Origin of the sequence: Nocardioides ferulae (assembly GCF_003660455.1) — a bacterium.
GTDB classification, from domain to species: domain Bacteria; phylum Actinomycetota; class Actinomycetes; order Propionibacteriales; family Nocardioidaceae; genus Nocardioides; species Nocardioides ferulae.
In genome coordinates this window covers 507,446-562,554 of record NZ_QZVR01000001.1, presented here as the reverse complement: position 1 = coordinate 562,554, position 55,109 = coordinate 507,446, and the positions used below count along the sequence as shown (strand labels likewise).

56 protein-coding genes, 2 pseudogenes and 1 riboswitch are annotated in these 55,109 nt (G+C 71.7%); of the genes and pseudogenes, 29 read left to right on the top strand and 29 right to left on the bottom strand.

The annotated features are described in order from the left end of the window. Nucleotides 1-193: 193 nt before the first annotated feature. Entirely contained in the window at nt 194-424 is a 231-nt protein-coding gene (locus tag D6B71_RS02695; RefSeq protein ID WP_121251677.1) for a hypothetical protein, read from the bottom strand. Between the two features lie 153 nt (nt 425-577). On the opposite strand from D6B71_RS02695, the gene D6B71_RS02690 reads away from it, so the two are divergent. After that, nucleotides 578-1,363 carry a spermidine synthase gene (locus tag D6B71_RS02690; RefSeq protein WP_121251676.1) on the top strand — a complete coding sequence of 262 codons (786 nt, stop codon included), beginning with the start codon at nt 578-580 and terminating at the stop codon, nt 1,361-1,363. Between the two features lie 2 nt (nt 1,364-1,365). On the opposite strand, the gene D6B71_RS22575 is transcribed toward D6B71_RS02690, so the two are convergent. The 3 genes from D6B71_RS22575 to D6B71_RS02680 all read right to left on the bottom strand — a co-directional run bounded on the left by D6B71_RS22575 (nt 1,366) and on the right by D6B71_RS02680 (nt 4,410). Beyond that, nucleotides 1,366-1,515 carry a hypothetical protein gene (locus D6B71_RS22575; protein ID WP_164519507.1) on the bottom strand — a complete coding sequence of 50 codons (150 nt, stop codon included), beginning with the start codon at nt 1,513-1,515 and terminating at the stop codon, nt 1,366-1,368. A 163-nt stretch (nt 1,516-1,678) separates the two neighbouring features. Beyond that, entirely contained in the window at nt 1,679-2,938 is a 1,260-nt protein-coding gene (locus D6B71_RS02685) for a DUF1501 domain-containing protein (RefSeq protein ID WP_240641031.1), read from the bottom strand. 5 nt (nt 2,939-2,943) lie between these two features. Beyond that, complete coding sequence (locus tag D6B71_RS02680) at nt 2,944-4,410, bottom strand: DUF1800 domain-containing protein (protein WP_121251672.1); 1,467 nt, start codon at nt 4,408-4,410, stop codon at nt 2,944-2,946. Between the two features lie 204 nt (nt 4,411-4,614). On the opposite strand from D6B71_RS02680, the gene D6B71_RS02675 reads away from it, so the two are divergent. From D6B71_RS02675 to D6B71_RS02615, 13 genes are all read left to right on the top strand, one after another. Further along, nucleotides 4,615-5,958 (top strand): hemolysin family protein, encoded by a 1,344-nt coding sequence (locus D6B71_RS02675; protein WP_121251670.1) that lies wholly within the window; start codon nt 4,615-4,617, stop codon nt 5,956-5,958. Continuing rightward, complete coding sequence (locus D6B71_RS02670) at nt 5,955-7,004, top strand: hemolysin family protein (protein ID WP_121251669.1); 1,050 nt, start codon at nt 5,955-5,957, stop codon at nt 7,002-7,004. Before D6B71_RS02675 ends, D6B71_RS02670 begins: the two co-directional genes overlap by 4 nt. A gap of 37 nt (nt 7,005-7,041) precedes the next feature. Next, entirely contained in the window at nt 7,042-7,644 is a 603-nt protein-coding gene (gene clsA, locus D6B71_RS02665; RefSeq protein ID WP_121251920.1) for a cardiolipin synthase ClsA, read from the top strand. Further along, complete coding sequence (locus tag D6B71_RS02660; protein WP_164519506.1) at nt 7,637-8,542, top strand: DUF881 domain-containing protein; 906 nt, start codon at nt 7,637-7,639, stop codon at nt 8,540-8,542. The genes clsA and D6B71_RS02660 overlap by 8 nt, the downstream gene beginning before the upstream one ends. After that, on the top strand, nt 8,539-8,871 hold the full coding sequence (locus D6B71_RS02655) for a small basic family protein (protein ID WP_121251665.1): 333 nt from the start codon (nt 8,539-8,541) through the stop codon (nt 8,869-8,871). The genes D6B71_RS02660 and D6B71_RS02655 overlap by 4 nt, the downstream gene beginning before the upstream one ends. Next, complete coding sequence (locus tag D6B71_RS02650) at nt 8,864-9,622, top strand: DUF881 domain-containing protein (RefSeq protein ID WP_121251663.1); 759 nt, start codon at nt 8,864-8,866, stop codon at nt 9,620-9,622. The genes D6B71_RS02655 and D6B71_RS02650 overlap by 8 nt, the downstream gene beginning before the upstream one ends. A 59-nt stretch (nt 9,623-9,681) precedes the next feature. Then, the gene (gene gcvH, locus D6B71_RS02645) at nt 9,682-10,068 is read left to right on the top strand and encodes a glycine cleavage system protein GcvH (RefSeq protein WP_121251661.1); all 387 of its coding nucleotides are present in this window, start codon (nt 9,682-9,684) and stop codon (nt 10,066-10,068) included. A gap of 145 nt (nt 10,069-10,213) precedes the next feature. Continuing rightward, nucleotides 10,214-10,729 (top strand): FHA domain-containing protein, encoded by a 516-nt coding sequence (locus tag D6B71_RS02640; protein WP_121251659.1) that lies wholly within the window; start codon nt 10,214-10,216, stop codon nt 10,727-10,729. A gap of 2 nt (nt 10,730-10,731) precedes the next feature. After that, nucleotides 10,732-11,505, top strand: a complete 774-nt coding sequence (ftsR, locus tag D6B71_RS02635) for a transcriptional regulator FtsR (protein WP_338036781.1) — start codon at nt 10,732-10,734, stop codon at nt 11,503-11,505. A 45-nt stretch (nt 11,506-11,550) separates the two neighbouring features. Then, nucleotides 11,551-12,018: a bifunctional nuclease family protein gene (locus D6B71_RS02630; protein WP_121251657.1), complete on the top strand. Its 468-nt coding sequence runs from the start codon at nt 11,551-11,553 to the stop codon at nt 12,016-12,018. Between the two features lie 191 nt (nt 12,019-12,209). Continuing rightward, nucleotides 12,210-12,800: a MerR family transcriptional regulator gene (locus D6B71_RS02625; protein ID WP_121251655.1), complete on the top strand. Its 591-nt coding sequence runs from the start codon at nt 12,210-12,212 to the stop codon at nt 12,798-12,800. A gap of 101 nt (nt 12,801-12,901) precedes the next feature. Then, nucleotides 12,902-13,006: riboswitch (glycine riboswitch) on the top strand. Nucleotides 13,007-13,079: 73 nt separating this feature from the next. Then, a complete protein-coding gene (gene gcvP / locus D6B71_RS02620; protein WP_121251653.1) occupies nt 13,080-15,965 on the top strand; it encodes an aminomethyl-transferring glycine dehydrogenase in 2,886 nt (961 codons plus the stop codon). Beyond that, on the top strand, nt 15,962-17,308 hold the full coding sequence (locus tag D6B71_RS02615; protein ID WP_240641008.1) for a serine hydrolase domain-containing protein: 1,347 nt from the start codon (nt 15,962-15,964) through the stop codon (nt 17,306-17,308). Before gcvP ends, D6B71_RS02615 begins: the two co-directional genes overlap by 4 nt. A 34-nt stretch (nt 17,309-17,342) precedes the next feature. On the opposite strand, the gene D6B71_RS02610 is transcribed toward D6B71_RS02615, so the two are convergent. Both D6B71_RS02610 and D6B71_RS02605 read right to left on the bottom strand, forming a co-directional pair. After that, complete coding sequence (locus D6B71_RS02610; RefSeq protein WP_121251651.1) at nt 17,343-18,743, bottom strand: metallopeptidase TldD-related protein; 1,401 nt, start codon at nt 18,741-18,743, stop codon at nt 17,343-17,345. After that, entirely contained in the window at nt 18,743-20,278 is a 1,536-nt protein-coding gene (locus D6B71_RS02605) for a TldD/PmbA family protein (RefSeq protein WP_121251649.1), read from the bottom strand. The genes D6B71_RS02610 and D6B71_RS02605 overlap by 1 nt, the downstream gene beginning before the upstream one ends. Before the next feature lie 447 nt (nt 20,279-20,725). Here D6B71_RS02605 and D6B71_RS02600 point away from each other — a divergent pair, with 447 nt between their 5' ends. Genes D6B71_RS02600 through D6B71_RS02585 form a run of 4 tightly spaced genes read left to right on the top strand, consistent with a single transcriptional unit; the run spans nt 20,726 to nt 24,238 of the window. Beyond that, entirely contained in the window at nt 20,726-21,097 is a 372-nt protein-coding gene (locus D6B71_RS02600) for a hypothetical protein (protein WP_121251648.1), read from the top strand. A 1-nt stretch (nt 21,098) separates the two neighbouring features. After that, on the top strand, nt 21,099-21,854 hold the full coding sequence (locus tag D6B71_RS02595; RefSeq protein WP_121251914.1) for a response regulator transcription factor: 756 nt from the start codon (nt 21,099-21,101) through the stop codon (nt 21,852-21,854). Beyond that, a complete protein-coding gene (locus D6B71_RS02590; protein WP_164519505.1) occupies nt 21,847-23,004 on the top strand; it encodes a HAMP domain-containing protein in 1,158 nt (385 codons plus the stop codon). The genes D6B71_RS02595 and D6B71_RS02590 overlap by 8 nt, the downstream gene beginning before the upstream one ends. A 10-nt stretch (nt 23,005-23,014) precedes the next feature. After that, a complete protein-coding gene (locus D6B71_RS02585; RefSeq protein ID WP_126688179.1) occupies nt 23,015-24,238 on the top strand; it encodes a sensor histidine kinase in 1,224 nt (407 codons plus the stop codon). On the opposite strand, the gene D6B71_RS02580 is transcribed toward D6B71_RS02585, so the two are convergent. From D6B71_RS02580 to pepN, 5 genes are all read right to left on the bottom strand, one after another. After that, entirely contained in the window at nt 24,228-27,245 is a 3,018-nt protein-coding gene (locus tag D6B71_RS02580; protein ID WP_121251642.1) for an AAA family ATPase, read from the bottom strand. The genes D6B71_RS02585 and D6B71_RS02580 overlap by 11 nt on opposite strands. Further along, a complete protein-coding gene (locus D6B71_RS02575; protein ID WP_121251640.1) occupies nt 27,242-28,408 on the bottom strand; it encodes an exonuclease SbcCD subunit D in 1,167 nt (388 codons plus the stop codon). The genes D6B71_RS02580 and D6B71_RS02575 overlap by 4 nt, the downstream gene beginning before the upstream one ends. 89 nt (nt 28,409-28,497) lie before the next feature. Continuing rightward, nucleotides 28,498-28,995, bottom strand: a complete 498-nt coding sequence (locus D6B71_RS02570; protein WP_121251638.1) for a thioesterase family protein — start codon at nt 28,993-28,995, stop codon at nt 28,498-28,500. 117 nt (nt 28,996-29,112) lie between these two features. Then, entirely contained in the window at nt 29,113-29,910 is a 798-nt protein-coding gene (locus D6B71_RS02565) for a formate dehydrogenase accessory sulfurtransferase FdhD (RefSeq protein WP_240641007.1), read from the bottom strand. A gap of 38 nt (nt 29,911-29,948) precedes the next feature. Continuing rightward, complete coding sequence (pepN, locus tag D6B71_RS02560) at nt 29,949-32,399, bottom strand: aminopeptidase N (RefSeq protein ID WP_240641006.1); 2,451 nt, start codon at nt 32,397-32,399, stop codon at nt 29,949-29,951. 266 nt (nt 32,400-32,665) lie between these two features. Between pepN and D6B71_RS02555 the strand changes: the two genes are divergently transcribed. Further along, entirely contained in the window at nt 32,666-34,453 is a 1,788-nt protein-coding gene (locus tag D6B71_RS02555) for a SpoIVB peptidase S55 domain-containing protein (RefSeq protein ID WP_164519504.1), read from the top strand. 78 nt (nt 34,454-34,531) lie between these two features. After that, nucleotides 34,532-36,226: an aminotransferase class V-fold PLP-dependent enzyme gene (locus D6B71_RS02550; protein WP_121251632.1), complete on the top strand. Its 1,695-nt coding sequence runs from the start codon at nt 34,532-34,534 to the stop codon at nt 36,224-36,226. Between the two features lie 39 nt (nt 36,227-36,265). Here the strand turns inward: D6B71_RS02550 and D6B71_RS02545 are convergent, their stop codons facing one another. Then, nucleotides 36,266-37,270, bottom strand: coding sequence for an NADP-dependent oxidoreductase (locus tag D6B71_RS02545; protein WP_121251630.1), 1,005 nt, complete (start codon nt 37,268-37,270; stop codon nt 36,266-36,268). Between the two features lie 202 nt (nt 37,271-37,472). On the opposite strand from D6B71_RS02545, the gene D6B71_RS22570 reads away from it, so the two are divergent. Further along, nucleotides 37,473-37,625: a hypothetical protein gene (locus D6B71_RS22570; protein WP_164519503.1), complete on the top strand. Its 153-nt coding sequence runs from the start codon at nt 37,473-37,475 to the stop codon at nt 37,623-37,625. A gap of 82 nt (nt 37,626-37,707) precedes the next feature. On the opposite strand, the gene D6B71_RS02540 is transcribed toward D6B71_RS22570, so the two are convergent. Then, nucleotides 37,708-37,992: a Fe-S cluster assembly protein HesB gene (locus tag D6B71_RS02540; RefSeq protein WP_121251628.1), complete on the bottom strand. Its 285-nt coding sequence runs from the start codon at nt 37,990-37,992 to the stop codon at nt 37,708-37,710. A gap of 148 nt (nt 37,993-38,140) precedes the next feature. On the opposite strand from D6B71_RS02540, the gene D6B71_RS02535 reads away from it, so the two are divergent. Further along, nucleotides 38,141-39,058: an oxidoreductase gene (locus tag D6B71_RS02535; protein WP_121251626.1), complete on the top strand. Its 918-nt coding sequence runs from the start codon at nt 38,141-38,143 to the stop codon at nt 39,056-39,058. Nucleotides 39,059-39,088: 30 nt separating this feature from the next. Here D6B71_RS02535 and D6B71_RS02530 read toward each other — a convergent pair whose 3' ends face one another. From D6B71_RS02530 to D6B71_RS02520, 3 genes are read right to left on the bottom strand one after another with little or no spacing between them, the layout of a single operon-like run. Beyond that, entirely contained in the window at nt 39,089-39,772 is a 684-nt protein-coding gene (locus tag D6B71_RS02530; protein ID WP_121251624.1) for a peptidylprolyl isomerase, read from the bottom strand. A gap of 27 nt (nt 39,773-39,799) precedes the next feature. Continuing rightward, nucleotides 39,800-40,861, bottom strand: a complete 1,062-nt coding sequence (locus D6B71_RS02525) for an alanine racemase (protein WP_121251622.1) — start codon at nt 40,859-40,861, stop codon at nt 39,800-39,802. Further along, nucleotides 40,861-41,703 (bottom strand): aldo/keto reductase, encoded by an 843-nt coding sequence (locus D6B71_RS02520; protein ID WP_121251620.1) that lies wholly within the window; start codon nt 41,701-41,703, stop codon nt 40,861-40,863. Before D6B71_RS02520 ends, D6B71_RS02525 begins: the two co-directional genes overlap by 1 nt. Nucleotides 41,704-41,947: 244 nt before the next feature. On the opposite strand from D6B71_RS02520, the gene D6B71_RS02515 reads away from it, so the two are divergent. Beyond that, nucleotides 41,948-42,589: a pentapeptide repeat-containing protein gene (locus D6B71_RS02515; protein WP_240641005.1), complete on the top strand. Its 642-nt coding sequence runs from the start codon at nt 41,948-41,950 to the stop codon at nt 42,587-42,589. 5 nt (nt 42,590-42,594) lie between these two features. On the opposite strand, the gene D6B71_RS02510 is transcribed toward D6B71_RS02515, so the two are convergent. The 5 genes from D6B71_RS02510 to D6B71_RS02490 all read right to left on the bottom strand — a co-directional run bounded on the left by D6B71_RS02510 (nt 42,595) and on the right by D6B71_RS02490 (nt 45,842). Then, nucleotides 42,595-43,032, bottom strand: coding sequence for a hypothetical protein (locus tag D6B71_RS02510; protein ID WP_121251616.1), 438 nt, complete (start codon nt 43,030-43,032; stop codon nt 42,595-42,597). 1 nt (nt 43,033) lies between these two features. After that, nucleotides 43,034-43,264 (bottom strand): hypothetical protein, encoded by a 231-nt coding sequence (locus tag D6B71_RS02505; RefSeq protein ID WP_121251614.1) that lies wholly within the window; start codon nt 43,262-43,264, stop codon nt 43,034-43,036. 64 nt (nt 43,265-43,328) lie between these two features. Then, nucleotides 43,329-44,285 (bottom strand): ABC transporter ATP-binding protein, encoded by a 957-nt coding sequence (locus D6B71_RS02500; RefSeq protein ID WP_121251612.1) that lies wholly within the window; start codon nt 44,283-44,285, stop codon nt 43,329-43,331. Further along, entirely contained in the window at nt 44,282-45,133 is an 852-nt protein-coding gene (locus D6B71_RS02495; protein WP_206051511.1) for an ABC transporter permease, read from the bottom strand. The genes D6B71_RS02500 and D6B71_RS02495 overlap by 4 nt, the downstream gene beginning before the upstream one ends. Next, the gene (locus tag D6B71_RS02490) at nt 45,126-45,842 is read right to left on the bottom strand and encodes an ABC transporter permease (RefSeq protein WP_206051510.1); all 717 of its coding nucleotides are present in this window, start codon (nt 45,840-45,842) and stop codon (nt 45,126-45,128) included. The genes D6B71_RS02495 and D6B71_RS02490 overlap by 8 nt, the downstream gene beginning before the upstream one ends. Before the next feature lie 287 nt (nt 45,843-46,129). Between D6B71_RS02490 and D6B71_RS02485 the strand changes: the two genes are divergently transcribed. Both D6B71_RS02485 and D6B71_RS02480 read left to right on the top strand, forming a co-directional pair. Next, nucleotides 46,130-46,507 carry a CD225/dispanin family protein gene (locus tag D6B71_RS02485; RefSeq protein WP_121251610.1) on the top strand — a complete coding sequence of 126 codons (378 nt, stop codon included), beginning with the start codon at nt 46,130-46,132 and terminating at the stop codon, nt 46,505-46,507. Nucleotides 46,508-46,530: 23 nt separating this feature from the next. Then, nucleotides 46,531-46,965 carry a DUF2752 domain-containing protein gene (locus tag D6B71_RS02480; protein WP_121251609.1) on the top strand — a complete coding sequence of 145 codons (435 nt, stop codon included), beginning with the start codon at nt 46,531-46,533 and terminating at the stop codon, nt 46,963-46,965. Between the two features lie 3 nt (nt 46,966-46,968). Here D6B71_RS02480 and D6B71_RS23710 read toward each other — a convergent pair whose 3' ends face one another. Next, the gene (locus D6B71_RS23710; RefSeq protein ID WP_276310980.1) at nt 46,969-47,736 is read right to left on the bottom strand and encodes a D-Ala-D-Ala carboxypeptidase family metallohydrolase; all 768 of its coding nucleotides are present in this window, start codon (nt 47,734-47,736) and stop codon (nt 46,969-46,971) included. On the opposite strand from D6B71_RS23710, the gene D6B71_RS02470 reads away from it, so the two are divergent. Then, the gene (locus D6B71_RS02470; RefSeq protein ID WP_240641004.1) at nt 47,723-48,649 is read left to right on the top strand and encodes an acyl-CoA thioester hydrolase/BAAT C-terminal domain-containing protein; all 927 of its coding nucleotides are present in this window, start codon (nt 47,723-47,725) and stop codon (nt 48,647-48,649) included. The genes D6B71_RS23710 and D6B71_RS02470 overlap by 14 nt on opposite strands. A 169-nt stretch (nt 48,650-48,818) precedes the next feature. On the opposite strand, the gene mraY is transcribed toward D6B71_RS02470, so the two are convergent. Further along, nucleotides 48,819-49,466 (bottom strand): phospho-N-acetylmuramoyl-pentapeptide-transferase, encoded by a 648-nt coding sequence (gene mraY, locus D6B71_RS02465; protein ID WP_276310983.1) that lies wholly within the window; start codon nt 49,464-49,466, stop codon nt 48,819-48,821. 160 nt (nt 49,467-49,626) lie between these two features. On the opposite strand from mraY, the gene D6B71_RS02460 reads away from it, so the two are divergent. The 3 genes and pseudogenes from D6B71_RS02460 to D6B71_RS23885 form a co-directional block, all read left to right on the top strand. Beyond that, the gene (locus D6B71_RS02460; RefSeq protein WP_121251603.1) at nt 49,627-49,824 is read left to right on the top strand and encodes a hypothetical protein; all 198 of its coding nucleotides are present in this window, start codon (nt 49,627-49,629) and stop codon (nt 49,822-49,824) included. Then, nucleotides 49,808-50,149 carry a type II toxin-antitoxin system PemK/MazF family toxin gene (locus D6B71_RS02455; protein WP_121251601.1) on the top strand — a complete coding sequence of 114 codons (342 nt, stop codon included), beginning with the start codon at nt 49,808-49,810 and terminating at the stop codon, nt 50,147-50,149. The genes D6B71_RS02460 and D6B71_RS02455 overlap by 17 nt, the downstream gene beginning before the upstream one ends. Nucleotides 50,150-50,305: 156 nt before the next feature. Next, nucleotides 50,306-50,551 (top strand): annotated as a pseudogene (locus D6B71_RS23885) (arginine--tRNA ligase); the annotation flags it as partial. 228 nt (nt 50,552-50,779) lie between these two features. Here the strand turns inward: D6B71_RS23885 and D6B71_RS23295 are convergent. The 6 genes and pseudogenes from D6B71_RS23295 to D6B71_RS02430 form a co-directional block, all read right to left on the bottom strand. Continuing rightward, nucleotides 50,780-51,274 (bottom strand): hypothetical protein, encoded by a 495-nt coding sequence (locus tag D6B71_RS23295; protein WP_240641002.1) that lies wholly within the window; start codon nt 51,272-51,274, stop codon nt 50,780-50,782. Next, nucleotides 51,271-51,702 (bottom strand): hypothetical protein, encoded by a 432-nt coding sequence (locus tag D6B71_RS22455; RefSeq protein WP_126688178.1) that lies wholly within the window; start codon nt 51,700-51,702, stop codon nt 51,271-51,273. The genes D6B71_RS23295 and D6B71_RS22455 overlap by 4 nt, the downstream gene beginning before the upstream one ends. 122 nt (nt 51,703-51,824) lie before the next feature. Beyond that, a pseudogene (locus D6B71_RS23030) lies at nt 51,825-52,151 on the bottom strand (IS1634 family transposase); the annotation flags it as partial. Between the two features lie 13 nt (nt 52,152-52,164). Beyond that, a complete protein-coding gene (locus D6B71_RS02440; RefSeq protein ID WP_121251597.1) occupies nt 52,165-53,670 on the bottom strand; it encodes a recombinase XerD in 1,506 nt (501 codons plus the stop codon). Between the two features lie 14 nt (nt 53,671-53,684). Next, nucleotides 53,685-54,017, bottom strand: a complete 333-nt coding sequence (locus D6B71_RS02435; RefSeq protein WP_121251595.1) for a helix-turn-helix domain-containing protein — start codon at nt 54,015-54,017, stop codon at nt 53,685-53,687. Continuing rightward, entirely contained in the window at nt 54,014-55,051 is a 1,038-nt protein-coding gene (locus tag D6B71_RS02430; RefSeq protein ID WP_206051508.1) for a tyrosine-type recombinase/integrase, read from the bottom strand. The genes D6B71_RS02435 and D6B71_RS02430 overlap by 4 nt, the downstream gene beginning before the upstream one ends. Nucleotides 55,052-55,109 lie beyond the last annotated feature (58 nt).

Below are 55,109 nucleotides of genomic sequence, written 5' to 3'. Positions count from 1 at the left end.
GGTGAGGATCTCCTTCCGCGTGGGGGTGATCCTTCAGTCTCCCGCTGCGGAGGCGCTCCCGTGGCCATTTGTCCAACCCCGCCGCCCGTCCGACACCGCGACGGCGACTTCGGTCCGGTCCCGGTCGAGGGGAGAGTGATCCTCGAGCGGCGCCACGCTGCGTAAGGGGCACCGTTCGAGGATCACCCTCGGTTCAGAGGCTCGCGATGATCCGCGCCGCGCGACGCCGGGCCCGCGCCGGCAGGCGTAGGGTCAGTCGCTCGTGACTGCGGTGGAACCGGGCGAGCTCGGCCGGTGTCGGAGCGCGGTGGAAGAGCAGTTCGAAACGCTCGCGCTCGGCGTCCGCAGGGCCGGGGGAGTCGTCCTGCGGAGACTCGAGGGTGGAGTCTGGTGAGTCGTGGAGGGGAAAGCTGGAGATGCTCATCAAGCACGTCCCAGGGGTCCGTGGCCGCCGCTGGATCAGCGACCGACGACGCGAGAGTAGGCAGGTGCTCGATCAAGAAGCCTCACCCTTTCGGGTGGATTATGTGACACTCCGCACATATTCAACCTCCTCCTCGAGCCCGGCAGCTGCCCGATGACGGGCCGGATCGAACTGGTGCCCGGCGGCCGGCCCGAGGCCTGGCTGCTCCGCCTCGACGGCATGGACCAGTCCTTCGTGGACCTGGCCGACCCCTCCCGTCTGGAGTTCGACTACGTCCGTCGACTGGGCGACGCCGTGGATGCCTGGCCCACCGCCGGCCCGGTCCGCATCGTGCACGTCGGCGGCGCCGGTCTGTCGCTGGCCCGCTACGTCGCGGCCACCCGACCCGGCTCACGGCAGGTGGTCCTCGAGCCGGACGAGGAGGTGACCGAGCTGGTGCGCCGAGACCTTCCGCTTCCGCGACGCAGCGGCATCAAGATCCGCCCGGTCGACGGGCGGACCGGACTCGCCCAGCTGCGCGACGATGGGGCCGACCTCATCGTGCTGGACGCCTACGCCGACGCCCGGGTGCCCGGCGAGCTGGTCACCGCAGAGGCCGCCGCGGAGGCGGCCAGGGTGTTGTCACCCTCGGGTTGGCTGCTGGCGAACCTGACCGACCGAGCGCCCTTCCCGTGGGTACGCCGCGTGGTCGCCGCCGTGCGGACCGCGCTGCCGTCGCTGATGGTCAGCGCCGAGCCGGCGACCCTGCGGGCGAGGCGACCCGGCAACCTGCTGGTGGTGGCCGGCCGCGGGGAGGTGCCCGTCGCGGCGCTGCGCTCGACGGCGAGGGCCGGTGCGGCGCCGTACCGTGTGCTGGACCGACGCCAGGTCGACGACCGGCTCGGCGGCGGCCGGCCGTTCCGCGACGCCGACCAGGAGTCGTCGCCGCGGTTCGGCTGAGGTCAGCGCCCGGACCTGCCCGAACCGCCACCCCGGCGGTTCTTGACCTTGTCGACCGCCGACTTGATCCTGGCCTGGTTCTCGGGCTTGCGGGCCTCGGTGTAGACCTTCTTGGCCACGCCGAGGGCGGCCGCGCTGCGCAGGAGCTTCATGCTCCGAGGAGTACCCGCGGCTGGGGCGTGCCACACCTGTGCCGGCGCCGCGGTGCCGATGGCTCCGACGCGGGCAGCATCCCCCAAGGATGCTGCCGGCGCGCCGCTGCGGAGCCACCGGCACCCGACGGTGTGCTACCCGGCCGCCCGGCCGGGCAAACGGTCAGCCGCCCATCGCGCCGACGGGCTCGGGGGTGAAGCCGGGGAAGACCGCGGCGGTCGACGCGCCGAACCGGCTGCTCACCACCTCGGCGAGGACGCTCCGGTAGTCGGTGGTGACCCTCAGGTCGGCGTCGTCGTCGTCGCTCAGCCCGGGCCAGCGCCCGTGGTAGCGGCCGCCCCGGACCCCGGCCCCCGCCAGCAGCATCACGTTGCCGTGGCCGTGGTCGAGGCCATGGTTGGCGTTCTCGCGCACCCGGCGGCCGAACTCGCTGAGCGCGACGAGGGTGACCCGGTCGCCGACGGAGCCCAGGTCGTCGAAGAAGGTGGCCACCGACCCGGCGAGGTCGGTGGCGTTGCTGCGCATCCGGCCCCAGGAGAGCGTGCCGAGGTCGGAGTGCATGTCCCAGTCGCCTTGGTCGACGGTGACCACCTGCACGCCCACGTCGCCCTTGAGGATGCGGGCGGCCTCCGCCATCGCCCGCCCCAGATCGGTGTCGGGGTAGTCGGCCTTCCGGCTCGGCACCGACTGGGCGGGGGCGAAGGACGAGACCGCGTCGAACGCCGACCGCATGCCGGTGGCGAGCGAGGAGGTGTCGTCGTCCCAGAGCGTGTGCAGCGAGGTCACCCGGCTCCTGCTGGTGTCGCTCTGGTCGTCTCCTGGGATGGTCACCGAGTCGACGCGGCCCGCGGCCATGACCGGCTCCGGGCCGTAGAGGGAGGCCGGCACCACGCCCGCGCCGAGGTGGAAGCCGTGCAGCGGATGGCGGGCCGGGTCGGTGCCGAGCAGCCGGTTGAGCCAACCCCGACGCACCGCCGACCCGGGGTCGGCGTCCTCGATCTCCTCCATGGCGGCGAAGTGCGAGCGGTTGGGCGCGGGGAGCCCGGTCGCGTGCACGGCCGCCAGCCGGCCGGCGTTCCACAGCGGCAGCAGCGGTGCCAGGCTCGGGTGCAGGCCGAACATCGCGTCCCTGGCCAACAGACTCTCGACTGGTACGGCGATCCGCGGCCGCGCCGCGTAGTAGACCGGGTCGGCGTGCGGGACCACCAGCGAGAGGCCGTCGGCGGCCCCACGAAGCGACAGGACCACGAGCATGCTGCGGGCCGGCGCGGGCGCGGCGGCTGCCGGTGAGGCGGTGACGACCGCGGAGCCGAGCACGGTGGTGGTGCCGGCGAGGGCGAGCGCTCCGCGCAGCAGTCCGCGGCGCGAGATCGCGGCGTACTCGTCGCAGCAGCGAGCGGTGGGGGGCGTGTCGGCATTCATGGCGGTCACCGGGTCAGGTGGGCAGGGGAGTCGAGGAAGGTGGTGAGCAGGTTGGGGAACTGCCAGCGCATCACCGCGTGGTCGGCGGTGATCCGGGTGTCGGGCGAGACGCCCACCGCCTGGCAGCAGGCCCGGAGCAGGGTGTCCGTGGAGGGGCGCCCGAGCAGCTGCCGGGAGAGGTGCTCGACCAGTGCCGAGAACCGAAGGGCCCGGCGCGGCAGCCACTGCTCGGGCGTGCGGTAGGTGATGCCGGCGGTCGGCCACCAGCGCCCGCTCAGGGACAGGTGGAGGTCCAGCGAACCGATCAGCCGGGAGGGGGAGGACCACGACTCGTTGTCGATGGGCTGGCCGTCCGGACGCGGCCACTCGAAGGGAGCGACCCCGAGGTCGCCGACCGACCAGAGCATCTGGGTGGCGGCGTACCGGTCCCCGGCCGGACCCTCCGGCGGGGCCTGGACGCGAGCCCGCAGCACCCGGTAGCTGGCCACGAGGTCCTCGCCGGGGTCGCGGACCTTCAGGCCGGCGGAGGCACGGAACTCGGATGAGTCGACCAGCGCCCGCAGCACCGGGCGGATCTCGGTCTCGGAGGCCAGGTAGACCTCGGCCAGGTGGTCGACCAGCTCCGCGGACGGGTCGTCGCGCACGAACTTCACCGCGAGCCGCCGGGCGACCCGGCGCGCGGTGGCCGGGTGCCGGGCGAGATAGCCGAGGAAGCGGTGGACCACCGCACGGCCGTCGGCCTCCGCGTTCGGATCGGTGAACCCCATCACCTGCACCGGCCCGCGCCAGTGCCGGCGCGGCTGGTAGGAGGCGGCCCAGGTGTGCCAGAGGTCGACGGTGTAGCCGGTGAGGATGCGGGCCGCTGCCTTCACGTCGTCCTCGTCGAACTCGCCCCGCCCCACGGTGTGCAGCTCGAGGAGCTCGCGGCCGAGATTCTCGTTGGGGTGCCGGGCGGTCGAGACGGCGCCGTCCAGGAAGATCAGCATCGCCGGGTGGATGACCGCTGCGCGCAGCAGGTCCTCGAACCGGCCCAGGGCGTGTCGGCGCACGGTCAGGCCGTAGTCGACGCGGTGGGTGAACACCCCGTCGGCGTGCACGGGCACGTTGAGGTGGTTCTCCCAGAGCTCGGCGACGACCTCGTGCAGCTGGCGCTGCGAGACGATCCGGCGCATCAGCACCCAGCGCTGGTAGTCCGACATCACCTCCCAGCCGCCCTCGACCTCCTCGACCTGCCGCCGCCACAGCTCCTGCGGCCCGCGCGCGAGCCCGGACCACCAGCCGAAGAGGGCGTCGCCTCGCGGATCGCCGATCTGTTCCGGCTGGAGCTGCCACTCGAACCATCCCCGGGCGCCGCCACGGCGGCGGACCTGGGCGGCGAGGCCCGGCGTGAGGCCGTAGGAGAACCGGCGGACCAGGTGCCCGTCGGCAGCCGGCAGCGGACGCGAGGTGCGCGTCGGCACGGGCTTCGGCATCGTCTGCTCCCGAGAGGCGGAGGGTGGACCCCTCCCATCGGGGCGCAGGCAGCCGACCTTAGTGGAGTCGCACCGCCGCCCGTGTGGTATCGGTGCCGCGGGGTCGGTAGGCTGGGCGACTCCCCGGCCCTGAAAGCAAAGGACCCTGAGCTCCTCGATGGACGGCTCTCAAAGTAGCCGGCTCTCCCGCACCCGGGAGAGCCGATGACGATCTCTCTTCTGCTGCTCGCCCTGGCGCTGCTGCTGATCGCCCTCTGCGGCGTCTTCGTGGCCGCCGAGTTCTCCTTCGTCACCGTCGACCGCAACAAGGTCGAGCAGGCCGTCGCCGCGGGTGATGCCCAGGCGGCCGGAGTGCAGCAGGCGCTCCGCACCCTGTCCACGCAGCTCTCGGGCGCCCAGGTGGGCATCACCGTGACCAACCTCGCCGTCGGCTTCCTGGCCGAGCCGGCGATCGCCGGTCTCATCGACCGGCCGCTGCTCTCGGCGGGTGTCTCGGAGAGCGCCGTCAGCCCGATCGCGGTGACGGTCGGCCTGGTGCTCGGGACCGTGATGACGATGCTCTTCGGAGAGCTGGTGCCCAAGAACCTCGCGATCGCGCTCCCGCTGGAGACCGCCCGCGCCACCCAGCGGCCGATGCGCCTCTTCACGGCCGTGATGCGGGGCCCGATCCGGGTGCTCAACGGCTCGGCGAACGCACTGGTGCGACGGCTGGGCGTGGAGCCGCAGGAGGAGCTGCGCTCGGCCCGCAGCTCCCAGGAGCTGGCGTCGTTGATCCAGCACTCCGCGGACGAGGGCACCCTCGACGCCGACACGGCCGAGCTGATGGAGCGCTCGGTGGAGTTCGGCTCCCGCACCGCCGGCGAGATCATGACCCCGCGGGTGCGCACCCACTCGGTGGAGAGCACCGACCGCGCCAGCACGGTCATCGAGCTGACCCGGCGCACCGGGCACTCCCGGTTCCCGGTGCTCGACGAGGACGAGGTCGTGATCGGCACGGTGCATGTGAAGAACGCGGTGGCGCTCCCGCTGCACGAGCGGACCACGACCAGGGTCAAGCACCTGATGGCCAAGCCGATCGTGGTTCCCGACTCGCTGCGGCTGGACCCGTTGCTCGCGCTGCTGCGCAACGAGAGCTTCCAGATGGCGGTGGTGCTCGACGAGTACGGCGGGCACGCGGGTATCGTCACGCTCGAGGACGTCATCGAGGAGATCGTCGGCGACATCGCCGACGAGCACGACCGGCTCGGCAGCCGGGCCCGGCAGCAGCGCGACGGGTCGTGGTCGCTGTCCGGCCTGTTGCGCCCCGACGAGGTCGAGGACCTCACCGGGGTGACGCTGCCGCACCACGAGGACTACGACACGATCGCCGGGCTGGTGCTGAGGGTGCTGGGCCGGCTGCCACAGTCCGGCGACCTCGCCGAGGTCCCGGTACCCGACCTCTCCGACCCCGACGAGCCGCGTGAGCGGCTGGCGGTGCTGCGGGTGGAGCGGATGGACGGCCGTCGCATCGACCGCCTCACCCTGCGACTGCTGGAGGGCGAGCGATGAGCGACCTGACCGCCGTCCTGCTCGCGGTGGCGCTGCTGGCGTTCAACGCCTTCTTCGTCGGAGCCGAGTTCGCGCTGGTCTCCGCGCGCCGGAGCCAGATCGAGCCCCGCGCCCTCGAGGGCTCCCGGCTGGCCAAGACCACCCTGCGGGGCATGGAGAACGTGTCGCTGATGATGGCCGGCGCCCAACTCGGCATCACCATCTGCTCGCTGGGCCTGGGTGCGGTCGGCGAGCCGGCGGTGGCCCACCTCATCGAACCGCTGTTCCACGCCGCGCACGTGCCCGACTCGCTTCTCCACCCGCTGTCGTTCGTGATCGCGCTCGGTCTGGTCACCGCGCTCCACGTCGTGCTGGGCGAGATGGTGCCCAAGAACATCGCCATCGCCGGCCCCGACAAGGCAGCGCTGGTGCTCGGCCCGCCGTTGCTGGGCGTCGTGACCGTGCTCAAGCCGGTGATCGTCTCGCTCAACGCGGTCGCCAACGGCACCCTGCGGCTGCTCCACATCGAGCCCAGGGACGAGGTCTCGGCGGCCTACACCCGCGAGGAGGTCGCTGCGCTCGTGGAGGAGTCTCGCGGCGAGGGTCTGCTCCAGGACGACGAGTACGACCGCCTCGCCGGTGCGCTCGGATTCACCGAGAAGACCGTGCGTGCGGTGTTGATGCCGCTGGAGACCCTGACGACGGTGCGCCGAGGCTCCACCGGCGCCGACATCGAGGGACTGTGCGCGACGACGGGCTTCAGCCGGTTCCCCGTCCGCGGCGACGACGGCGGTCTCTCCGGCTACCTGCACATCAAGGACGTGCTGGAGTCCGACGAGGAGCGCCGGGACCGGCCGGTCGAGGACAAGTGGGTGCGGCCGTTCGCGAACGTCGCGGCCGACGACCAGCTGCACGATGCCCTGGAGACGCTGCAGCGACGGGGCGCCCATATGGCTCGGGTCGTCGACGGCGCCGGCGTCACCATCGGCGTGGCCACCCTCGAGGACGTCATCGAGGAGCTGGTCGGAGAGATCCGCGACGCCGCGCACCTGGAGGAGAGTGCCTGACCCTCCGGTCGATAGGGTGTCAGGCGTGGCGGACAGCATGGCGGGGGGAGGCGAGCGGACCTCCCGGGTCTGGACGCTGCCGAACCTCCTGAGCATGCTGCGGCTCGCGGGCGTTCCCGTGTTCTTGTGGCTGGTGCTCGGCCCGGAGGCCGACTGGTGGGCGCTCGGACTGCTGGTGCTCTCCGGGGTGACCGACTTCCTCGACGGCTTCCTGGCCCGCCGGCTCGGCCAGACCTCGGTCCTGGGGCAGGTGCTCGACCCGGTCGCCGACCGGCTCTACATCCTTGCCGTCGTGGTCGGGCTGGCGATGCGCGACATCATCCCGTGGTGGCTCGCGGTGCTGCTCCCGCTGCGCGACGTCCTGCTGTGGGGGCTGGTCCCGCTGCTGCGCACCCGCGGCTACAGCGCCCTGCCGGTGCACTTCCTCGGCAAGGCGGCCACCTTCAACCTCCTCTACGCCTTCCCGCTGCTGCTGCTGGGCGACGGCGACGGCACGGTCGCCGCGCTCGCGCAGGTCTTCGGGTGGTCCTTCGCGTTCTGGGGCGTCGGCCTCTACTGGTGGGCCGGCGTGCTCTATGCCTGGCAGGTGCGCAAGCTGCTCGCCACCACCGAGCCGCAGGCGGTGGCCCGGCATGGCTGAGACCGAGCAGGCGCCGAGGGTGCTGCCCGACCGGGTGACCACGCCGCTGCTGACGCTGATCACCCAGCAGTCGCTTGACGAGGACTACCGCCACGTCGCCGCGCGGAGGGCCGCGGGCCGGGCCCCCGGGACACCGCCGGCCGGGCCGCCGAGGCGGGGCCCCGGGCGGCACCTGATGACCGGTGCGGCCGTGGCGCTGTTCGGCCTGATGGTGGCGTTGGCCGCCGTGCAGACCTCGCGCAACGCGGACGTCGACGCCGCAAGCCACCGCACGCTGGTCACCCGGATCGAGACCGAGCGTGAGGCGCTCGCGACACAGCAGGACCGGGTGGCCGACCTGCGGGAGGGCAACGCCGAGCTCCAGCAGCAGTTGACCCGGCTGATCTCGGCCGAGCAGGGAGCGGTCAGCCGGCTGCGCCGGCTGCAGGTGCGCACGGGCTTCGTGGCGACCACCGGCGAGGGGATCGTGGTGACCGTCGACGACCCGGCCAGCGGCGACCCCGACCTGGCGGTGCGCGCGGAGAACCTGAACTGGCTGCTCGACGGCCTGTGGCTCGCCGGGGCCGAGGCGATCGCGGTCAACGACGAGCGGGTGACCGCGCGCAGCGCCGTCACCCCGTCGGGCACCGCCATCGGTCTCAACACCGACCCGCTGACCCCGCCGTACGTCGTGCGCGCCATCGGCAACCGCGACACTCTCCAGGCCCGGCTGCTCGAGACCGGGCCGGGAGCGCTGTTCTTCGACGCGGCGGCCACCTTCGGATTCCGCACCGGCATGCAGAATGTGGAGTCGCAGACACTTCCAGCAGCACCCACCGCTCAGCTGCAGCTCTCCGCCACCGAGCAGGGGCCTGCGGTCGACGGTGGGCGTGGACCCCAGGAGGACGAGCCGTCATGATCGCCGCACTCGGGCTGGTCGTGGGCATCGTCCTCGGCCTGGTCTTCCAGCCGGACGTGCCGGCATCGATGGAGTACTACCTCCCGATCGCGGTGGTCGCGGCGCTCGACGCGGTCTTCGGGGCGCTGCGTGCCTACCTCGACGGCATCTTCGACGACAAGGTCTTCGTCGTCTCCTTCCTCAGCAACGTCTTCATCGCCGCCGCCATCGTCTACCTCGGCGACCAGCTCGGCGTCGGCGGCCAGCTCTCGACGGGCGTGATCGTGGTCCTCGGCATCCGGATCTTCTCCAACGCCGCGGCGATCCGAAGGCACCTGTTCCATGCCTGAGCAGCCCGAGCGCCGCCCCGTCGAGCCACCCGGAACCACCGGTCGGGACCGCATGGTCCGGGCCCTGCTGCGGCCGTCCCGGAGCCAGGTCGTGGTGGCGGTGCTGCTGGCCCTGCTCGGGTTCGCCGCGGTCACCCAGGCGCGCTCCACCGACGTGAACAACTCCTACGCCGGCTTCCGGGAGCAGGACCTCATCGACGTCCTCGAGGGCCTCGCCGGTGCGCGCCAGCGTGCCCAGGCCGAGATCGTGCGGCTCGACGAGACCCGCGACGAGCTGCTCTCCGACACCGACGCGCACCGCGCCGCGCTGTCCCAGGCCCAGAGCGAGGCCGAGGCCTTGGCGATCCTCGCCGGAACCGTGCCCGTCACCGGGCCGGGGATCCGGGTGACCATCACCGAGACCGTCACCCCCGTCGACCTGCTCACCGTGCTCGACATGGTCCAGGAGCTCCGCTCGGCGGGCGCGGAGGCGATCCAGTTCAACGGCCAGGTGCGGGTGGTGGCCGACACCGGGTTCGAGGACGGGCCGGGCGGCCTGTTCGTCGGCGGCGAGCTGCTGAGCCCGCCGTACGTCGTCGACGTGATCGGCGACCCGCACCGCCTGGAGGGCGGGATCATGTTCCCCGACGGTGCGGTGCGCGGCTTCGAGGAGGACGGCGCGACCGTGACCGTCCAGCCGCTGGAGTCGCTCGACATCGAGAGCGTCGTCGAGGCCGAGGCCCCCGAGTTCGCCGAGCCGGACATCTCCTGACCCCCGGTCCGGTGGCCGTCCAGTAGCCTGCCCGCAGACCCGACCCGGAGGAGACCCCGTTGTACCCCGACGACCTGCTGTACACCGCCGAGCACGAGTGGCTGCGCACCCCCGGAGAGCACGAGGGCTCGGTCCGCGTCGGCATCACCCACTACGCCCAGGACGCGCTCGGCGACATCGTCTACGCGTCCCTGCCCGAGGTGGGCGAGGTGCTCGAAGGCGGCACACCCTGCGGTGAGCTCGAGTCGACCAAGTCGGTCAGCGACGTCTATGCGCCGGTCTCCGGCGAGGTCGTGGCCCGCAACGAGGCGCTCGACGCCACCCCCGAGCTGGTCAACAGCGATCCCTACGGTGGTGGCTGGCTCTTCGAGGTCGTGCCGGCCGAGCGCGCGCAGCTCGACGAGCTGCTCGACGCCTCGGCGTACGTCGCCACCCTCGAGGCCTGACCGGACGACCCGGCCGGACAGCCGGCCGGGATGCTGCCGGATCCGGGGTTGAGGAAACCGGGCAGGCTGGTAGGTTCGGGACAACCGTCAACCTCAAGTCTGCCTTGAGGGTTCGTGGCGCCGAGCCGACCCGGAGGGAAGACCGATGCCGTTCTGCACAGCGTGTGGCAAGCAGAACCCCGACGACGCGCGCTTCTGCGCGCAGTGCGGCAACCGCCTGGTCGCCGCCGACGCGCCCGGGGGCGGTGACGGAGACCAGGCCACCGCCACGATCACGATCGGCCTGGGTGACAAGGTCGAGACCTCGGACCGTCAGCTCAACGCCGTCGACGCGGCGGCGGTCGACGCCCTGCCGAGCGGACACGCCCTGCTGGTGGTCCAGCGCGGCCCCGGCTCCGGCAGCCGGTTCCTGCTCGACTCCGATGTGGTCAACGCCGGGCGCCACCCCGACAGCGACATCTTCCTCGACGACGTCACGGTCTCGCGACGCCACGCGGTCTTCAACCGTGACGGCGAGGGCTTCACCGTCAGCGATGTCGGCTCGCTGAACGGCACCTACGTCAACCGCGACCGCATCGACAAGGTGCAGCTCAAGGACGGGGACGAGGTCCAGATCGGCAAGTACCGCCTGGTCTTCTTCGCCGGTCACGGGGACGCCTGACCGTGGTGACCGGCCAGGTGCCGGGAGCGGCCCCCGGCGGCGGCTCCGGCATCCCGGCGGGGACGTCGCGGGCCCGGATGAACATCGGGCAGGTGCTCGACGAGCTGCGTCCCGACTTCCCCGGTGTCACGATCCCCAAGATCCGCTTCCTCGAGGACAAGGGGCTGATCAAGCCCGAGCGCACCCCGGCCGGCTACCGCAAGTTCTCGGCCGACGACGTGGAGCGGCTGCGCTACGTGCTGCGGATGCAGCGTGACCACTACCTGCCGTTGAAGGTGATCGGCGAGCACCTCGATGCCATCGACCGCGGTCTCGAGCCGCCACCCATCGAGCCGGTCGTGCCGACCGTGCCGAGGGTGGCCCTGGCCGCCGACGGGCTGCCCAGTCCCGAGTCGTTCCGACGCCACGACAACCTCCGGCTCTCGCGACGCGAACTGCTCAAGATCGCGCAGGTCTCCGAGGAGCTGCTCGACCAGCTCGAGCAGTACGCCCTGGTGACGCCGCGAGCGGGCACCGGTCACTACGACACCGACGCCCTGGTGATCGCGCAGACCGCGCGGGAGTTGGCCGAGTTCGGTCTGGAGCCACGCCACCTGCGAGCCTTCAAGACGGCTGCCGACCGCGAGGTGGGCCTGGTCGAGCAGGTGGTCGCCCCGCTGCGTGGTGGCCGCGACGCCGCTGCCCACGCCCGTGCCGATGACGCCGTGAGCGAGATCGCCGCGCTGTCGGTGCGGATGCACGCCACCCTGGTCAAGGTGGGCCTCAAGCGCTCCTGACGTCGCGACGCGGGCGGGCCCTCGGGGCCGGAGTAGGCTGACCGGGTGCGCGAAGTGGATGTCATGGGAGTTCGGGTCGAGATGCCCACCAACCAACCGATCGTGCTGCTGCGCGAGGTGACCGGCGAGCGCTACCTGCCGATCTGGATCGGGGCCGTCGAGGCGACCGCGATCGCTTTCGCCCAGCAGGGCGTGGTGCCACCGCGCCCGCTGACCCACGACCTGATGAAGGACGTGCTCGAAGCCACCGGCAACGAGCTGACCGAGGTGCGCATCACCGACGTCAAGGACGGCGTCTTCTTCGCCTCGCTGGTCTTCGGCTCGGGGGTGGAGGTCTCGGCCCGCCCTTCGGACTCGATCGCCCTCGCCCTGCGCACCGGCACCCGGATCGTCTGCGCCGAGGACGTGCTGGACGAGGCCGGCCTCGCGGTGCCGGCCGAGCAGGAGGACGAGGTCGAGAAGTTCCGCGAGTTCCTGGACCAGGTGACACCCGAGGACTTCGACGCTCACTGATCGCAGCACCTTCACCCTCAACCTGAGATTGAGGGTTGCGACACGCCGCCGAGCTCTTTGACCGGCCCGCTCACCCGCCGTACCTTGAAGTGTCTTCGTTGTAACTCCACCGTTGTGCCTCGCCGGGTCGGCGAGACGCACACACCTTCCCCGGCAGTTACGCACCACGAAGTAGACCCACGGAGGACCGTGTGAACGAGCAAGAGCCGCAGCGAGGCGCCCACCCCGACGCCGAGCTCGCCGCCGAGGCGGCCGAGGAGCAGGGGCTGCTCTTCACCGACGACGTCTCGCCGCTGCCGACCGACGCGGGCTACCGCGGTCCGACGGCCTGCAATGCGGCCGGCATCACCTATCGCCAGCTCGACTACTGGGCCCGCACCGGGCTGGTCGAGCCCACCGTGCGGGGAGCCAGCGGTTCGGGCACCCAGCGGCTCTACTCCTTCAAGGACATCCTGCTGCTGAAGGTGATCAAGCGGCTGCTCGACGCCGGCATCTCGCTGCAGCAGATCCGCACCGCGGTGCAGCACCTGCGCGAGCGCGGCACCGACGACCTGACCCGCGTCACCTTGATGAGCGACGGTGCCTCGGTCTACGAGTGCACCAGCAGCGACGAGGTCATCGACCTGCTGCAGGGCGGCCAGGGCGTGTTCGGCATCGCCATCGGCGGCGTGTGGCGCGAGATCGAGGGCACGCTCGCCGAGCTGCCCAGTGAGCGCACCAGCGTCGAGAGCCCCGCGGGCGACGAGCTCGCCGCCCGCCGCGCAGCCCGCAACGCCGGCTGACGCCCGACCTTCCGCGGTCTCCACAGCGGCCCGCCCCCTCGCGGTGGCGGGCCGCTGTGCCGTCCCGGGCCAGGCCCCTGCGCTAGATTGGGGCCTGCTGACGATCCCGCGCGGGAGAGTCTTCACCCGGCGACGAGCCGGGCGCGAAGCGCCGAAGGGGCAAATCCTCCCCGGAACCTCTCAGGCGCCAGGACCGCGCGGGGCAGGCAACTCTGAAGCCGGCTCCGGCCGCGACAGAGGGGGAGGGCGACCGAGTGACCCCACTGCGAGGAGCCCCCCGTGTCCGACCACCCCACGCTCAGCGAGCTCGACGCCACATCGCCGTTCGTCGACCGGCACCTCGGCCCGCGCGGTGACGAGATCGGCCGGATGCTGGCCCGCGTCGGCTTCGAGAGCCTCGACGCCCTGATGGACGCGGCCGTGCCCGGCGCCATCCGCAGCGCTCAGGACCTCGACCTGCCCAGCGCGTTGAGCGAGGAGGCCACAGCCCGAGAGCTTCGTGCGCTCGCCGCGAGCAACCGGCCCGGCGAGGCCATGATCGGCCTGGGCTACCACCCCACGATCACGCCGGCGGTGATCCGGCGCAACGTCCTCGAGGATCCCAGCTGGTACACCGCCTACACGCCCTACCAGCCCGAGATCTCCCAGGGCCGGCTCGAGGCACTGCTGAACTTCCAGACCATGGTCGCCGACCTCACCGGCCTGGCCACGGCGAACGCGTCGCTGCTCGACGAGGGCACCGCGGCGGCCGAGGCGATGACGCTGGTCCGCCGGGCGAGCAAGGGCCGCGCGGGCAGCTTCGTGGTCGACGCCGACGCGCTGCCGCAGACGATCGCGGTGGTGCGCACCCGGGCCGAGGCGATGGGCATCGACGTGGTCGTCGCCGATCTGAGCACCGGCCTACCGGACGACCTGGCCGACGGCGACCTCAGCGGTGTCCTCGTGCAGTACCCAGGCGCCTCCGGACGCATCCTGGACCCCCGACCGATCATCGAGGCAGCGCACGAACGTGGCGCTCTCGCAGTGGTGGCCGCCGACCTGCTGGCGCTCACCCTGCTCGAGGCGCCGGGCCGGCTCGGCGCCGACGTCGTCGTGGGCTCCTCGCAACGGTTCGGGGTGCCACTGTTCTACGGGGGCCCGCACGCCGGCTACCTGGCGGTCGGTGCCGGCCTCGAGCGGCACCTGCCCGGACGGCTGGTCGGCGTGTCGGTCGACGCCGAGGGGCGGCCCGCCTATCGGCTGGCGCTGCAGACCCGTGAGCAGCACATCCGCCGCGACAAGGCGACGTCGAACATCTGCACCGCCCAGGTGCTGCTGGCCGTCACCGCCGCAATGTACGCCGTCTATCACGGCCCCGACGGGCTGCGGGACATCGCCACTCGCACCCACCGCTACGCCACGGTGCTCGCTCGGGCACTGTCCGATGCCGGCTACCGGATGACCCACCAGGAGTTCTTCGACACCCTCGGCGTCGAGGTGCCCGGCCGTGCCGCCGAGGTCGTGGCGGCCGCCCGCGCCCTCGGCGTCCAGCTGCGCCTGGTCGACCAGGACACCGTGGGCCTGTCCACCTCCGAGACCACCAGCCGCTCGACCGTCACCAGCGTGCTGCGGGCCTTCGGCGTCCTCGACGAGGTCGATCTCGACGCCGTCGACCGCGCCGCCGGCGACGCCCTGCCCGACCCGCTGCGGCGGAGCACGGCGTACCTCACCCACGAGGTGTTCTCCAGCCACCACAGCGAGACCGCGATGCTGCGCTACCTGCGCCGGCTCTCGGCGCGGGACTACGCGCTGGACCGCGGCATGATCCCGCTCGGGTCGTGCACGATGAAGCTCAACGCGACGACCGAGATGGAGCCGATCTCGCTGCCCGGCTTCGCCGACCTGCACCCGTTCTCCGCGCCCGAGGACGCCGCGGGCTATCGGCAGCTGGTCGGTCAGCTGGAGGCCTGGCTGGCCGAGGTGACCGGCTACGACCGTGTCTCCATCCAGCCGAACGCAGGCTCGCAGGGCGAGCTGGCCGGCCTGTTGGCGATCCGCGGCTACCACCGGGCGCGCGGTGAGGCCGAGCGCGACGTGTGCCTGATCCCCTCCTCGGCGCACGGCACCAACGCAGCCTCGGCGGTGATGGCCGGCATGCGCGTCGCTGTGGTCAAGGCCGCCGCCGACGGCGCGGTCGACCTCGACGACCTGCGCGCCCAGTGCGACAAGCACGGTGCGCGGCTCGCCGCGGTGATGGTCACCTATCCCTCGACCCACGGTGCCTACGAGGACACCATCACCCAGCTGTGCGAGATCGTGCACGGCCACGGCGGCCAGGTCTACGTCGACGGGGCCAACCTGAACGCGCTGCTGGGCTTCGCCCGGCCCGGTGAGTTCGGGGGCGACGTGTCGCACCTGAACCTGCACAAGACCTTCTGCATCCCGCACGGAGGCGGCGGACCGGGTGTCGGTCCGGTCGGTGTGCGCGCCCACCTGGCGCCCTACCTGCCCAGCCACCCGATGCACCCCGACGAGGGGGCCCGGGACGGCATCGGGCCGATCTCGGCGGCGCCGTACGGCTCCGCGGGCATCCTGCCGATCTCCTGGGCCTACGTGCGGATGATGGGTGCCGCGGGTCTGACGCGGGCCACCGCGGTCGCGGTGCTGGCCGCGAACTACGTCGCCGCGCGGCTGGCGGAGCACTATCCGGTGCTCTACCGCGGTCACGGCGGGCTGGTCGCCCATGAGTGCATCCTCGACCTGCGACCGCTCACCAAGGCGACCGGCGTGAGCGTCGACGACGTCGCGAAGCGGCTGGTCGACTACGGGTTCCACGCGCCCACGATGTCCTTCCCGGTCGCCGGCACCCTGATGGTCGAGCCCACGGAGTCCGAGGACCTCGCCGAGATCGACCGGTTCTGCGACGCGATGATCGCGATCCGCGCCGAGATCGACCGTGTGGCTGCGGGGGAGTGGACGCCCGAGGCGTCCCCGCTGCGGGGGGCCCCGCACACCGCGCAGGCGCTGGTCGGCGACTGGGACCGCGGCTACAGCCGCGAGCTGGCGGCCTTCCCGACCGGCCCGGACCCCGACAAGTACTGGCCCCCGGTGGCCCGGATCGACCAGGCCTACGGCGACCGCAACCTGGTCTGCTCCTGCCCGTCGCCCGAGGCGTTCGAGTCGTGACCGCCGCGGCGCGGGTCGGTGACCAGACCGCACACCGGCTGCTCGGCCGGGTGGCCGCCGCCCAGGCGTCGGGACGGCTGCCGTCGGTGGTGGCGAGCGTGGTGCGCGACGGCGAGCCGGTCTGGAACGGCCACTACGGAGCCGATCCGGTGCCCGGGCACGACCCGCAGGACGTGCAGTTCCGCATCGGCTCGATCACCAAGACCATGACCGCGGTGCTGGTGCTGCGGCTGGTGGCGGAGGGCCGGGTGGGTCTCGACGAGCCGGTCTCGGCGGTGCTCGGCGAGGTGGGGTACGCCGATCAGACGATGCGGGCGCTGCTGGCGCACGGGTCGGGCATGCAGTCCGAGCCCGCCGGTCAGTGGTGGGAGCGCACGCCCGGCGTGGGGTTCGAGGAGCTCGCCGCCCGGCACGACGGCTCCGGTGCGGTGTTCGTGCCGGGAGAGCGGTTCCACTACTCGAACCTGGGCTACGCCCTGCTCGGAGAGGTCGTGGCCCGGGCGAACGGTCGCCCGTGGGAACAGTGCCTGCGCGAGCAGCTGCTCGAGCCGCTCGGCATGCAGCGCACCTCCTACCTGCCCGAGGGAGCCGCGGCCCAGGGCCACAGCGTGCATCCGTACGAGTCGCGGCTGGTGGCCGAGCCCGCCACGGACACCGCGGCGATGGCGCCGGCCGGGCAGGTCTGGGCCACGGCGGACGACCTGGGTCGCTATGCCGCCTTCCTGCTCGCGGGGCACCCCGACGTGCTCGACGTGGCCACACTGCGCGAGGCGGCGCACCCGCAGTCGGGCGACCGCCACGACGCCCTGGCCTACGCCCACGGCCTCGGGTTCCAGCTGTTCGCCGGTGGGTCGGGGATGCTGGTCGGGCACGGCGGCTCGATGCCCGGCTTCCTGGCCGGCTGCTTGGTCGATCACGAGCGGCGCACCGGGGCCGTGGTGCTGGCCAACGCGACCAGCGGGTTCTCGCCGACCGGTCTGGCCGTCGAGCTTCTCGAGGAGCTGGAGCGGTGCGAGCCGGCGCTGCCCCGGCCCTGGGAGCCCACCGGCCCGCTGCCCCCGCAACTGCACGGCGTCCCGGGCGTGTGGCACTGGGGGAACACCGCCCTGCTGTTCCGGATGGAGGGATCCGACCTGGTGGTGCGTCGCGACGGCGAGGAGAAGTACCGCTTCGGGGTGCGGGGCGCGGAACTGGTCGGGCTCTCCGGCTACCACGCCGGCGAGCGGCTCGAGGTTGCGCGGCGCCCGGACGGGTCGGTCTCGCACCTGGTCGCCGCCACGTTCGTCTACACCCGGACGCCCTACGACCCGGACGTGCCTGTGCCGGGCGGCCACCCGGAGTGAGCACCCGGCCGGGCTCGGACCGGAGCAGGCCTGGTCAGAGCGCCTGCGAGACGCTCGACATGTTGAAGTCGGGCACCCGCAGCCCGGGGGTGGCGGTGCGCGAGAAGTAGTCGTCGCCCCACTCGCGACTGAAGCTGGGCACGGTCGCGGAGGCGTGGCTGAACCGCCGCAGGAGGTCGATCGGGCTCTCGTTGAAGCGGAAGTTGTTGACCGCGCCGGTGATCTCGCCGTTCTCGACGAGGTAGACGCCGTCGCGGGTCAGGCCGGTGAGCAGCAGCGTCTGCGGATCGACCTCGCGGATGTACCACAGGCAGGTGAGCAGCAGGCCCCGGTCGGTGCCGGCCACGAGGTCCTCGACCGAACCACTCGCCCCATCGACGTCGAGCACGAGGTTGTCGATCGCCGGGGTGACCGGCTGGCCGGTCATGGCGGCGGTGTGCCGAGTCTGCAGAAGCGCGGTCAGGTCGCCGTCGCGGATCCAGTCGGTGCGCGACAGCGGGAGACCGTTGTCGAAGACCGAGGACTCGTTGCCCGAGGCAGACGCGACCACGAACGGGGCGCACTCGAGGCCGGGGTGGGCCGGGTCGGACCACAGGTTCACGCCGAGGCGGGTGAGCATGTCGCCGATGCGGGTGCCGCCGCCGCGGCGGCTGTAGACGGACTGCCCGTCGTGGGCGACGCGGGCGCCGGCGTACCAGTAGGCGTCGATCATCAGGTCGGCGACCGCGGACGGCGGCAGGATCGTGTCGTAGCGGCCGGCGGGCAGGTCGACGCGGCGCGCGCCCCAGGAGAGCCGACGGGCGAGCTCGGCGTCCATGGCGAGCGCGTCGACGTCGGCGAAGTCGCGGGTCGCACCGCCGACCCAGGCGCTCTGGCCGAGGTCGGCGGTCTTGCCGGTGCATCCGTAGTGCCCGGTGGGCTGCACGTGGCGCAGCCGCAGCCCGGTCGTGGACCCGAGGTAGCTGGTGGTGAGCTCGTGGTTGACGAAGCCGTAGAGGACGCGCTGCTCGGCCCGGGCCCGGCCGAAGGCCTCGCCGAGCGCCGGGGCGAACGCGTCGTAGACGTGGATGTCGGTGCGCACAGGCGCGTCGTCCCAGTTCGCGTCGGCCCGGCCGGCCACCAGGTCGGCTGCGTCCTCGGCGGGCGAGCCGACCCGGGCGGCGGCATCGGCCGCGGCGACCAGCTCGCGCACCTGGTCGATGGTGGTGGCCGAACCGGTGACCGACCCGGTGGCGATGCCTGGCGAGGTGCGCACGAAGGAGATCGCGGTGACGTCCAGGCCCCGGCTGACTCCGTTGGTGGTCAGGGTGTTGTTGGCCCACCGCAGGTTGGCGGCCGCGCGATCACGCACGATGAGGATGCAGTCGTCGCCGGTGGACGCGGCGAGCCCGGACTCGACGAGCTGCTGCGGGGTGGGGGCGCTGGTCTGGGTCATCAGTGGGCCGCCTCGTCGGAGGTGTTGAGGATGCGGACGCCGCGGAACAGTGAGGTCGGGCAGCCGTGGCTGACGGCGGCGACCTGCCCGGGCTGGGCCTTCCCGCAGTTGAAGGCGCCCCCGAGCTCCCAGGTCGCAGGGCCGCCGACGGCCTCCATGGAGCCCCAGAAGTCGGTGGTGGTGGCCTGGTAGGCGACGTCGCGGACCTGGCCGGCGAGCTCGCCGTTCTCGATCCTGTAGAACCGCTGGCCGGTGAACTGGAAGTTGAACCGCTGCATGTCGATCGACCAGCTCCGATCGCCGACGACGTAGAGGCCACGCTCGACTCGGCCGATCAGCTCGTCGGTGCCTGGCCCGTCGGTGGCAGGTTGCAGGGACACGTTCGCCATCCGCTGGATGGGCACGTGGGCGGGGGAGTCGGCGTAGGCGCAGCCGTTGGATCGGCCCTGACCGCCGGAGCTGTTGACCTCGGGGTGCAGAGCCGCCATCGACCGGTCGAGCTGGTAGCCGACCAGGATGCCGTCGCGGACGATGTCCCAGCTCTGTGTCTGCACCCCCTCGTCGTCGTAGCCGATGGTGGCCAGGCCGTGCTCGACGGTGCGATCGCCGGTCACGTGCATGACGGGAGAGCCGTACTGCAGGGAGCCGAGCTTCTCGAGCGTCGCGAAGGAGGTGCCGGCGTAGTTGGCCTCGTAGCCGAGCGCCCGGTCGAGCTCGGTCGCGTGTCCGATGGACTCGTGGATGGTGAGCCACAGGTTCGAGGGGTGGATCACCAGGTCGTAGCTGCCCGCCTCGACACTCGGCGCGGCGAGCTTCTCGGCCAGCAGTTCGGGAACCTGCTCCAGCTCGCTGTCGAAGTCGTAGCTGCCGTCGGTGAGGTACTCGTAGCCACGACCCGCGGGAGGTGCGATCGAGGCCATCGAGTCGAAGGTGTCGGCGTCGGCGCCCATCGCCTCGAAGCCGGGCTGGATCCGGATGCGCCGCTGGGTGGTGCGGGTGCCGGCCAGGTCGACGTAGTACTTGTGCTCGTCGACCTGGAGCAGGAACGCGGAGGCGTGGTCGACGGCGGCGCCCGCCCGGAGCCGGTCTGTCCAGTCGATCAGGAGCGCTGCCTTGTCGGCGACCGGGACGTCGAGTGGGTTGACCTGGTAGGAGGAGACCCAGGTGACGTCGTCGTGGACCGGCTCGGGGGCGAGCTCGACGGGCTTGCTGGTCATCGCTGCGGCGACGTGCGCGACGGCGACCGCCTGCTCGGCGACCCGCACGGCCTCGTCGGGGGTCGGCACCACGCCGGCGGCGAAGCCCCAGGCGCCCCGGTGGACGACCCGGACGGCGAAGCCGAGATCCTCGGTGTCGCTCGCGCCCTGGAGCGATCCGTCACGAACCGAGAGTTGCTGGTAGCGCACCCGCTCGAACCGGAAGTCGGCATGGGTGACGCCGAGCTCCCGGGCGCGGGAGAGCGCTGCGTCGCCGAGCGCCCGATAGGGGAGGGAGATGAAGGCCGGATCGAGGCTCGGGGTGGGCGCTCCGCTCATGGGCCGAACCTACCGGAGCGAGACCGGGGCATCGTTGTGACGCAAGTGTGTCGTGGATGAGACGTCGGTGTGCGGTCCGCGTGATCGGCGGCTGCCTAGCGTTCTGGTCATGAGTTGGAAGCCGGTCCCGCACCGGGCACGAGGTGGCAGAGGGAGCACCCCGGCCACCAGGCCCGCCGCACGTGCGGCGCGATGTGGGTCGAACCCACCGTTGCCGATGCGCGGGCGTCGCCGCTCGGTCCACGCCCGCCGGCTCCTCAACCCCCGAACGCCGGTGAGGGCACCCCACCCCCCTGGGTGCCCTCACCGGTTCTGAACCTCGCCGTGCAGCAGCCGGCGACACCGACCCGGTGGGGGCGCCGATCCCCCAGGCGTCCCCACCGGCTCCACTGCGACGGCTCCCACCGTCGCCGCCCCTCACCGACCTTCGAGCGCTTGGAGTAGCGGATGTCCCGCAGACGCGGCACGGCACTGGCGTTGGTGCTCCTCGGCGGCGTCCACGTCGTCGGCGCCACGCGCCAGCCGCTGCTGGCACTGTCCATCACCGGCGGCTTCCTGGCTCTGCTCGCGACGGGAGGGGCCGTGGGGCTGTGGTTCCAGGCCTCGTGTGAGTGTCGGCTCCTCGGCCTGGTGGCGGCGGCGACCACGACCATCGGGCTGGTGCTGACCCTGACGGTCGGCCTCCCCGGTGCGTCCGCGGCACCGCTCGGCCCCGGCACGCTGCTCGCGTTGGCGCTCGCGATCGCCTGCTCCCTGCTCGTGGCGCGCCCGGCTCTCGTGCCCGCCGTGGACCCGCAGGAGTCGCCGTATGCTCGCTGAGATGACCGCACGGATTCTCCTGGTCGAAGACGACGACGGCATCGCGGTGCCGTTGTTGCGCACGCTGGAGCGCGAGGGCTATCTGCTCAATCGGGTCGAGACCGGCGCCGAGGGCCTCGCGGCGGTCGCCAGCGAACCCGCGGACCTGGTGCTGTTGGACCTCGGGCTCCCCGACATGGACGGCATCGAGGTCTGCCGTCGCCTGCGCGAGACCGGCTTCCGCGGCGGCGTCATGATCCTGACGGCGCGTGGCGGCGAGCTCGACCTCGCAGTCGGCCTCGACGTGGGTGCCGACGACTATCTGGGAAAGCCCTTCGGCCTCGGCGAGCTGCTGGCCCGGACGCGCGCCCTGCTGCGGCGGACCACCGAGTACGCCGGGGCGGGCGACGCCGCTGCCCAGACCGTCGCGGATCCACCCGCCCTCGCTGCGGACCGCGACGCGACCCGGCGCCCAGCCGCGACCCTGCGCGTCGACCGGCGCGGTCGCCGGGTGTGGATCGGAGACGACGAGGTGGCTCTCACATCGAAGGAGTTCGACCTGCTCTCGATGCTGGAGCTGGAGGCCGGCGCGGTGGTGCGCCGGGAGCAGCTGATGAGTGAGGTGTGGGACGAGAACTGGTTCGGCTCCACCAGGACCCTCGACGTCACGATGAGCCGGCTCCGTTTGAAGCTCGACGATGCCGGCGCTCCCGTCAAGGTGGTCACGGTGCGCGGGGTGGGCTTCCGGCTGGAGCCTCGCAGGCCCGACGATGCGTGACCGGCTGGTCGCCGCCTTCGTCATCCTGATCGCGGTGGGCGCCCTGCTGTTCGGGCTGCCGAAGGCCTATCAGCTGGCGGATCTGGTCGAGGACCAGCAGCGCGCCGAGGTGGCCGGGGCGGCCGACCAGACCGTGCACCTGCTGGCCGTCGCCGGCGATGCCGGACTCGAGGTGACGCCGCGACTGCTCGCCGGGGGACTGGGCGCCGACGACACGGCCGTCTATCAGGCTGCGGACGGCACCGAGGTGACGTCGCAGACGCCCCCCGGCCCGGGCGACCTGTCGGTCACCCGGGCGGTCCCGGGCGGCGGGTCGGTGACGATCGCACGCTCGGCGGCGTCGGTCGAGGACCGCGTCGGGAGCGCGCTGCTGTGGCTGGTCGTCCCGGGGGTGGCGCTGCTCGCCGCCGCGCTGGCGGCGGGCCTGCTGCTCGCCCGCCGGCTCGCCCGCCCCTTCGAGGACCTCGCCGTGGCCGCGGACCGGCTCGGGGCGGGGGAGTTCGACCTGGACATCGCGCCGCAGCGGGTGCCGGAGGCGGACCGGGTGGCCGAGAGCCTGCACGACAGTGCCCGTCGGCTCGAGACCCTCTCCCAGCGCGAGCGGGAGCTCGCCGTCGACGCCTCCCACCTGCTGCGCACCCCGGTGACCGCGATCCGGTTGGGCCTGGAGGACCTGTCGTCGTGGCCCGAGACCCATCCCGTCGTGCAGGACGAGCTGCATCGGGTGCTCGCGGAGCTGGACCGGCTCTCCCTCGCGGTGACCGGCCTGGTCGAGCAGCGTCGGACGGTCCCGGCCGCGCCGGGCACCGCCGCGCCCTTGCTGACGATGCTGGAGGAGGAGCTGGAGCGGGTCGGAGCCACGCTGGTCGCCAGGGGACCGGCCGGTGCGGCCTACCCCCGGGCGGCTGCGCGGCAGCTCGCGCGGGCGGTGGGGCAGGTCGCCGGCGACCGCGGGCGGGTCGATGTGGCGCAGCACCAGGATCTGGTGCGGCTCACGATGTCGCGCTGCACGCCGGGGCTGGTGCGGCTGCGCGGGCTGGAGGAGGCGACGGCGGTGCTGGGCGGATCGCTGGCCGCCGACGGCACCTGCGACCGGGTGACCCTCTGGCTTCCCGTCGTTCTCGCTGCCGAGGTGGCGTCCGGCACGTAGCGTGGGTCACATGCCGCCTCCCTCGGGTCAGGAGATGGACGCGCCGCGGTCCGAACAGATCGAGCGGTACGACGTCCTCGAGCGCCCCGCACCGCCGGATCTGCAGGCGCTCGTCGACATCGCCGCCCAGATCTGCGAGGTGCCGACGGCGGCGATCAACCTGATCACCCACGGCGAGCAGCACCAGATCGCGACCGCCGGCTTCGCACCCGAGGTCTGCGCCCGGGACGACTCCATGTGCGCCGCCGTGCTGACCGAGACCGCCCCGGTGATCGTCGAGGACGCCAGCCGCGACGACCGGTTCCGGCTCAACCCGTTCGTCACCGGCGACATCGGGGAGGTGAGGTTCTACGCCTCGGCCCCACTGGTCACGCCCGCGGGCGTCACCATCGGGCGGCTGTGCGTCTTCGACTCGGTGACGCGCGTGCTCGACACCACCCAGGCCGACACGCTGGAGCTGCTGGCCCGGCGCGTGGTCGACGTCCTGGAACTCCGGTTGCGCACCCGGCAGCTGGAGGAGTCGTTGCTCGAGCTGACGCACACGCGCGACGAGCTGCACCGGTCCAACGAGCAGCTCACCCACTTCGCCTCGCAGGTGAGTCACGACCTGATGAACCCGCTCGCCGGGATCATCGCGAGTGCGGAGTGCCTGGCGACCGAGCAGGCGGTCCGCGACGACCCGGTGCTCGAGGCGCAGGTCCGCAACGTGTTTGACTCCGGACGACGAATGGAGGCGATGGCCGTGGAGATACTGCGCCACGCCGGCCTGGGCGCCCGCCTCGACAAGCGCACCGTGGATCTGGACCGGCTGCTGCGCGAGGTGCGGCTCGACCTCGCCGATCTCCTCGACCGCACCCGGACCACGCTCGAGGTCGGTCCGCTGGGCGAGGTGGAGGGTGATCCGCGTCAGTTGTACTCGGTGTTCTTGAACCTGCTGTCGAACGCGGCGAAGTTCACCCGGCCCGGCGTGCCGCCGCGGGTGAGCGTGCGCCGGGCGGTCGGCGAGGGCGTCCGGCTCGAGGTCGTCGACCACGGGCCCGGCATCCGGCCCGAGCGACGGCGGGAGGTGTTCCGGCTGTTCGCCCGCGCCGACCATCGGGTGCCGGGCAGCGGCATCGGCCTGGCGACCGTGCACCGCATCGTCACCGCCCACGGTGGTGTGGTGACTCTGGCGGAGACGCCGGGAGGGGGCACCACGGTCGTGCTCGACCTGCCCGCCTCGATCAACCGATGATCGCCACCGTCGAACCGGCGCGGCCCTTGCTGACGACCAGCTGGGTGGGGATGCGGTCGCGCATCTCGGGGACGTGGCTGACCACGCCGACGATGCGCCCGCCGTCGCGCAGCGAGTCGAGAACGTCGAGGACGTCGTCGAGCGTGTCGGCGTCGAGGGAGCCGAAGCCCTCGTCGACGAAGAGGGTGTCGAGGTCGGCGCCGCCGGCCTCCTGGGTGATCACGTCGGCCAGCCCCAGCGCGAGAGCGAGGGAGACCACGAAGGTCTCACCGCCCGAGAGGGTGGCGGGGTCGCGCGACTCGCCCGACCAGTCGTCGCGCACCAGCAGGCTCAGGCCCCCACGCGTCTCGCCGGCGCCCCTGCGCCCGGTGTGCTCGAGGGAGTAGCGCCCGTCGCTCATCCGGGCGAGCCGCTGGTTGGCCGACGCCACCACCTGGGCCAGGCGGTAGGCCAGGACATAGGCCGAGAGCCGCATCTGCAGCCGGTTCGCTGCCGACTTGCCCTCGACGAACGAGCACAGATCGCTGGTGGTCTGCAGCTCCTCACGCAGTGGGTGCCACTCGGCCAACGCCTGCTCCAGCGCGGAGACCAGCTCGGCCAACCGCTGCGCGCGCACCTGCCACCGCGACTCGCGCGAGCGTGCCTCGCCCAGGGCGGCCAGCGCGGCCGCATGGGCCTGTTCCAGGCTCGGGACGTCGGGGAGCGGCACCGCTGCCAGATCGGCCGCACCGGGCTCCTCCTCGAGCACCGCGGTCACCGCTGCGCGGCGGCGCTGGTGGTCGTCGATGCGGCGGGTCAGGGACTCGACGTCGCGCGGGGGGAGGACCGCGTCGAGCGCGTCACCGACCGTGTCGAAGCCCGCCTCTGCGGCCGTGGACCGCAGCGACTCCTGGGCGGCCCGCTCCGCGGTCAGGCACCCAGCGAGGTCGTCGACCGCGCGGGCGGCTGCGCGGAGCAGGTCGACCCGCTCGGCGAGGGCGCCGGCGAGTGCCTCGAGCCGGTCGTGGCCCGAGCCGCGCAGGAGCGCGCGGACGCTCTCGGCGGCCTGGGCCGCTTGTGCCGCGCAACCCTCTTCTTCGGCCTCGAGGCGCGAGCGCTCCTCGCCCAGCACGGCGAGCTGTTCGGCCAGCGACTCGCGCTCCTCGTCGAGCGCCTTCTCACGGGCGGCGAGCGCGGTCGCCCGGTCGGCGGCATCGCGGGCAGCGCCCAGCTGCTCGCGCACCCGGGCGGACTCGGCCTCGACCTCGGCCAGGGTGCCGCCTCCGGCCCGGTCACGAGCGACCCCGAGCTGGGTGGTCAGGTCACGCACGGCCTGGTCGTGCAGGTGCTCACCGGCCTTCGCGTCGTCGACCTCCCGCAGCGCACGCCGCTCCGCGGCGGCGTCGGGGGCGTCCGGCGAGGCGGCCGCCTTGTGTGGATGGTCGGCCGACCCGCAGACGGGGCAACAGGCACCGACCGCGAGCGCACCGGCGATCTCGGCGGCCATGCCCTCGAGCCGTGCCTCTCGGATGTCGAGCCAGTGTTCGCGGCGCCGGGCCGCCACCTCGCGGGCCTCGTCGAGGGCGGCGCAGGCGGCGGCCAACCGTGGTTCGAGCTCGGCCAGCTGCTGGTGTGCGGTGAGTCGCGACCGGAGCCCGGACAGCGCAGCCTCCAGCACCGGCACCTCGGCCGCCCTCAGCCGAGCCGACTCGAGGTCGGTGCGGACCTCCTGGATCTGCGGCGGCAGCTCCTCGGCCCGGGCCCGGAGGCCGGCGAACCGGATCGCGGTCCGCTCTCGGGCCACCTTCAGCTGGCCCACCTGGGTCTCGAGCTGCTGGAGCAGAGCCTCCTGGGGGAGCACGGCCCGCACCCGGGCCAGCTCGTCGACCGCCGCGCGCTCGGCCTCGGCGAGATCGTCGGCGCTCACCTCGTCGGCTCCGCCGAGGATCAGCAGACCCAGGGCAGGGGCGGCAGCGGCCACGGCCGCGTCTGCGCGCTCCCGCGCGGCCGTGAGGTCGGCGAGCGTGCGGTCGGCCACGCGGTGCAACGGGACGACGACGGCGGCCCGCCGCGCCAGGTCGAGCCGGGCGCGGTCGTCTTCGTGCTGCGCGGTGCCGGCGTCGAGGGCTGCCAGCTCGGCGGTGGCTCGGTCGAGGCGCTCCTTGCGCTCGGCGAGTGCGCAGGCCTGCTCGAGGGCGCGCCGGCCGTCGAGCTCGGCCGACGCCTGCCGCTCGGCCACCGTCATCGCTTCGCGAAGAGCCTCGGTGGCCTCGGTGTGCAGCTGCTGCGCCCAGGCGAGGAGCCGACCGTCGGCGGCCGGCTCGGTCAGGTCGCGCACCTCCCAGTCACCGGGCAGGGGGCGTTCGGTCGCCTCGCTGACCCGGCTCACGAGATCGGCCACGGCCTGGTGGTGCTGCTCGCAGGATCGGCGTAGGTCGAGCCGCCGGTCGCGCAGCCAGCGCTCGACCTGCTCGAAGCGACCGGTGCGGAACAGCTGCTGGAGGAGCTGGTGGCGCTCCTCGGACCGGGCTCGCAGGAACGCCTGGAACCGGCCCTGCGGGAGCATCGCCACCTGGGTGAACTGGGTGAGGTTCATGCCGACCAGGCGGCTCACCAGGTGACCGGTCTCGTCGAGCCGGCTGGACAGGTGCGACCACTCGCCGCCGACGCGCTCGGCGATCGAGACCGAGGCCTGCTGGGTGGTGGTGCCGGTGCCCCGCTTCTTGGGCCGCTCCCACGCGGGTGAGCGGACGATGCGGAACCGGCGCCCCGCGAGCGTGGCCTCGAGCCTCACCTCGGGGGCGACACCGGGACCGGCCTGATCGGAGCGGAGTCGCCGCGCACTCGAGCGGTCGCCGGGGACCTCGCCGTAGAGAGCGAAGCAGACCGCGTCGAGCACGCTGGTCTTGCCGGCGCCGGTCGCCCCGGAGAGCAGGAAGAGCCCCGACGCCCCGAGCTGGTCGAAGTCGACGCGCACGGTGCCGGCGAACGGCCCGAACGCGGTGGCCTCGAGATGGTGCAGCCTCACGCCGGCCTCCCGGCCGGCGGACGTGGGTCGGCCTCGGCGTCGTCACAGCAGCTGTCGACGGCCTCGCGCAGCAGCGCCGCCTCGGCGTCGGTGGCCGGAGCCCCCCGCAGGTCCTTGACGAACTCGAGCGCGATGTCGTGGTCGGTGCGCCCCTCGGTGCGCCGCGCCGGCAGCGCACCCAGCCGGGGCCCCGACTCCTCGAAGCCGAGGACCAGCGTGTGCGGGAACCGCTGACGCAGCCGCTCCATGGCGCGCACCGGACGGACCTGGTCGGTCAGCGTGACCTGCACCCAGTCCTGCTCGTGTCGGGCCAACCCGGGATCGCTCAGCAGGTGGTCGAGCTCACCCCGCAGCCGCGCCAGCGAACGCGGCACCGGCGCCCCGACGAACTCGGCCGAGACCAGCCCTTCGGGGCCGATCTCGACGAGCCAGGAGCCCTTGTGCTGATCGGCCTCGGAGAAGGAGTAGGCCAGCGGCGAGCCGCTGTAGCGCAGGTGGTCGGCGAGGGTGTGGCGGCCGTGCAGGTGACCGAGGGCGACGTAGTCGACGTCGTCGAACAGCGACGTCGCCACCCGGGAGACCCCGCCCACGCTGATGTCTCGTTCGGAGTCGCTGGGCTCGGCTCCGGCGACGAAGGCGTGCGCGAGCACTACCGAGCGCGCCGACCGCCGAGCCAGGTCGGCGCGCACCCGGCGCATCGCCTCGGCCAGCGCCGCCTCGTGGGAGCGGGCCGGCAGCCCCCAGGGCTCGTGGACCGCGATCGGGTCGAGATAGGGGATCGCGTGCACCGCGACCGGCCCGTGCTCGTCGTCGAGCAGGATCGGCGCACCCACCGTGCTCGGATCGGTGCGGATGAAGACCCCCGCCGCGTCGATCAGCCTCGAGGAGAAGCCGAGCCGCTGCGCCGAGTCGTGGTTGCCGCTGCTCAGCACGACCTTGGCGGGTGAGGCCGCCAGCCGGGCCAGGGCCTCGTCGGCCAGCCGGACCGCGTCGACGTGGGGGAGGGCGCGGTCGTAGACGTCGCCGGCGACGACCACCAGGTCGACGTGTTCGGAGTCGACCACCTCGAGCAGGTGGTCGACGAATGCCGCCTGATGGGTGAGCATGCCCTCACGGTGGAACGACCGGCCCAGGTGCCAGTCGGAGGTGTGGAGGATGCGCACGGCCGTCACGTTAGGCGGGGGCGCCGACAGCCGGTCGCTGCCACGCCGTCACCGGGTCGTGGCACCCACCACGGCGGCGCCGCGGGACGTCAGCGCAGACCCATCGACCCGGACAGGTCCGGGGCGAACGGCAGCTCGGCGTCCTCGGCGATCCGCCGGTCGAGGGCCGCGGCGACGTCCTCCGGCCAGGGCGCGGTGCGCCGGCTCTCCATGTCGATGTGGAGGAAGATCTCCTCCATCACGAAGCTGAGCTGCCGGTGCGTGTCGTCGAGCAGGTAGACCAAGGCGTGCGCCGCCCGCTCCGAGCGTCCGATCAGGCGGACGCGGGTCGACATCATGTCGCCGGTGCGCAGCTCGGCCAGGTAGACCAGGTGGTGCTCGGCGGAGAAGCACGCGTGGCCGGACGCGGGCCAGTTGTGGGCGATGCCGGCGGACACCAGGGACTCGTCGAGCCCCTCGCTGGCGATGCCGGTGTAGTGGCGGACGTTGAGATGGCCGTTGGCGTCCTCGAACGCGACGGGGACCGGCTGCTCGGCGTACGCCGGGAGGGCGACCAGCTGCTCGTACGTGGGGTGGGGAGTGCTCACGCGGGGGGACGATACTGGTCCGCCTCGCCGGGCTCCTCGTCAGCCTGGGCGGAGTCTCACCTCGTGTGCCGGATCAGACCTGAACCGTGCATGAGTCAGGCATGAGTCAGGCATGGGTCAGGCGTACCGCACGCACCGGTCGCTGGAGGTGAAGCCGAACAGGGCCAGCCCGGCCTCCCGGGCCAGCTGCACCGACAGGCTGGTCGGCGCCCCCACGGCCACCAAGGCACCGACGCCGGCGGCGACCGCCTTCTGCACCAGCTCGAACCCGGCTCGGCCGCTGACCACCAAGAAGGCCTCCTCGGGAGGCTGGCCGGCCAGCACCCGGGCTCCGGTGACCTTGTCGACGGCGTTGTGCCGGCCGACGTCCTCACGGACCGACAGCGCCCTCCCGGAGGCGGTGAACAGTCCGGCGGCGTGCACGCCGCCGGTGCGGGCGAACACGGTCTGCTGGCCGCTCAACGCCTCGGGCAGCCGTCGCACCACGCCCGCGTCGGGCGCGGGCCCCTGCCATCGGCGACCACGCACGACGTCCAGGACCGCGCCGACACTGTCCTTGCCGCAGACTCCGCACGCGGAGGAGCCGGTCGCGGCACTGGCGTGCCGGTGGCCGACGTCCGAGCGCGGTCGGCCGGCGAGGGTCACGGTCACGACGTTGAACTCCTGCTCCGGTGTCAGCGTCGCGTCGGTGCAGTAGGCGACCGTGGAGATGTCGCCCGGGTCGGCGAGCCCCTCGTGCGTCAGCCAGCCGGCGGCGAGCTCGAAGTCGTGGCCCGGGGTCCGCATCGTCACCCACACGCGGTGCGCGGCGACCCCCGGCCAGGCCAGCCGGATCTCGAGCGGCTCCTCGGTCGCCAGCCGGTCCTCGTGGCGGCGCTCACCGTCGGGCCCCAGCTCGGTGACGTGCGTGCGCACCGTGGGACCGGGGCGCCGGGGGCGGCCGACGACCATCGTCAGCCCTTGGGGTAGGCGCGGCGGACCGCGAGTCGGCGCGCGAGGCCGTCGGCCTGGTCGAGCAGGCGCCGGCGCAGCGAAGGGTCGACCTCGGGGTCGTCGGCCAGGGCCCGGGTGCGGGAGAGGGTCTCCTCGGTGAGCGAGGTCGCGGGGAAGAAGAAGTGGGCGGCGTCGGCCAGCACCCACCCACTGCGGAACGTCACGGTGCCGGGGAGGTCGGCGAAGTAGCGGTCGACGTAGGGCGCGGTCAGCTGCTCCTGCCCAGGACGCCACATGCCGCGGCCGGCGGCCTCCAGGTCGTAGTTGGACGCCTCGGCGGCACCGGTGAATCGCGCCCAGGCGAACTCCTTCGCCTCAGGGTCGGGCAAGGACGCCACGGCCCGCACGTGCTCGACCCGCGACACGTTCGTGGGCTCCGCGTCCAACGCAGCATCCAGCTCGTGGCGGTCGGTCGCGCCGAGGACCGCCAGCCGCACCAGGATCCGCCATCGCAGGTCGAGGTCGAGCTCGATGCCCGGGACCGCGTGCGCCGGCTCGAGCCAGGCTCGCAGCAGGCCGGCCGAGGGCGCCGACGCGACCGCGGCCCGGAACGCCGACAACTGCTGCTCGGAGCCCGGGGTCAGCCGGTCGAGCCGGTCGAGAAGCGCCGTGTGCACCCGCTCCCCAGCATCGGGACCGGCGAGGGGCACCAGCGTGCGCAGCACCCACGGCATCGTCCGCCGCTCGGTGTCCTCGGTGTCCTCGATCGGAGGGGACGCCACGACCAGGTCGACGACGTCGTCGGGGTCGATCACGGCGTCGTGGACCGCGCTGCGCACCGCGTTCCACACCGCGGCGCGCAGCTGGTCGTCCTCCAGGCCGGGCAGCAGCCCCTTGAGGGCGGCGACGGTGCGCGGGTCCGGATGGACGACGGCCCAGGTGTCCTCGAACGGGTCGAGCACCACCGGCTCGTCGCCGACCGGGAACGGCGTGGTGTCACCGGTCAGCTCGACGCTGCGCTCGGTCCACCCGGCTCCGTCGTGCACGGCCACCCGGAATGCGTGGGCACGATCGGCAGGCTCGCCGACCGGGCGCGTGCGCCGCAGGACACCCGCCGCCCGGTCGAGCGAGAGCGTGTCGGGGCCGGCCGTGCGCAGCCAGTCGTGGGTGAACCCGGACAGGTCGCGGCCGCTGGCCCGCTCCCAGCTGGCGAAGAGGTCGTGCATCGTCGCGTTGCCGAACCGGTGCCGGTCGAAGTGGTCGACCGCGCCGCCGAAGAACGCCTCGTCGCCGAGGGTGCGGTTGAGCTGCTTGAGGATGCTCGAGCCCTTGGTGTAGGAGATGCCGTCGAAGTCCTGCAGCGCCGAGCTCGCGTCGGCGGCTCCGTTGCCGGCCACCGGGTGCGTGGTCGGCGACCGGTCGGCGACCAGCCCCCACTGCCGGCGCAGGTAGGCCATGTCGGTCCAGGCGTCGGCGTACTCGGTGACGTCGGCGGTCACCCGGATGCCGAGGTACTCGGCGAACGACTCGTTGAGCCACAGGTCGTCCCACCAGCGGGGGGTGACCAGGTTGCCGAACCACTGGTGCGCCATCTCGTGCGCCACCGTCGTGGCTCGGTTCACCCGGGCGCCGCGCGTGGCGCGGCTGGTGAACAGCAGCTGGTCGCGGAAGGTCACGCACCCGGGATTCTCCATCGCGCCCGCGTTGAACTCCGGCACGAACGCCTGGTGGTAGTCGCCGAACGGGTAGCGGATGCCGAACAGGCGGTGGAACTCGTCGAAGCACCGGCGAGTCAGCGTGAGCAGCTCGTCGGCGTCGGCGTCGAGCGCGCCGGCGATGCTGCGCCGGCAGCTGAACCCCAGCGCGATGCCGTCGTGCTCCTCGCGCAGCAGGTGGTAGGGCCCGGCGACCAGCGTGACGAAGTACGTCGACAGCGGCGGCGTCGTGGCCAGCTCCCAGACCCCGGGCTCGACCTGCTCCGCGCGGCCGTTGCCGACCACCACCCAGTCGGGCGGCGCGGTCACGTGCAGCGTGTAGGGGGCCTTGAGGTCGGGCTGGTCGAAGCAGGCGAAGATGCTCGGTGCGGCGTCCATGAACGACATGCCGTAGACGTAGTGCCGGCCGTCGGCCGGGTCGACGCTGCGGTGCAGGCCCTCGCCGTCGTTGCGGAAGCCCATCTGCGCGTCGACCACAAGCTCGTTGTCGCCCACCTGCGTCTGCAGGGGGAGCCGGCCGCCCTCGAGCAGGGAGGGGTCGAGGCGGGAGCCGTTGAGGACGGCCGAGCGGAGGTGGAGCGGCTTCAGGTCGACGAACGTCGGCCCGCCGGCGGAGCGGAACCGCACCGTCGTCACCGAGTCGAAGGTCTTCTCGTCGCGGGCCAGGTCGAGGCGGACGTCGTACGCCTCGACGCTCAGTTGCTCGGCCCGCGTCCGGGCCTCCTCCTGGCGCAGGCTCTGTGAGGGTGCGGGCACGCAGATCAGCGTAGGAGGTGGCACCCGAGCGGGGGATGCGGCACCCCGGCCTGGATACGGACCGGACGGCGTGTCGAGGAGCGTTCGCCGGACAGTGCAGGTCTGGACCACTAGCGTGGCGAACGCCGAGACGGGGGGTCCGGGCCGCCGTAGCACCGACATCGGGTGCGACGAATCGAGTGCCCAGGCAACCGAACGCCCCACCGCGGCGTCACACACAACAGCCGGGGCCGACGAACAGGCCCCATAGGTCTCGGAGGAGTCCCATGTCATCTCTTGCTCGTCGTCGGGGTCGCACCCTGGCGTCTCTGTCCGCCACGCTCGGCCTCGGTCTCGCGACCCTGGCCGTCGCCGGCGGCACCACCGCGGCGCAGGCGGCCGACCCCGTCTTGGAGTGCCCCACGCCGTTCCCCGTCTCCGAGGTCACGAAGGGCCAGGCGGTGACCGGCCTGACCGTCACCGAGGGCACCACGCCCACCGGCTTCACCGGCGAGGTGATCGGTGTCCTCGAGGACGGCGTCACCGTCGGCGTCGACATGATCATGATCGAGCTCGACTCGCCGGAGATCCAGCGCGTCGGCGGCATCTGGCAGGGCATGTCGGGCTCGCCGGTCTACGCCGAGGACGGCCGGCTGCTCGGTGCCGTCGCCTACGGCATGTCCTACGGTGCCTCGCCGGTCGCCGGCATCACGCCGTACTCCGAGATGGACGACTACCTGGGCACCGAGCCCGCCGGCAAGGTGCAGATCGACCGGGCTACCGCCAAGGCGATCGCGAAGCAGACCGACGTCACCGTCGCCCAGGCCTCCCAGGGTGCACGGCAGCTGCCGATGCCGCTGGGCGTCTCGGGTCTGGGCGCCCGCCGGCTGGCCGGCGTCGAGAAGGCCGAGAACAGGTTGGGCGAGCGTGGCTGGCTGCTGGCCGACACCTACAGCGTCGGCGCGGCCGCCGAGGGCGGCCCGACCGCTGCCGACGTGGTGCCGGGCGGGAACGTGGCGGCATCGCTGTCCTACGGCGACGTGACCCAGGCCGGCGTCGGCACGGTGACCTCGGTCTGCGGCGACGACGTGACCGCGTTCGGGCACCCGATGACGTTCCTGGGCGAGACCACCATGTCGCTGCACCCCGCCGACGTGCTCTACGTGCAGCGCGAGACGGTGGGCCCGCCGTTCAAGCTCGCGAACCTCGGCCTGCCGGCCGGCACCGTCACCGACGACCACACCACGGGGCTGACCGGGTTCATCGGCGCGCTTCCGGAGTCGGTCGAGATCACGACCGCGACCGCCTTCCCCGAGGGCGACCGCAGCCGCACCGGCACCAGCCACGCCTCGGTCCGCACACCGGACAACCTGGCCAGCACGTCGTTCTACCAGGTGGTGCTCAACCACGACCGGGTGCTCGACTCCTACACCCCGGGTTCGGAGCTGATGGCCTGGACGATCACCGGCACCGACATCGACGGCAGCCCCTTCGAGCTGTCCTTGGAGGACCGCTACGCCTCGAGCTGGGACCTCAGCTACGAGATGGGCTACGCCCTCGGTGACTGGGTCTACATGATCAGCCAGATCCCGGGCGTCGAGGTCACCTCGATCGACGCCGACTCCTCGGCCAGCTCCGACGACGACACCGACCGCGTCGAGGGTGTCCAGCAGTGGCGCGGCGGCGAGTGGGTCACGGTGAACCGCAAGAACAAGGCCCGGGTCAAGGCCGGTGGCACCTTGAAGCTGCAGTACCTCCTCGAGGCGCCTGACGGCACGATCACCGAGGTGCCGTTCGAGCTGGACGTGCCCAGGAAGGCCGCGGGCAGCCGGGCCTACCTCCAGGTCACCGGCGGCGCCTGGCTGTACAGCTATGGCCGGGTCGGCACCGTCGAGAAGGCCGCCAAGAAGCTGGCCAACATGGTCCGCAACGACGAGGTCGAAGCCGAGCTCGAGATGTGGATCGACGAGGGCGAGCGCGGCGGCAACAGTGACCGACGGGTCGTGAAGGACGTCTCGGGTCCCTACGAGCGCGTCGTCGAAGGTCGCGAGCGGGTGCGCGTGATCATCCGCTGACCGCGGCCCCTATCCGGGGCGGACGGCACCCACGGCGGGTCGGGCATCGCCCGGCCCGCCGTGGCCTATCTTGGCCCCATGGCGAGCGACGACACCGCTGCGCTGCTGCGGCTGGTCCGTGAGTCCGTGATCGGCGAGGACCACGTGATGCGGACGCCGTACGGACCGCGTCGCGTGACCTATGCCGACTACACCGCCTCCGGACGCGGGCTCAGCTTCATCGAGGACTTCCTGCGCGACCAGGTGCTCCCGGCCTACGCCAACACCCACACCGAGTCCAGCGGCACCGGTCTGCAGACCACGCGCCTGCGCGAGGAGTCGCGCGAGATCATCCACCGGGCGGTCGGAGGTGACGACGACACCGTGGTGGTCTTCACCGGCTCCGGCTGCACCGGCGCGATCGACAAGCTCGTCGGGGTGCTCGGTCTGCGCGTGCCCTCGGTGCTCGACGATCGCTACGACCTGACCGGCCGGATCCCACCCGACGAGCGCCCGGTGGTCTTCATCGGCCCCTACGAGCACCACTCCAACGAGTTGCCGTGGCGCGAGTCGATCGCCGACGTGGTGACGATCAGGGAGGACGCCGACGGCGCGGTCGACCAGGACGACCTGCGGGTCCAGCTGGAGCGCTACGCGAGACGGCCGCTGAAGATCGGCTCCTTCTCCGCCGCCTCCAACGTGACCGGCATCCTCTCCGACACCGCCGGCATCGCGACGTTGCTGCACGAGCACGGGGCGCTCAGCCTCTGGGACTTCGCCGCGGCCGGACCTTACGTCGACATCGAGATGGGCCCGGTGGAGGGCCGCCCGCTGTCCTACAAGGACGCGGTGTTCCTCTCACCGCACAAGTTCGTCGGTGGCCCCTCGACGCCGGGGGTGCTCGCCGCCCGGCGGGAGCTGTTCGCCAACCGCGTCCCCGTGGTGCCAGGTGGCGGCACCGTGGCCTACGTCAACGCGCGCGACCACCGCTATCTGGCGGACCCCGCGCAGCGCGAGGAGGGCGGCACGCCGTCGATCATCGAGTCGATCCGCGCGGGCCTGGTCTTCCAGCTCAAGGAGGCGGTCGGCACCGCGACCATCCGGGCCCACGAGGATCGACTGCTGCGCCGCGCCGTCGAGATCTGGCGCGCAGAGCCGGGCCTGGAGCTGCTGGGCAACCTCGACGCGCCGCGGCTCTCGATCGTCTCGTTCGTGGTGCGATCGCCCAGTGGGCGGTTCCTGCACCACAACTTCGTCGTGGCCCTGCTCAACGACCTGTTCGGCATCCAGGCGCGCGGCGGGTGCTCGTGCGCCGGCCCCTACGGGCACCGCCTGCTGGGCATCGGGCTGGACCGCTCCCACGAGTACGAACGCGAGATCACCGGCGGCTGCGAGGGCATCAAGCCCGGCTGGGTGCGGGTGAACTTCAACTACTTCGTCTCCGACACGGTGTCGGACTACCTGGTGCAGGCGGTCCGTCTGGTCGCCCGCGAGGGATGGCGCCTGCTGGGCGACTACCGGTTCGACCCCGCCACCGGACGCTGGCGGCACCGCGACGGCGTGGTGACCCCGCCGCTGAGCCTGCACGATGTGTCGTACGCCGGTGGCCGGGTGCGGTTCCCGCACGCCGACGTCACCGGTGGCGAGGAGCTGCTCGCGGAGCACCTGCGCGACGGCGCGGCGATCCTGGCGGCAGCTCAGGGACCCGACCTGGACACCCACCCCGGCAATGTCACGGCCGAGTTCGAGCACCTGCGCTGGTTCGACCTGCCCGAGGTGTGTCTCGAGGGCTGAGGGTCTCGGCAGGCTCGGCCACCGGGGCGGCTCGCCCGGTCAGAGCCGGACGAGCATCTTCCCGATGTTCTCGCCACGGTGCAGGCCCAGGAACGCGTCGACAGCGCGGTCGAGTCCGTCGGCGAAGGTCTCGCGGTAGCGCAGCGTGCCGTCGGCGATCCACCCGGCGGCGCGCCGGTGGAACTCGCCGACCGCGTCGCGGTGCTGGGGGTCGGTGACGATGAAGCCGCGCAAGGAGAGCCGTCGCGAGACGAGCAGGAACAGGTTGCGGGGCCCGGGGGAGGGGGAGTCGTCGTTGTAGGTCGCGATCGCGCCGCAGGCCGCGATCCTGCCGAAGTCGTTCATCTGCCCGATCGCGGCCTCGAGGTGGTCGCCGCCGACGTTGTCGAAGTAGACGTCGACCGGTCCGTGCGGGCGCAGCAGCCGGGAGACCCGGTCGTCGTGGTAGTCGAAGGCGGCGTCGAAGCCGAGCTCCTCGGTCAGCCAGGCGACCTTCTCTGGAGACCCGGCCGAGCCGATCACCTTCGCGGCACCGAGTTGGCGGGCGACCTGTCCGGCGACGGACCCGACCGCGCCGGCGGCGCCGGAGACGAAGACCGTGTCGCCCTCCTGCACGGGGGCGATGCGGGTGAGTCCGACGTACGCCGTGAGGCCGGGCATGCCGAGCACGCCGAGGTAGGCACTCGCCGGTGCCTGCGAGACGTCGAGCCTGCGTCCCTCCCGAGCGGACACCAGGGCGTGCTCGCGCCAGCCGAGCTGGTGGAGCACCACGTCACCGGGCTGCAGGCTGTCGTCACCGGAGGCGACGACCTCACCGACGGCACCGCCGTCGAGCGGCGCGTCGAGAGCGAACGGCGCGACGTAGGAGCGGGCGTCGTTCATCCGTCCTCGCATGTAGGGATCCACGCTCATCACCGTGTTGCGGACCAGCACCTGCCCCGGTCCGGGGTCGGGGAGGGTCACCTCGACGGTCCGGAAGTTCTCGTGGGTCGGCCAGCCGGTGGGGCGGGAGGCCAGGTGGATCTCGCGGGTTCTGGTCGGCATGGGGCGATCCTCGCAGGCGGCCCAAGTGGAAGTGGGCGACGGTCGGGTTGACCTGCGGCGGGTGGTGGAGATCACGCCGTCGCCAGTTCGTCGGCGCTCGCCAGGGCCTCTACAGTGTAAGAGTCACCACCGTGACAAACCGATTACACCAACCACCCATGACCGAGGCCCGCGATCCGGGTTGAAGGGGATGAGGAAGTCCATGGACACGCAGTTGCAGCTGGCCTACGGGATCGTCGAGGAGCGGGCTCACCGCTATCAGGACCGGGCCCTGCTGCGCACCGCGAAGCTGGCCCGCGAGCGTGCCCGTCGCGAACGTCGTCGCACCGCCGCGCTGCGCCGCCAGGCGCACTGAAGGCCACCGTCCCCGAGCACGAGACACAACGACACGAGCCCCGGCCGTCCGGCCGGGGCTCGTGCGCGTGATCAGACCAGGCTCAGGCCTGCAGGCCGAGCGCGAACTCCACGCGGCCGGTGGGGTCCACCGAGGCGTCGAGGATCTTGTCGTCGAGCATGAGGGCGGCGCCCTCGTCGAGGTAGACGGTGGCGCCCGCCTGCTCGACCACCTGGTCGCCGGGCTGGGCGGCCTCGGCCGCCGACACCGCGAAGGCGGGCTCGCTGGCGCTCTCGGAGGTGATGCGCAGACCGGCGGTCTCGGGGAAGCCCGGCTGGGTGGAGAGGTCTCGGACGATGGTGCTGGCGTTCTCGGTGAGGGTGAGCATGACTCGCCTTTCCGATGGCGTGCAGGACCCCTCCACCGTTGCTCGCCCGACCCGCTGACGCAAGGGCTGGCCCCGACTGAGCGCAACCCGGGCGTGTCGCGGACCTTCGCGCTCCCGATCAGCGGCGCGGCTCTGGCAGGCTGCGCGCATGGCCCGTCGCGTCCGCACCCCCGCCTGGCACCAGGTGCCTGCGCAGGGGGGCCGGTGCGTGGTCGTCACCGGTGCGAGCGGCGGGCTCGGCCTGGAGCTGAGCCGCTCGCTGGTGCGCGCCGGCGCCCACGTCGTGCTGGCGGTGCGTGACCCCGCGAAGGGGGAGCGGGTGGCGGCTCGGCTCGACGCGGGCCGCGGATCCGCCGAGGTCCGCCGGCTCGACGTGTCGGATCTCGGCTCCGTGCGACGCTTCGCCGACGGGCTGCGCACCGACCGGCTCGACGTCGACGTGCTCGTGAACAACGCCGGGGTGATGGCGGTGCCGTTCGGGCGCTCGGTCGACGGGTTCGAGCAGCAGCTGGCCACCAACCACCTGGGCCACTTCGCACTCGCCAACCTGCTGCTGCCGAGGATCCGCGACCGGGTGGTCGTGGTCGCCTCGCAGGCCCACCGTTCCGGGGTGCTGGACCTCGACGACCTGAACTGGTCCCGTCGTGGCTACCGCCCCTACGCGGCGTACGCCGCCAGCAAGCTCGCGAACCTGCTCTTCCTCGCGGAGCTGCAGCGCAGGCTGCACGCGGCCGGGTCACGGCTCCGGGCGACCGGCGCGCACCCCGGGAACACGAACACCCAGATCACCGCGAACACCGGCAACGGCATGCTCACGCGAGTCGGCTCGTTCGGGCAGCGGCTGGTGGGGATGCCGCCGGAGCGCGGGGTGCTGCCGCTGCTGTACGCGGCGACCATGGACGTGCCGGGCAACAGCTACTTCGGGCCGCACCGGCTCCGCGAGCTGCACGGCTGGCCGACCGGCGTCGGACGGAGCCGCGCCGCCAGTGACCCGGACCTGGCCAAGGCGCTGTGGGTGCGCTCGGAGGCGCTCACCGGCGTCGGCTTCCCGCTCGGAGGCGACTGAGCCGGGCGGGCATCCGCCCAGAAGCCTCGATCAGTCGGCGACGCTGGCCGACTCGATCCGGACCTCGGTGTTGGGGTGTCCGTCACCGGGTCCGTTGGCGTCGTCGACGCCGTCGGCGGCGACGTCCTGGAGGAGGCCGACGGTGGCCTGGGACACCGTGCCGAACACGGTGTAGCTCGGCGGCAGCGAGGTGTCGTCGTAGACGATGAAGAACTGGGAGCCGCCGGAGTCGGGCAGCTGCGTCTTGGCCATGGCCAGCGTGCCGGCCGGGTAGGTCTCCGAGCCGTCGACCTCGTCCTCGATGGTGTAGCCGGGGCCCCCGGTGCCGGTGGCGGACGGGTCGCCGCACTGCAGCACGTAGATGCCCGAGATCGTCATCCGGTGGCAGGTGGTGTCGTCGAAGTAGCCCTGCCGAGCCAGGGAGACGAACGAGTTGACCGTGCACGGCGACCGTTCGGCGTCCAGCGTCAGGTCGAGCTCGCCCACCGTGGTCTCCAGGGTCACCTCGACCATGCCGCCGACCGCAGCCCGGTCGGGCGGGGCCGCGACGTCCTTCGCGGGCGACTCAGCCTCCGCATAGACACAGGGCGGGCCGGTGGCCGCCGCGGTCGCGGCCGGGTCCGCCGCGCTGGTGGGCTCGTCGTCGTCGCCGCAGGCGGCGAGGAGCAGGGGGACCACGGCGAGCAGGGCCCAGGGGCGGAGGCGTCGGCGCACGATCGGAGATCCTAGTGGTCGGTCCGGTCAGGAGTTCAGGCCGCGAGAGACCACGCTCCAGGCCCGCATGGTGCCGGCCTCCTCCACCCAGAGCTGGTCGACCAGGTTCACCGCGCTGCAGACGTGGTTGGGCACCACGTCGACCTTGCTGCCGAGCGGGGGGAGCGGGGTGTCGGGGAGGTCGACCACCGCCCGGTTCTCGGCCAGCAGCACGATCCGGGCGTCGGGATAGTCCGGCAGGCGCCCGAATCCGGAGGCGAACCCTGCCCGATCGGCGCCGAGCACCTTGCTGCCGGTGTCGAGGACCAACCTGCCTCCGGCGTGGCTGACCACGGTGCTGCGGCAGACCAGTGCGACGTCCTGGGGGCGCATCGCGCCCAGCTCCCACTGCTGGGCGTCGCCGAAGACGTAGACGCCGGGGCGCAGCTCGGTGAGCACCTCGGTGTCACTGTGGGCGAACGTCGGTGTCGAGCCGCCACTCACCACGTGCACCTCGACGCCTGCCGCCTCGACGGCGTCCCTGGCGGCGCGGAGCGCAGTGGACTCGTCGTCGGCGGCGGTGGCGACCCGCTCGGGGTCGTAGGCGTGCCCGGGGAACGTGAAGATGCCGCGGATGTCGAGCCCGGCGCGGACGCCGGTGGCTGCTACCCGTCCCGCCTCCGCCGGGGTGACGCCGGTGCGGCGTTGCCCGCTGTCGACCTCGACCAGTCCCCGGATCGAGGTGTGCCCGAGGTGACGACCCGCGTTCGCGGCCGCAGCCGCCGAGTCCACGGCGATGGTCACCTGCGCCCGGTCGGCCAGGTCGAGCAGCCGCGCCGCCGAGCGCTCGTCGACCCACACCGGGTAGCCGATGAAGATGTCGTCGAAGCCGTGCCGGGCGAAGACCTCGGCCTCGCCGACGGTCGCGACGGTGATGCCGACCGCCCCGGTGGCCAGCTGGAGGCGGGCGATCTCGACGCTTTTGTGCGTCTTGACGTGGGGCCGCAGGGCGACCCGGGTGGCGGCACAGCGTTCTGCCGCGGCGCGCACGTTGCGACGCAGCCGGGCCAGGTCGACGAGGAGGTACGGCGTCGGCGGCGTCGCCGGCATCACATCTCCTCGTGGACGTCCGGATCGCCGCCGAACAGACGACCGTCGGGGCGGCCGAGCGCGCTGATCTCCTCCATCTCGTCGAGGGTGAGCTCGAAGCCGAAGACATCGAGGTTCTGGCGCTGCCGCTCGGGGGTCTTCGACTTCGGGACGGGGATCGAGCCCAGCTGCAGTTGCCAGCGCAGGATCACCTGGGCGGGCGTGACCCCGAGCCGCTCGGCGGGCTGCGCCACCGCCGGCTCCGTCAACGGAGCCTCGCGCTTGCCCAGCGGGCTCCACGACTCGGTCTGGACGCCCAGGCGCTCGTGCACCGCCCGCATCTGGCGCTGTGGGAACAGCGGGTGCAGCTCGATCTGGTTGACCGAGGGGGTGACGCCGGTCAGGTCGACGACCCGGAGCAGGTGGTCCTCGGTGAAGTTCGAGACACCGATGGAGCGGACGAGCCCCTGCTCCTGGAGGTCGACCAACGCCCGCCACGCCTCGGCGTACAAGCCCTGGCTGGGGTTGGGCCAGTGGATCAGGTGCAGGTCGAGGTAGTCCAGGCCGAGGCGACCGAGAGACTCGTGCACGCTGACCACGGCGTCGTCGTAGGCGTGGTGGCGGCCAGGCAGCTTGCTGGTGACGCGCAGCTCCTCGCGGGGGACCCCGCAGCGTCGCAGCGCCTCGCCCACCGCCTCCTCGTTCTCGTAGTTCACCGCGGTGTCGATCAGCCGGTAGCCGATCTCGATGGCGGAGACCACCGCGGCGACGCACTCGTCGCCCTTGAGCGGATAGGTGCCGAAGCCGATCGCGGGCAGGGTGGTGCCGTCGTTCAGCTCCCGGTGCGGGATCTCATGGGGCATGTCCCTCAACCTATCCCGAGCCCACCCGCGTCGGCGTCGTGGCGGCGGCCGCCATGATGGGGGAGTGGCGGCAGACGGGGTCGAGCGCGCAGCGTCGGGAGCGGACCCGTCGCTGCGCTCGGACTGCGCCCGGTGCACCGGCCTGTGCTGCGTGGCTCTGGGGTTCCAGCGCTCTGCGAGCTTCGCCTTCGCCAAGGCGGAGGGGGAGCGGTGTCGCCACCTCGGCGACGACCACCGATGCGGGGTGCACGATCAGCTGAACGACATCGGCATGCGCGGCTGCACAATCTTCGAGTGCTTCGGGGCCGGCCAGCAGGTGACCCAGGTGACCTACGCCGGCGAAGGCCTCGGAGCGGATCCGGAGAGGGACCGGCAGCGGTTCGCCGTGTTCGCCGTCCTCAGGGCGGTGCACGAGATGCGGTGGCTGCTCGCGGAGGCTCCGCGCCTGCCCCCTGCCGGCGCGGAGGAGAGCAGGGCTTGGCAGCGACGGCTCGCCGAGTTGGCGCAGGCCGCCCCCGAGACCGTGCTGTCCACGGACCTCGCGGCGATCCGGTCCGCCGTGGGGGAGCTGCTCCGTACGGCGAGCCGGGGCGCACGCTCCCGGCGGGGTGCCGATCTCGCCGGCGCCGACCTGCTCGGCGCCGACCTGCGGGCACGGGACCTGCGCGACGCGGACCTGCGCGGCGCGCTGCTGGTCGCCGCCGACCTGAGGGGGAGCGACTTGACCAACGCCGACCTGCTCGGCGCCGACCTCCGGGACGCCGACCTCCGCGCGGCGGACGCGTCCCGGGCGCTCTTCCTGACCCAGCCTCAGGTCAACGCCACCCGAGGCGATGGCGCCACCCGGCTGCCGTCCGCGCTCGACCGGCCCGTGGGATGGACCTGACCTGCTCAGACCCCCTGGTCCGGCCGGGCGGCGTGGTGGGGCCGGCCCTCGGTGCGCCGATCCTCCTTCATCTCCGCCTCGTAGAGGTGACGCTTGCCCTCGACGAGCTCGTCGCGAGCCAGCGTCTCCAGGTCCTTGAACGCGGAGTAGTAGGTGTCGTCGTAGGCCTCGACGATCTGGAACGTCCATCGTCCTTCGATCACGTTCCGGCCGACGAGCTCGCGGTCGATCCGGTCGGCCAGCTCGTCGTGGCCCGCCTTGCGCAGCAGGTCTACGGCGTCTCCGAGGGTCAGGTCGGCGGTGCCGCTGAGTCGGTGGAAGCCGTAGAGGTGGCCCCGGGCGTACTCGACGCACTCCAGCGCCTCTGAGAGCTTGCCGAGCGCCTCGACCGTGGCGTCGTCGACGCCGTCGGGCCGGCGGTGCCGTTCGTCCGGACCTCCCATGTCAGGCGAGGACCTCCGCGGCCGACACGGCCCCGTGGCGGGCCTCGATGGCCTCGGCGAGGGCGGTGACCTTGTCGGCGGAGACGTCGACGCCGACCTCGGCGAAGCCCTTGCGGAGCTCGTCCTCGACTGTGCCCTCGGTGGCGCCGTCCTGCCAGGAGGACACTCGGTCGACCACGGCCTGGACCGCCTCGAGCTGGTCGCCGGTCATGTCGGTGCTGTTCTCGCTCATGGGCCGGTGGTACCCCAGGCGTGCGCCGGCTACGCGCCTCACCGGGACCTGAAGGGAGCACCGCTCAACGGCGGGCGGCGTAGACCCGCCTGACGACGTCTTCCACGTCCGGCTCCTCCACGGCGAGGTCGAGCACCTCCGCCCGTTCGGACACCGCGGCCAGCACCCGGGCGGCAGTGACCTGGTCGGGGTCGAACGCCAGGCGCTGCCGGAGGCCGCCCCCCTCGCTGCCGAGGTGACGGGTGCCCGGCACCTGGTCGAGGTCGGGCGTCGATGCGGCCAGGTCCACGACCAGCACCCGCTCGGCACCCACGGTGCGGGAGAGGCCGTGCAGGGTGCCGTCGTAGACCAGTTGGCCGCGGTCGACCAGCAGGATCCGGTCGCACAGCCGCTCCACGTCACCCATGTCGTGCGTGGTGAGCAGCAGCGTCGTGCCGTGCGCGGCGCGCTCGGCGACCAGGAACTCACGCAGCCGCTGCTTGGAGAGGACGTCGAGCCCGATGGTCGGCTCGTCGAGGATCACCAGGCGGGGCGAGTGCAGCAGGGCGGCCGCGACCTCGACCCGCATCCGCTGGCCCAGCGAGAGCTGGCGCACCGGGGTGCGCAGGAAGTCGGCGAGCTCCAGGCGCTCCACGAGCTCGTCGGTGCGGGCCCGCTCGGCGTCGGTGGAGAGGGCGTGGATGGCGGCGAGGATCCGGAAGGAGTCGGCGACCGGCAGGTCCCACCACAGCTGGGAACGCTGGCCGAAGACCACACCGACCTCTCGTGCGAGTCGGCGGCGGTCGGCGACCGGGCGCAGTCCACAGGTGCGGGCGGAGCCCCGGGTCGGCACCAGGATGCCGGTGAGCATCTTGATGGTCGTCGACTTGCCCGCACCGTTCGCGCCGATGTAGCCGACGGCCTCGCCGGCATCGACGCGCACGGTGAGCGAGTCGACGGCGGTCAGCCGCGTGCGACGCCACCCGTCCCTGACGGAGAAGTCGCGCCCCAGTCCGTCGGTCTCGATGATCGGTTCGCTCATCCGCCTGCTCCTTGGTAGTGCCGCACGCCGATCCGCCAGCTGAAGGCCGCCAGGCACCAGGCCCACACCGCAGCCGCCGGTGCACACCAGCCGGCCCAGCCGGGGAGCAGCTCGCTGCCCGGGAGCTCGAGCAGGGTGACCACTGGCAGGTAGGCGGTGAACGCCATCGGGAAGAAGAACCCGAACAGCACGGTGAGGGGCCGACCCCACACGGAGGCCGGCTGGCTGGCGGCGTACCGGCCTCCGTAGACGAACGCGTTGGTCGCCTCCGAGCCCTCGACGAGGAAGAACTGCACGCCGGCTGCCCAGACGAACATCGCCGCGAAGGTGGCCACGCCGCTGAGCGTCGCGAGTGCGAGCAGCAGCACCGCGGCCGGAGACCAGGCGATGTCGTTCACGACGAGCCCGGCGGTGAGTGCGCCGAGGCCCACCGCCGCGCGCGCAAGTCGGCGCAGGGAGATGTCGCTGGTGATCAGCTGCAGCAGGAGCGGCTGGGGTCGGAGGTAGAACACGTCGAGGGTGCCGGCGCGCAGATAGGTCGGAAGCGTGTCGCAGTGCCCGAAGGCCAGGTCGGCGAGCGAGAAGGCGAGATCGGCCAGGCCGAACACCAGGAGGATCGCGGTGAAGTCCAGACCGCCCAGCCGGTCGACGGCCGCGAACAGCACCCACACCTCGGCCAGCTCGACGAGGCCGACGAGCAGTGAGCTGGCCAGGTCGAGCACGAAGTTGCCGCGGTAGCTGCGCTGGGCCCGCATCCGGGCCCCCAGGACCGCTCGGTAGGGGGCGGTCCGGCCGCGCGGGAGCTGATCGGTCAGCGTGCGGCTCCGCTCAGCGGTTCGGTCAACCACCTTGCACCTCCAGACGACGACGGCCGCTGCGCGTCATCAGCTGGCCGGTCCCCAGGACGACGGCCAGCCAGAGGAGTTGGAGGAGCACCAGCGAGACGGCGGCCGCGCCCTCGACCCGGCCGGAGAGGATGTCGACCGGATAGATCAGCATCGAGGGGAACGGGGTCGCGGTCGCCACCGCGTGCAGCCAGTCGGGGAACAGCCGGATCGGGACGAAGAGCCCGGCCAGGAACCCCGAGGCGACCATGTAGAGGATCGCGACGCCGCGGGTCTCGACCAGCCAGAAGCCGCTTGCCGCGACGAGGTAGGCGGTCGCGGCGGACACCACGATGCCGAGAAGCAGGGAGGTCGCCCCGAGGGGGTAGGACAGTAGGGAGTCCGGTGTGGCCATGTCGACGACGATCGCCCCGAGGAGCACCGACGGCAGGCCCCGGGGGAGGAGGGAGAAGACCGCGCGCCCCGTCTCGGTGGTGATCGCCGCCAGCTGCACGTCGAGCGGGCGCAGGAAGTCGACGGCGACGTCCCCGGTCTTGATCCGATCCGCGATCTCGCTGCGGCCGTGCAGGTTCACTGATCCCAGCAACCCCTGGGAGATCCAGATGTAGGCGGCCATGGTGGCCGGGTCGTAGCCCGCGAGCTCGCCGCCGCCGGCTTCGACCGCCGAGAGCAGCAGGGCGACCTTGAGCAGCCCGAATGTCACGTTGGCCACCAGCCCACCCAGGGCAGCCAACCGGTACGTCGACTGCCGGCGCACACCTGCGACGAAGAGACGCCGATAGGTCCGCAGGCCGGCCCGGGGCGATGTCAGCCACCCACCACGAGCGGTGACGTCACGGCCCGGCGCGGAAGCAGCGACGGGGCGAGGGGACACAAGCGCAAGAACCTAGTGCGTCCATCTGGGCTGGACAACCGGTTTCCATCCGGCGGCTGCCGAATGGCAGGCTTGGCCGCTCCCGCACCCCACGGGCCGAGCCCGCGTCGATGAGGAGATCAGGAATGTCGGATCAGTACCCGCCCAACCCGCAGGACCCCTACGACCCCAACGTCGGCGGTCAGCCTGGCTACGGTTCCGGCTACGGGCAGGGCGGCTACCCCGGTGCTCCGTCGTACGGGCAGCAGCCGAACGGGCCCAAGCCCGACAACAACCTGGTGTGGGGCATCCTCGCCACGGTGCTGTGCTGCCTGCCGTTTGGCATCGTCTCGATCGTCAAGGCCAGCAAGGTCGACGGGCTGTGGAACAGCGGCCAGTTCGCCGCCGCGCAGCAGGCTGCCGCGGACGCGAAGAAGTGGGCGATCATCAGCGCGGTCGTCGGGCTGACGGTGTCCGTCGGCTACATCATCCTCGCCGTCCTGGTCGGGGTCAGCGGAGCCTGAGGCGCCCGGGGTCTGCCGAGCCGATGACGTCACCGCCCATCACCACGGCGAACTCGCAGGGCGCCCGGAGCCCCGCCGGCTGGCGCACGCCGGTGGGCGGGGCGGCGCTGGCGTTGGCGGGGGTCGGGCTGGTGCTGCTCCGCGACCCTCATCGGGAGGGCGCGCTGGGGATCTGCCCCTCGCTGCTGCTCACCGGCGGCTACTGCCCCGGGTGCGGCAGCCTGCGCGGCGTCCACGACCTGGCGACAGGGCAACTGGGCGAGGCGGTGGGGCACAACCTGCTGCTCGTGCCGGCCCTGGTCTGGCTGGTCTGGTGGTGGGTGGTGCAGGTCGGCGCGACCACCGGTCGGCGTCTGGCTGGGCCACCCTCGTCGGCGCGGTTCTGCTGGTTGCTCGTCGCGGGCCTGGCAGTCTTCACGATCGCCCGGAACCTGCCGGGGTCACCGCTGGCGCCCTGACCCTCAGATGCCGCAGCTGGGGGCGCTCCAGAAGATCCGGTCGGGCCGGATGTCGAGGTGCACGTGGTCGTCGTGGTCGGGGTAGCCGGGGCCGAGGAGCGTGGTGAAGCTGGTGTAGCGGGCCTGCCCGGCGATCGCGCAGAACGTGGTGTTGCCGTTGGTCGGGGTGAGGTCGATCGCCCGGCCGTAGGTGTGCTGGCCGGTGCCGGAGCCGCCGACCGAGCGGTCGCAGCTCTGGGAGCGGAAGCCTGACGTGACCCGCAGTGGGATGTCGCCCATCCGGTGGCGCAGAGCCTCGGCCCGCCACATCGCCCGCAGCAGGTTCTCCTTGACCTGGGTCGCGCTCACCGAGCCGCCCGCGTAGCCGCCGGCGCCGCACCCTCCGTCGACCTCCGACCAGCTGAAGTGGGCGGGGGAGCAGTCGTCCTTCTGCAGTTCGGTGATCTTCGCCAGCGTCTGCGGTCCGGCGTGGCCGTCGACGGTGAGCCCGTAGGCGGACTGGAAGTTGCGCACCGCCGTGGTGGTCGCCGGTCCGTAGCTGCCGTCGATCGCGAAGTTGGTGCGGTAGCCCGCCCAGCCGGCGACGCGGATCTGCAGCTGGGTGACGTCGGTGCCGGTCGCGCCGGCCGTGAGGTTGCGAGTCCAGGTGTAGCAGCCGTCGCCGGTGGCCGCGGTGGCCTGCGGGCTGGGTGGCACCAGGAACGCGAGGGCGAGACCGAGGAGCAGTGCAGCGGCGAGGGAGCCGAGGCGGCGGGGCGTGGTGTGGGGCACGGGCCCGATCCTGATGCTGCCTCCACCCCTGGGGACAGGGCGCACGCGCCTCAGGAATCTGCACGGCAAAGACCTGCAGAAGTGCGTGTCTGCCAGGCTGGCGTCCATGGTCGAGCAGCATTGGGCGCGCCCCGACACACCTGTGGGCACTGGTGTCCTCGTCCTCGCCGGCTCCAGTGGCCGCGTGGATGTCGTCCGGGCCGACCTGCTCGCTGCGGCAGGGGCCACCGCGCTCGCGATCCGCTGGTTCGGCGGTGAAGGACAGCCGGACGCGCCACGCTTGGTGCCGCTGGAGACGTTCACCGACGCGCTGGACCTGCTGTCTACCGAGTGTGATCGGCTTGCTGTGCTTGGTCTCTCGTACGGTGCCGAGGCCGCTCTCCTCACAGCAGTCCGCGATCCCCGGGTCGATGCGGTGGTCGCGGTGGCCCCGACGGACGTCGCCTGGGAGGGGCAACGGCTGCGCGAGCAGGACCCTGCGCTCAGCAAGTGGACCTGGCGGGATCGGCCGGTGCCGTTCGTGCCGCTCGACCCGAGCTGGGAGCCACCCACGGACCCGCCCGCCTTCGCTGCGTACTACCTCCACAGCCGCGCGATCGCCGCCCCGGGGGTGGTCGACGCGGCGACGATCCCGGTCGAGCGGATCGCCGGAGAGGTGGTGCTCGTCGCGGGTGGTGACGACCAGGTCTGGCCCAGCGCTGCCGCCGCGCGGGCCATCGCGGCACGTCGCGCGACGCACGGCCTGCCCACCACGCTGGTCGAGGATCCTGACGCCGGGCACCCGGTGGCGCTGCCGGGGGAGGAAGCCCCCGATCCGCGGCGGCCCTACCTCGTCGGGGGCGACGAGGGCTCGGCAGAGCGGCTCGGCGCCGCGGCGTGGCCGGCGATCAGGGCTGCGCTGCGCCTGCGGTAGCGACCCGGGTGCTCAGGAGCCGGTGCGGACCTGGGCAGGAGAATCCCAAAGCGGTACCGATCGGCAGGAACGCGAGCTCGCCGCGGCCGTCGTCAGCGCGTTCGCGCTCAGGACCGACGACCTGCCCTGACAAGAAGCCGTGCCCGGGTTCGCGACCTCCCGCGGAGGCTCAGGCCAGCCACGAGGCATAGAAGAGGCCGAGCCCGGTCGCCACGAAGATGCCGGCGATGGTCCAGAACCGGATCACCACGGTGACCTCGTCCCAGCCCAGGTGTTCGAAGTGGTGGTGGATGGGGGTGATCCGGAAGATGCGACGCCCCGTGCCGGTGAAGCGCCTGGTCAGCTTGAAGCAGCTCATCTGGAGCAGCACCGACAGCGTCTCGAGCACGAACAGCCCGGCGATCACGGCCATCAGGAGCTCGGTGCGAGACGTGATCGCCAGCCCGGCCAAGGCACCGCCGAGGGCGAGGGAGCCGACGTCGCCCATGATGATCCGGGCCGGCTTGGCGTTCCACCAGAGGAAGCCGATGCAGGCGGCGGCAACGGCGACGGAGAACACCGCGAGGTCGAGCGGGTCGCGCACCTGGTAGCACTGCGACTCCACCACGTTGGGGCGCGAGGAGCCGCACAGCTGGTTGTTCTGCCAGATGTTCACGACTGCGTAGGCACCGAAGATCAACGCCGAGGCGCCGGCGAGGAGGCCGTCGGCACCGTCGGTGAGGTTCGCCGCAATGGAGGTCGCGGTGACGATGAACCAGATCACCAGCAGCACCACGACCAGGGGCAGTCTGACGCCACAGTCCTGGGTGGTGGAGATGTACTGGGAGGCCGGACGGACGGCTCGCCGTTCGCAGGCGAACTCGAGCTGAACGGGACCAGCTGATCGGCGTCGGCATGGTCACGGCTTGGCGACGGAGGAGACCTGCGGCAACCAGGCCTTGTAGACGATCCTGTCTACCGAACGTACGATCCACCTCGTGGGTGAGACGACAACGATCCGGATCAGCAGGGCCACGCACGCATCCGTGACCCGCTTGGCTGCCGAGCGCCACGAGACCATCGACGAGACGGTGAGTCGGGCGATCCGTGCCCTCCGCCAGGACGGCCTTGCTCGAGACCTCGCCGCTGATCTCACCGACGACGAGACAGCTTGGCTTGATGCTCACGCCGGGTGACGTCGTCGATCTCGACCTCGGACTGCCCAGCGGCAGCGAGGCTGGACTGCGTCGACCGGCTGTCGTCGTGACGGCCGCCCGAGTCTTGCGGGGCGGTCCGAACGTGATTCAGGTCGTGCCCTTGACTCGCACCATCCGGAACAGTGGCGCCGAGGTGGTCATCGAGCCCGACGGGACCAACTGTCTCGGTGCGACGTCGGCAGCGCAGTGTCAACATGTCCGATCGGTCTCCACTGAGCGAATCGTCGAGCGGACCGGAACCGTCGGTCCGGTAGTTCTCGGTGAGGTGCGCCAGATCCTTGCGCTGCTCCTGGATCTTCGATGAGAACCGTGAGTCGCCCCGGGGCGGGGTGTAGCGCAGGGGAGCTTTGAGGGAACCGTCGCCCGCGGTACTGGGCACTCTGCGTATCAAGAGTGGACGTATAGGCGTTCTGGGCCCGGAGAATCTCCGCATGCATGAGTCCTTCTAGGCTTCCTCCACGTGATCGCCCTCAGCGTGCTCAACTCGAAGGTCTCCGACGCCATTGCTGATGCGTTCGGCGACGACTTCCGAGGGATTGACCCTGTCCTTCGTCCCAGTCAGTTCGCGGATCTGCAGAGCAACGCGGCACTGCCTCTCGCGAAGCGGGTCGGGAAGGCGCCCCGGGAGGTCGCTCAACTACTCGTCGAGCACCTGGGCGTCACCGACGTTTGCGCAAAGGTCGAGATCAGCGGGCAAGGGTTCATCAATCTCACTTTCAGCGACGACTGGATTGCTCGTCAGGTTGAGTTCAGCCGTGACCGACCCCCCGTCACGGGGTTCCTCTGGAGGAGCCGCAGCGTGTCGTCATCGACGCCGCGGGGGTGGCGCCGGTCGGCGCCTTCCTACTCGGCGCCCACATCTCCGAACAACGGTCGTCGGCGATGCTCTTGCTCGCGTGTTGGGGTATCTCGGCCTCGTCCGGCGTCGATGAACCTACTTGCCCTTCGGCTCCGACCCGGCCTCGCCCGCCTGGAGGGTGAAGGTGTCGATCTGTCGACCCTCCAATGTGTATACCGGAATGGTCACCCCGCCGTCAGTAAGCATCTGGTCCTGCCAGGCCAGCGCTTCCTCCGGGGTGGCGAAGTCGGGCCCGTACAGGTCATCCCGGGTCACAAAGCCGGACTGTCCGGAGTCGCCGACCACCGCGATTAGGTCGGGCGCTTCAGAGACGGAGGACGCCATCGCGTCCGATCCGTAAGTCTGACCCGCGGCGTTGACCGGGTAGTCGGAGGTTGCCCATTTCTCGCCAGGGTCTTGTTTCTTGTCCGGGGCGACTTCTTCCCCAGAGTCTTGGGCGGCGTGCACGCCTGCGACTGGCGGCCACCCGCTTGCAGTCGCTAAAGCGAATCCGGTTACGCCTGCCGCAATAAACGCCCCCGCCATGAAGGCGATAGTACGTCGAGTAATAGCCCGGTCCATCCTGCTCATAGCGGTCCAATGTTGACGGTCCGGAACGTCTGCACACGCTCGTATCCGTCGCCGCTCCAAGTCTCGGTAAAGCCCTTTGAGTAGATGTAGCCTCCGCAATTGCTGTCGAAGGTAACGGTGAAGTAGTCGGTGGCGTTGGAGTTGTAACGAGTGACCGAGGCTGAACAAAGTGTTCCGCTGTCCCAGTAGACCCTGGCTCTGGCCCCGAGCTTTCCGGGTGAAGCATCACCGTGGGAGTTTCTTCCCAAGATCGTCGTGGAGTCGCTCGAGTCGTACATCAGCGCACGGTTTTGATAGTCAACCGTGTTGGTCTGGAAGTACTTGATGTCGGATGCAACAACCGCAGCGTAGGCGTGCGGCCCACCCGCACCAACCAGTACGCCTAGCGCCGCCCCCACCGCAACAGCGCGGAACGTGCTCCTGTTCACAAGGCCTCCTTGCAACAGCGAAGGCGCTCCGCTGCGTCAAATGATTCTGACACGCAGAAGTCGCCGCAAGCAATGCTTCGGCAGATCAGTTCGCTTACGTGGTGTACGACGGGTGATCTTTCGTCGTCGTCGGGGCCGAGCGCGGGTGGGATCGTGGTGATCACGCCGTTGATCTCGGCCGTGGCTGCGCGCAGTGGTCGGAGGGTGCGGAGGACCCGGCGCAGCGACAACCCGGTCCGGTCCTGCACCGCCCAGGAGACCGCGAGCGCGGTGAACACGATGGTCAGGTGTGCCTCGATCGCGTCGCGGGTGCGGGCGAACATCGGCCGCGCTCGGTTGGACATGAGGAACGACTGCTCGACCCACCACAAATCGTGGCAGCTGCCGATCACCCCGCCCGGCGGCATGAGGTTGGCGGGGATGTTGGTGACGTAGCCCTTGAGCCCTGAAGCAGTGGGCCGCTCACGGGGATCCGATAGCTCGACCCGCGTAACGCGCCCACGGCTCAGCAGCCTTGTCGGCGTGGAGGAAGGCGACTTGGGGGCTGTAGCCGAGTGCGTCGGCGACGAGCGAGGGTGGGCACTCGAGTACGAGTTCGCCGATCGCACGGTTGCGGGCGCCCAGGAGGTTGACGCCCAGGTCGCGCAGGCGATCCATGACAGTGTTCGGATGCAGGTGCCGCCCAGCCAGGGTGCTCGGAAAGAGCCATGGGCTGTCAGGACCGGCGCCGGTACGCAGGTTCGGGCGTTCCGCGAGGTGCTCCCTGATCAGCGACGCGAACGGCTCGGGGACGTCGGTCGGATGCGTGCCGAGGGCGATGCTCATGCCGAAATCGGAGTCGTCGACGATGCTGGTTGGGAAGGTGACGACCTTCACCAGCGGCTGGGCGTACAGCAGCAGGAGCATCCCCGCGACTCGGTAGGGGAGTGACTCGCTAGCGCCGGCAAGGAGCTCGTGGATCCAAGCGAGCCGCTGGTCTTGACTCAGCGATGGACTGGTCTTCGCTGATCGGTGCTGAACGGTGACCGCCGCGTTGAGTCGCGACTTCTTCGCCACGACGAAGAATGTCCTGATCGCGCTGCGCGTCGTCGGCCCGGTGGCCAGCCATTCGTCGACGTCCTGCTGCGTGCAACTGGCGGCAGTGCGCTGATAGGTGTCGTGGAGCCAGACGAGGAACTTCACCGTTTCGGTGATCTCCTGCTTCGCGGAGTGGACCGGCCCTCGCGTGGGTGCGCCAGCCGCAGCCTTGGCACGGATGCGGCGGAGGTGATGCCAAGTGGCAAAGTTCTGAACAGGTTGTCGTACTTCGTCGGGCAGCCGGTCGAGCTTGGCTTCGATCCAGCCCTCGAAGCGGGAAAGGTAGGGGTCGCGCTGGGGGAGTAGTCCATGGTGCTGCAGGAGCGCACGCAGATGCTCGGCCTGTTTGCCGGGTACGCAGTCCAGGCCCTCGTGCGTCGCAGTGATGGTGCCGTGACCGAGGCCGCGAAGCAGCTCCTGGACCTTGGTTGAACGCTTCCAGACGAGGATCGATTCGGGCCTGTCCGAGGCGCAGAGAGCGTCGACCAGGCCGACGAGAGCTGGGTCGCTTGGCGCCCCGCCGAGCAGCCCGTGGAGGTCGTCGCGCAGGGCGCAGCGGACGCAGAGTCGTCCGCGATGCCGCGCTGCTTCGACGTCGCAGCGCTCGCAGTGGAAGTCGACCGGGATTTCAGCGCAGGTCGAGCAGATCGGCTTGCCGTCGGTGGCGCGCCTGCCCGGTAGGAGCCGATCTTGGAGGCACTCAGGGCAGGTTCCGCGGGTGTGGACGGCGTCGTAGTAGCAGATGTTGCAGAGTCGGCCTTCCGGCCAGTTGGCTGCGAGCCTGGGGATGTTCCGGCTACAGCGAGCACAGGGATCCTCGCGTGTACTCGTGGCGCGAGGGCGGCCCCGGGCGGTCGAGCGAGGGGAGAGGCCAGTCGGCTTCGGCTCCATCGATGCTCCTGGCGCTACTCGTCGAGGATGTTGGCGCGCCGTGGCCGCACCGAGCGGTCGAGCGATACGACGTTCGGTGGGGAGGCGGTGCCTGTCTTGCGTGCGCGCACATCGGTCGCGGTCGTCGTGAACAGGTCAGTCGACTGGCACTCGAAGATGTCGCACAGCGCCGCGATCAACATCAGGGAGACGCGCTCCGGCCGCTGGTTGACCAGCCGGTACACCTGCGGTCGAGACAGATTGATGTCGCGCTCGGCCAGCAGAGGTATGAGGTCCGTGGTGTTGTGCAGACCGCGAGCTGCCATCAGCTCGGCCAGCCGCCACGTGTAGTCGACCTTGCGCCTCATGATCCGCCGTCCTCAACTGTCCGTGCCATGGCTTCCTTCACCGTACGGTCCAGCGCGGCTCTCAGCGTGGAGCGCCTGAACTCGTCGGAGACGAAGTGGTAGATGCCGGTCGTTGCCCCGTGCTCGTGGCCCATCTGGTCCTGGACGAAGCGGGGGTCCCAGCCGGCCTCGAGTAGGTGGGTGGCGTAGGAGCGACGGAAGGAGTGGAGATCGAGGCCATCGGAGAACCCCAACTCTTCGCAGTAGCGCCGGACCCGTCGGATGAGCGTCGACTCGACGACCAGTCCGCCTCGTTCGCTGGGGAAGAGGTCCAAGGTGCCGGGGTCACCGCGACCATTGGCGAGCCAGTCCTCGATGATGCCGGGTGTCCAACGCCAGACGGTGAGGACGCTGCGGGGCTTGTGCGGGGATGACCGTTTCGCCTTGCCGTAGCGGACCTTGCAGACGCCGAACGGTCCGAACTCGCGGGCGTGGGGGTTGCGGGCGAAGTCGACCGTTTGTAGGTGCCTCAGTTCGTTGAACCGGAGCCCGTAGCCGTACGCGATCTTTATCATGACCGCGTCCCGGTAGGCGGCTTGCCAGCCCTTGCGGCCGGACTTGCCGATCCGTTCGACCTCGTCGTCGGCATGGTCGAACAAGGCGCTGATCTCTTCACGGGTGTACGGCCGCTTCGTCGGACGCCGGTCGTACTCCTGGACGTGGGGAGCGGTGTTCCAGTCGAAGAAGACTTGCGCGGGGTGGGTGCCGAAGAACCGCTCGCAGACTACGTCGAACCCGTAGTCGGGGTTGCTGATGTAGCTGGTGAAGGCACGTAACGCGGAGTGGTAGCCGCGCAGCGTCGAGTGGGCAACGTGCTTCTGGGTGCGCAGGTCGGCCGAGAACTCTTCGACGTGCGTGGGCGTCCAGTGCCACGGGTCTTCGTTGACGTGACTGATGAAGCGTTCCACCATCCGGAGCCGCTGGTCGATGGTCGCGAACTGCAGGTTGCGAGACAGTTGCTGGTTGCGCCAGCCCTCGAGCATCTTCTGGAGCACCTGCTCGTCGGGCCGGAGGACCGGCACCGACTCGACCAGGCGGACCCGTCCGGAGCCA

Excerpts from the sequence above, each read along its gene's own strand:
- D6B71_RS02695 (WP_121251677.1), bottom strand. The coding sequence starts at position 424 with ATGAGCATCTCCAGCTTTCCCCTCCACGACTCACCAGACTCCACCCTC.
- D6B71_RS02690 (WP_121251676.1), top strand. The coding sequence starts at position 578 with ATGACGGGCCGGATCGAACTGGTGCCCGGCGGCCGGCCCGAGGCCTGG.
- D6B71_RS22575 (WP_164519507.1), bottom strand. The coding sequence starts at position 1,515 with ATGAAGCTCCTGCGCAGCGCGGCCGCCCTCGGCGTGGCCAAGAAGGTC.
- D6B71_RS02685 (WP_240641031.1), bottom strand. The coding sequence starts at position 2,938 with ATGAATGCCGACACGCCCCCCACCGCTCGCTGCTGCGACGAGTACGCC.
- D6B71_RS02680 (WP_121251672.1), bottom strand. The coding sequence starts at position 4,410 with ATGCCGAAGCCCGTGCCGACGCGCACCTCGCGTCCGCTGCCGGCTGCC.
- D6B71_RS02675 (WP_121251670.1), top strand. The coding sequence starts at position 4,615 with ATGACGATCTCTCTTCTGCTGCTCGCCCTGGCGCTGCTGCTGATCGCC.
- D6B71_RS02670 (WP_121251669.1), top strand. The coding sequence starts at position 5,955 with ATGAGCGACCTGACCGCCGTCCTGCTCGCGGTGGCGCTGCTGGCGTTC.
- clsA (WP_121251920.1), top strand. The coding sequence starts at position 7,042 with ATGGCGGGGGGAGGCGAGCGGACCTCCCGGGTCTGGACGCTGCCGAAC.
- D6B71_RS02660 (WP_164519506.1), top strand. The coding sequence starts at position 7,637 with ATGGCTGAGACCGAGCAGGCGCCGAGGGTGCTGCCCGACCGGGTGACC.
- D6B71_RS02655 (WP_121251665.1), top strand. The coding sequence starts at position 8,539 with ATGATCGCCGCACTCGGGCTGGTCGTGGGCATCGTCCTCGGCCTGGTC.
- D6B71_RS02650 (WP_121251663.1), top strand. The coding sequence starts at position 8,864 with ATGCCTGAGCAGCCCGAGCGCCGCCCCGTCGAGCCACCCGGAACCACC.
- D6B71_RS02640 (WP_121251659.1), top strand. The coding sequence starts at position 10,214 with ATGCCGTTCTGCACAGCGTGTGGCAAGCAGAACCCCGACGACGCGCGC.
- D6B71_RS02610 (WP_121251651.1), bottom strand. The coding sequence starts at position 18,743 with ATGACCCAGACCAGCGCCCCCACCCCGCAGCAGCTCGTCGAGTCCGGG.
- D6B71_RS02605 (WP_121251649.1), bottom strand. The coding sequence starts at position 20,278 with ATGAGCGGAGCGCCCACCCCGAGCCTCGATCCGGCCTTCATCTCCCTC.
- D6B71_RS02600 (WP_121251648.1), top strand. The coding sequence starts at position 20,726 with ATGTCCCGCAGACGCGGCACGGCACTGGCGTTGGTGCTCCTCGGCGGC.
- D6B71_RS02595 (WP_121251914.1), top strand. The coding sequence starts at position 21,099 with ATGACCGCACGGATTCTCCTGGTCGAAGACGACGACGGCATCGCGGTG.
- D6B71_RS02590 (WP_164519505.1), top strand. The coding sequence starts at position 21,847 with ATGCGTGACCGGCTGGTCGCCGCCTTCGTCATCCTGATCGCGGTGGGC.
- D6B71_RS02585 (WP_126688179.1), top strand. The coding sequence starts at position 23,015 with ATGCCGCCTCCCTCGGGTCAGGAGATGGACGCGCCGCGGTCCGAACAG.
- D6B71_RS02555 (WP_164519504.1), top strand. The coding sequence starts at position 32,666 with ATGTCATCTCTTGCTCGTCGTCGGGGTCGCACCCTGGCGTCTCTGTCC.
- D6B71_RS02550 (WP_121251632.1), top strand. The coding sequence starts at position 34,532 with ATGGCGAGCGACGACACCGCTGCGCTGCTGCGGCTGGTCCGTGAGTCC.
- D6B71_RS02545 (WP_121251630.1), bottom strand. The coding sequence starts at position 37,270 with ATGCCGACCAGAACCCGCGAGATCCACCTGGCCTCCCGCCCCACCGGC.
- D6B71_RS22570 (WP_164519503.1), top strand. The coding sequence starts at position 37,473 with ATGGACACGCAGTTGCAGCTGGCCTACGGGATCGTCGAGGAGCGGGCT.
- D6B71_RS02540 (WP_121251628.1), bottom strand. The coding sequence starts at position 37,992 with ATGCTCACCCTCACCGAGAACGCCAGCACCATCGTCCGAGACCTCTCC.
- D6B71_RS02535 (WP_121251626.1), top strand. The coding sequence starts at position 38,141 with ATGGCCCGTCGCGTCCGCACCCCCGCCTGGCACCAGGTGCCTGCGCAG.
- D6B71_RS02525 (WP_121251622.1), bottom strand. The coding sequence starts at position 40,861 with ATGCCGGCGACGCCGCCGACGCCGTACCTCCTCGTCGACCTGGCCCGG.
- D6B71_RS02520 (WP_121251620.1), bottom strand. The coding sequence starts at position 41,703 with ATGCCCCATGAGATCCCGCACCGGGAGCTGAACGACGGCACCACCCTG.
- D6B71_RS02510 (WP_121251616.1), bottom strand. The coding sequence starts at position 43,032 with ATGGGAGGTCCGGACGAACGGCACCGCCGGCCCGACGGCGTCGACGAC.
- D6B71_RS02505 (WP_121251614.1), bottom strand. The coding sequence starts at position 43,264 with ATGAGCGAGAACAGCACCGACATGACCGGCGACCAGCTCGAGGCGGTC.
- D6B71_RS02500 (WP_121251612.1), bottom strand. The coding sequence starts at position 44,285 with ATGAGCGAACCGATCATCGAGACCGACGGACTGGGGCGCGACTTCTCC.
- D6B71_RS02485 (WP_121251610.1), top strand. The coding sequence starts at position 46,130 with ATGTCGGATCAGTACCCGCCCAACCCGCAGGACCCCTACGACCCCAAC.
- D6B71_RS02480 (WP_121251609.1), top strand. The coding sequence starts at position 46,531 with ATGACGTCACCGCCCATCACCACGGCGAACTCGCAGGGCGCCCGGAGC.
- D6B71_RS02455 (WP_121251601.1), top strand. The coding sequence starts at position 49,808 with ATGCTCACGCCGGGTGACGTCGTCGATCTCGACCTCGGACTGCCCAGC.
- D6B71_RS23295 (WP_240641002.1), bottom strand. The coding sequence starts at position 51,274 with ATGAGCAGGATGGACCGGGCTATTACTCGACGTACTATCGCCTTCATG.
- D6B71_RS02440 (WP_121251597.1), bottom strand. The coding sequence starts at position 53,670 with ATGGAGCCGAAGCCGACTGGCCTCTCCCCTCGCTCGACCGCCCGGGGC.
- D6B71_RS02435 (WP_121251595.1), bottom strand. The coding sequence starts at position 54,017 with ATGAGGCGCAAGGTCGACTACACGTGGCGGCTGGCCGAGCTGATGGCA.